We start from the raw sequence: 48,995 nt of genomic DNA, 5'->3' as shown, positions 1-48,995 counted from the left end.
GCTGGGACACCCGGCCGACAACCCGCCGACTCAGGTAACGCCTATTGCCGGTCGCTCTAAGTGCTGTAAATCCATCCGACCCGGATGGAGTCGAAGGGGGTGTCCGTATGCAGGCGCAACACACGACGTCGCCACCCGGCGGGGGCGGCCCGCACCAGATGCGGGAACAAGCAGGTCAGGCGGGCCACGAAGCGGCGCAGGAGGGCCGCCAGTTGGCCAGCCAGGCGACCGAGCAGGGCAAGAAGGTGGTGAACGAAACCGGCCGGTAGGCTCGCAACCTCGTCGGCGAGGCGACCTCGCAGCTTCGGGAGCAGGCCAGCACCCAGCAGCGCCGAGCCGCCGACGGGCTGCGGACGATCGGCAACGAACTGCAGGAGATGGCGGACAAGGGCCAGCCGGACGGCCTGGCGGGCGATTTGGCGCGCCGCGCCTCCGACGCCGCCCAGCAGGCCGCCGGCTGGCTGGAGAACCGGCAGCCGGGTGAGCTGGTCGACGAGGTGCGGCAGTACGCCCGACGGCACCCGGGAACCTTCCTCGCCGGAGCGGCCTTCGCCGGGCTGCTCGTTGGCCGGCTCAGCCGCAGTCTCAGCGGCGGTCAGACCGGCTCCGGCCAGCAGAACCAGCAGGACAGGGGCGGTGACGGGCACCGGCTGGGCGCTGGCGACGGGTTCGCCGCGCCTTCGCCGGTCGCCCCAATCGGTGGCGAGTACGGGCAACCGCTCGCGGGCGAGCGCCATCCGAGCGTGAGGTACGGCGATGGCCGCTACCCCGATGGGGACGGCTACCCGGGCTCGTTCGGCGGTGGGGTGAACCGATGAAGTCGATGCAGCGAGACCAGGCTGTGGTTGGGGACGGACGTGCGCAGGCCTCCCTCGGCGAGTTGCTGGGCGAGGTTTCTACCGATCTGTCCACTTTGTTGCGTCAGGAAGTCGAGCTGGCAAAGGCAGAGCTGCGGCAGGAGGCAGGTAAGGCAGGCCGGGCCGGGGGGATGTTCGCCGGGGCGGCGATCGCCGGCCTGCTGACCCTGTTCTTCCTCTCACATGCGCTCTGGTGGGGGCTGTCGAACGTGATGGACCAGAGCTGGGCCGCGTTGATCGTGGCGGCGGTGTGGGCGGTGATCGCGGCGGCCCTGCTGACGATGGCGCGCGGCCGGGCCCGGGAGATCCGTGGACTGCCTCGCACGATGCAGACCGCTCGGGAGATACCCGACGCGGTCCGGGGCCACTAGGTCCGGGAACTACCAGCGGGACCGTCGACCACAACAGGTGAGGGAGTCTGACATGTACGACGATCCAGAGCAGATCCGCCAGCGGATCGAGGCAACTCGTGGCGAACTGAGCGACGATGTCGACGCGTTGGCGTACCGCGCGCGGCCCCGACAGATCGCCAACGACCAGATGGACCGGGTCCGCAGCCGGGTCCGGGGCCGGATCGCCCGGCTGCGGGACCGGGTGATGGGCAGCGCGGTCGACGTCCGCGACACCACCACCCACCGGGCGTCCGACCTTGGCCATCAGGTCGCCGGGCAGGCGCAACACGTAGGCTCAGCGACGAAGGATACGGCGCAGCATGCCGGTGCGGCGACCAGGAACATGGGGCACCAGGCCGCGGAGGGCCTCTCGCACACCGCCGAGGCGGCGGCAGACCGGGTCCGGCACGTGCCGCAGATGACCCGGGAGCGGACCGAGGGCAGTCCGTTGACGGCCGGGCTGGTGGCGTTCGGGGTCGGGGCGCTCGCTGCCGCGTTGCTGCCCGCCAGCGGCAAGGAACGGCAGCTGGCCCAGCAGGCGAACCAGCAGGCGATGGAGCACTCCGGGCAGGTCAAGCAGAAGCTCGGCGAGATGGCGCATCAAATGGGGGACAATCTGCGGGAACCGACCCAGCAGGCGGCCGAATCGGTTCGTTCAACGGCTACCCAGGGCGCGTCGTCGGTGCGGGACCAAGGCATGGCCGCCGCGCAGCACGTGCAGGGCCAGGTGCGCCACGGCGGCGACGGTCACCAGTAGGGGGTGGCCGTCGGCGGGTCGGCCGGAGGTGTTGCGCAGGAGGCCGGCGACCGTTGTCCGGTTCGGTATCGTGCGGGGGGAGGTGCCCGATGGCCGAGCCGGCGAGCAACACCCAGCACCCAGCGGACGCAGCGGACCTGTCGGCGCACCGCGCCGACGGGCAGGCGAACCCGGACGAGACGCAGCCCGACGGGCGACGCCCATGGTGGCGGTCCCGCCCACGCTGGCAGCTGGTCACCGCCGGGTTGCTGGCCGGGGTGGTCGTCATCGCCGCCGTGACGGTCGTCGCCTGGCGGGTGCTGGCCCCGGCCGAGGTGGTCACCCCGGCCGGCTACCAGCCGTCCCCGCCGACCGCCGAGCCCGGCCCGGTGGCCGAGCTCTCCGCCGCGCCGCTGCTGGTCGACGGACGGTTCCGGGTGTACGCCACCACCCGTCAGGTGCGCGCCGACGGCCCGATCGACATGCGTACCCAGGTGACCCCGGCCTGGTCGTTCCGGCGCTGGCCGGAGCAGCTGACTGGTGTCGTCGCGACCGGCACCACCGTGGTGAGCCGCTGGACGGACGGCGGACTCGTGGCGATCGACGCGGTCAGCGGCGAGGTGGCGTGGCGGTCCGCCGGCCCACAGCCAGCCGACTCCGGGTACGCCGGTCGGCGTACCGGGGCGCAGACCGTCTACGCGCCGTCCGGGCTGCACACCGCGGTCAGCGGCACCGACGGCCGGTCGGTGGTGGTGGCGCACGGCGAGTCCCAGCTGACCGGGTTCGACGCCGCGACCGGTCGGGAACTGTGGCGAACCATGCTGCCCGGCCAGGGCGACGCCTGCCGGAACGCCGGTTTCAGCACCACCGGCGGCCGGTTCGCCCTGGTCAACAACTGCGCCGCCCCGCCGACGGTGGAGTTCTACGCCGTGGCGACCGGGCGGCTGGCCGCGACCTGGCAGCCGGAGGGGGCCGGTCCGGGGCTGGCCGTGGAGCCGATCGGCTGTGCGGCCGCCCGTTCCACCTGCGGTGCGCTGCGTACCACCGGGGCGGGACAGTCCCGGGGCTGGCTGGTTGACGGCCCGGAGCCGGTGCCGGCGCCGCCGCTCGACCCGGTCGACGCGATGCTGGTCGACGGGATGGCGATCCGACTGGACGCGGCCGGGGACACGCCGGCGGTGGTGGCCGAAGCGGTACGGACCGGTGAGCAGGTGTGGCGGCGGCCGATTCCGTCGACGGCGGCACCCGGTCCGGGCGGCACCGGTAACCGGTTGCTCGCGGTGCAGCCGGGTCGGGCGCACCTGCTGACCGCCACCCGGGAGTTGATCACCCTGGACGCGGCGACCGGCGCCGAGTTGTCCAGCTTCGTGCTGATCCTGCTGAGCGAACTGTCGACCGACTGGGTACCCGGCTACGTCTACGCGCAGGACGGCTTCGTGGCCGTCGAACGGCTACGGCTGCCGGTCGACCCGGACGCCGACGACGGCCGCTACTACCGGCTGCAGGAGGCGGTGATCATCGCCCGCACCTGAGATGCCGGCCCCCGGACGGCTTTCACCCGTACCGTCAGAGCGCCGCTTCGGCGGCCGCCAGGAACGCGTCGTTCTCGGCCGGCGTACCGATGGTCACCCGGACCCCGTCGCCCGCGAACGGGCGCACGATCACCCCGCGTGACTCGCAGGCCGCGCCGAACGGCACCGCACGCTCACCCAGCGGCAGCCAGACGAAGTTGGCCTGACTGTCCGGCACGTCCGGCACCAGTCTGCGCACCGCGTCGGTGACCCGGGTCCGCTCGGCGATCACCAGATCGCACCGGCGGCGTACCTCGTCGGCCTGGTCGAGCGCGGCCAGCGCCGCCGCCTGCGCCAGCGCGTTGGTGCCGAACGGGGTGGCCACCTTGCGTACCGCCGACGCGACCTCGGGATGTGCGACCAGGTAGCCGACCCGCAGCCCGGCCAGCCCCCACGCCTTGGACAACGTGCGCAGCACCACCACGTTCGGCCGGTCACCGTAGACGGCCAGGCCGTCGGGTACCTCGGCGTCGGTGACGAACTCCCGGTACGCCTCGTCCAGCACCACCAGTACGTCGTCGGGCACCGCGTCGAGGAACCGGTCCAGCTCGGCCCGGCGAACGCTGGTGCCGGTCGGGTTGTTCGGGTTGCAGACCAGCATCAACCGGGTCTGCCCGGTGACCGCCGCAGCCATCGCCGGCAGGTCGTGGCCGTGGGTCGCGGTGTTCGGCACCCGCCGGCTGCTCGCCGCCGTGGTAGCCGCGATGATCGGGTACGCCTCGAACGACCGCCACGAGTAGACGACCTCGTCTCCGGGCAGGCAGGTGGCCCGGACCAGATGCTCGCAGAGCGCCACCGACCCGCAGCCGGTGACCACCCGCTCCGCGGCCACCCCGAGCCGTTCGGCGAGTGCTGCCCGCAGCGCCAGTACTCCCATGTCCGGGTAGCGGTGCGTCGACGTCGCCGCCTGCGTCACCGCCTCGACGACGCCGGGCAGTGGCCCGTACGGCACCTCGTTGCTGGCCAGCTTGATCGCCTCTGGCAGGCCGAGCTCCCGGGCCAGGTCGACCGGGCTGCGCCCCGGCACGTAGCTGGGCAGCGCGTCAAGGTCGGCGCGGGTCAAACCGAGCGAGGGGGGCATCGGGGGGCCTCCTGTCATGCGGAGCTTCCGGGGGTGTCGCGGTCCGTGCCCGGACCGCCGGTCCGGCCGCCGCCGGGGCCGGCGGCGGCCGCCGGCACGCCGGGCGGCAGCTGCACCACCACGGTCTGCGCCGACTTGTCGTGCAGCGCCTGCCGCAGCGGCCGGTCGAACAGCAGGTAGACGCAGTCGATCAGCTGAAGGATGAAGCCGACGCAGCAGATCCACAACAGGGTGGGCAGGCCGAGGGTGTTCCACCGGCGGAACGACCGGGCGAAACCGAGCTGGCCACCCGGCTCGACCGGCACCACCTTGATCCCGGCCAGCCGCTTGCCGAGGGTCTGGCCGGTGTTCGCGACCGCCGGCACCTCGTACGCCCACCAGATCGCCGCCGCCAGCAGGATGATCACCATCTGCAGCCCGGAGGCACGCTCGGTGACCTGCGGTAGCCCTTCGGTCGACCGGTCATTGGCCAGCGATCGCCGCCAAATTTCGCTGAACGTGGGCCAGGTCTCCACCACGTACTGCCAGACGAACCAGCCGTTGATGAAGATGTTGAGCAGCAGCACCGCGCCGATGTCAATCAGCCGGGCGGCCAGCCGCGCGCCGAGCGGCGCCAACGCCATCCCCTGCGGCCGGGGCTCCGGCGGCGGCAACTGGTAGCCCGCCCAACCCGGCGGCGGCGCCGCCGGGTAGTCCGGCGGCGGAGGTGGGTAGCTCTGCGCCGGGTAGCTCGGCGGTTGCGCCTCCGGCTCGGCCGGTGACGGCGGCCCGGCGGATGCCGGTGGCTCCTCGGCCGGTGGCGGCCCGTCCGGCGGGGTGACGTCGGCCGGCAACGGCGCACCGATCCACCCGCCGCCGTCCCAGTAACGCTGGGTGGTCGGGTCTGCGGGGTCCTTGTACCAGCCGGGCGAGATCGACGTCACCGGGCGGACCCCGCGGTGCAGCCGGTCGACCGGGGCGGACTGTGCATGCTCACCCTGGCACCTTAACGACCGGCCCGGCCGGCACCGCAGCCTGTCGACGGTCCACCGGCCGCCCATCCGAGTTCCTGGGTCGCCGGTTCGGGTTCAGAGGTTGCCCCGGCTCTCCTGCTCCCGTTCGATCGCCTCGAACAGCGCCTTGAAGTTGCCCTTGCCGAAGCCGAGTGACCCGTGCCGTTCGATCAGCTCGAAGAAGACCGTCGGCCGGTCCTGCACCGGCTTGGTGAAGATTTGCAGCAGGTAGCCGTCCTCGTCCCGGTCGACCAGGATCCGGCGGGCCTTCAACTGCTCGATCGGGGCGCGGACCTCACCGATGCGGGCCCGCAGCGCGGGGTCGTCGTAGTACGAGTCCGGGGTGTCCAGGAACTCCACCCCGGCGGCCCGCATCGCGTCCACCGACGCCAGGATGTCGTTGGTGGCCAATGCGATGTGCTGCACCCCCGGCCCGCCGTAGAACTCCAGGTACTCGTCGATCTGCGAGCGGCGGCGGGCCACCGCCGGCTCGTTGAGCGGGAACTTCACCTTGCGGCTGCCGTTGGCGACGACCTTGCTCATCAACGCCGAGTAGTCGGTGGCGATGTCGTCACCGATGAACTCGGCCATGTTGGTGAAGCCCATCACCCGCTGGTAGAACGCCACCCACTCGTCCATCCGGCCCAGCTCGACGTTGCCGACCACGTGGTCGACCGCCTGGAAGAACCGCTTCGGCTGCAGGCCGGCGTCGACCAACGGCGTACGGTCGACGATCGGTGGCCGGGCCACGAAGCCGGGCAGGAACGGGCCGTCGTAGCCGGACCGGTCGACCAGGGTGTGCCGGGTGTCGCCGTACGCGGCGATGCTGGCCATCCGTACGGTGCCGGCGCTGTCGGTGAGGTCGGCCGGGGCGGCCAGCCCGGTCGCGCCCTGTGCCAGGGCGTGCGCGTACGCGGCGTCCACGTCCGGTACGGCGAGCGCGATGTCGGCCACCCCGTCGCTGTGTCGGGCGACGTGCGCGGCGGCTGAGGCGTCGGCGTGCCCCGCCCCACGCAGCACGAACCGGGCGGCGCCGCTGGTCAACACGTACTCGGCGTGGTCGCGGAAACCCTGCTCCGGGCCCCGGTAGGCGACGCAGGTCATGCCGAACGCGGTGGAGTAGAAGTGCGCCGCCTGCTTGGCGTTGCCGACCAGGAAGGTCAGGTGGTCGACGTCGTGCACCGGGAACGGGTCGCGGCTCTCAGCGGCAACGGTGGCGGCGGTGTCACCGGTCGTGGCGGTGTCACCGGTCGCGGTGGAGGTGGCGTCGCGGGAATCGGTCAGGTAGGTCATGATCGTCCTCCCTTGGGGCCGGCCGATCGGGTCGCCATGGCCGGTAACGGCAGGATGGGCGATTCATCCCCACTGGGCAACCGCCTCGTCAACGGCTGGGCAGGCTGACCACTCGGTAGGGTCGAGGCCCATGGACACTGAACAGAATGTCCAGCTCGATCAGCTGGACGCTGAGCTGATCGCCCTACTGACCACCGAGCCGCGGATCGGGGTGCTGGAATGCTCCCGGCGGCTGCGGGTGGCCCGCGGCACCGTGCAGGCCCGGCTCGACAAGCTGATCGACCGAGGGGTGATCAACGGCTTCGCCCCGCAGGTGTCACCGGCCGCGATCGGTTTCGTGGTGACGTCGTTCGTCACCCTGGAGATCGGCCAGCGGCACGGGCACGACCCGGTCGCCGAGCACCTGCGCGCCATCCCGGAGGTGCTGGAGGCGCACACCATCAGCGGCTCCGGTGATCTGATGTGCCGGATCGTGGCCAGGTCCAACGCCGACCTGCAGCGGGTGCTGGACCAGATCCTGGCGTACGACGGGATCCGCCGGGCGTCAACGATCATCGCCCTGGCCGAGCAGATCCCGTACCGCGTCCTGCCGTTGGTGCAGGCGGCGGCTGACGTCACGGGTCGGCGCTGAGCGCAGCGCCCAGCGCGGTCCGCTCGTAGCGGACCTCGCGGCCGGTGCGGGTCCGGCGCACCAGACCGGCCTCCCGCAGCACCGCGAGCTGCCCGCCGACGGTGCCCACCGCCACGCCGAGCTGGGCGGCCAGCTGGCTGGTGGTGGCCGGCACGGCGAGCGCCCGCAGCACGGCAGCCCGCCCCGACCCGGTCAGCCGGTCCAGCCCGTCGGCGGCCCGGTCGGCGCTCGGCAGGCCGAACAGGCCGGCGACGCCGCGCGCCCGGTAGCCGATCGCGTACGGCCACGGTGGATCGAGGTGCAGGCTCAGCGCACCGAACACGGTCGGGGTGCGGGGGATCTCGTCCCGGGCCCGGTCGTTCGGGGTACGGCGGACCACGGCGAGCTGGTCGGCGAAGGTCAGCCCGACCCCGTCCGGCGGCGGCTGGACGAAGTCGGCGTTGTAGCCGTTGCGGTGGTACAGCGCCCGGATCGCGGCGATGCCCGGCTGGGTGCGGCGCAACGCGGCGTACCGGTCGCGGTGCCGGTGCACCCAGGGCAGCAGCGGTCCGGCGGTCTGGACCCCGGCCAACAAGCACAGCGCGGTCATCGTCTCGCCCAGCGGGGAGATCGCAAACCGGCTGGCCGCGACGTCGGCCGGGCTCACCTCGATCCGCATCCGGCCGCTGTCCACCTCCCGCGACTTTTCGCCCTGCGCCGAAAGGTTACCGCCGGTCGGCGTACCGGCGGCATGCTTCGACGGTGACCACTCCCACCACCACCACCACCACCAGCGCACCGCCGATCGACCGGGCCACCTTCCGGGACCTGTTCGCGGTCGGCGAGTTCCGGGCGCTCTTCGCCAGCTACGGCATCTTCATGATCGGCGAGACGGTGAAGATGCTCGCCCTGTCCGTGCTGGTCTACCAGCGGACGAACTCGCCGCTGTTGGCCGCGCTGGCCTACGTCGCCGGATTCCTGCCCAGCGTGGTCGGTGGGATGTTCCTGCTGGCGTACGCCGACCGCTGGCGGCCCCGGGCGGTGATGGTCGGCTACGACCTGATCCGGGTGGTCACGGTGGTGGTGCTGGCGATCGGGGTGCTGCCGCCGGTCGGCGCGCTGGCGTTGGTGTTCACCGTCGGGCTGGTGTCGCCGGTGGCGGCGGCGGCCCGTACCGCGCTGCTGCCGGATCTGCTGGCCGGCGACCGGTACGTGCTGGGCCGGGCGTTGTTCACCATCACCGCCGGGGCCACCCAGGTCCTCGGGTTCGCCGTCGGTGGCGCGCTGATCGGCCTGCTCGGGCCGTACGGCGCGCTCTGGGCCACCGCGGTGACCTGCCTGACCTCGGCGGTGCTGATCCGGTTCGGGTTGTCCGACCGGCCGGCCCGGGTGGTGGGGGCCGCCGCGACCGGTGGCGCGGTTCGCGAGACCTGGCGGGTGAACCGGCGGCTGCTCGCCGACCCGCCGGTACGCGGTCTGCTGCTGGCCACCTGGCTGCCAGGCGCGCTGCTGGTTGGCGCGGAAGGGGTGGTGGTGCCATACGCGGGTGGCGAGGCTGCCGCCGGGGCGCTGTTCATGGCCGGCGCCGGCGGGATGCTGCTCGGTGACCTGGTGGTCGGGCGCTGGGTGGCGCCGGCCCGGCGGGAGTCGTTGACCCCGTGGCTGGCGCTGCTGCTCGGGGTGCCGATGCTGGCCTTCGTGGCCGATCTCGGGCTGCTGGTGGCGGCGGTGCTGTTCGGGGCGGCGACGTTCGGGTTCTCGTACCATCTGGGGTTGGCCCGGCGGTTCCTGGACGCGGTGCCGGCGGACCGGCGCGGCCAGGCGTTCGGGTTGTCCCACATGGGGATGATGACCGGGCAGGGGCTGGCCGCCGGGGCGGCCGGGCTGGTCGCCGAGTGGGTCACGCCGGGGCTGGTGATGGCCGGTTTCGGGGCGCTGTCGCTGGTCGCCACGCTGCTGCTGTGGCGACAACTCCGGGTACCACGCATGAATGTCCCCCGACACGCCTAAAAGCCGCATTTCGGTCGGCCGGCTGTTCTGCTGGTCAGGCCCGGCTACGGTGGCCCGATGGCGAAGGGGAGCGCGCCGTGCGTGAAGTGCTACCTGGCCTTCGCGCTCGTCGTGGTCATCGTGCTCGCCGCCACCGGCGTCTGGAACCCGTTCCCCGGCCTGTGGGACTGGGTCAACCGCAGCCAGCCACTGGCCGACCCGGACGTCACCTGGCAACAGCGGGTCGGTGGTACGCCGCGCGCCGTCACCATCACCGAGCGCGCCGTCATCGTCGAGCACCGGCTCAAGGTCGAAGGACGCAGCATCACCTCCGGCAACCAGGTCTGGGAACACAAGGCCGACTGGGCGGCGGTCGCCGGTGACGGATCGGATCAGGTGGTCGCCACCGGCGAGCTGCTCACCGACGGCTACCAGGTGCTCAACCCGGCCACCGGTGCCGTGCTGCGCGCCGACGACGCCGCCATCGCCGTCTGGACCTACCGCGACGCGCTGCTAGACGTACGCTGCGCCGGCCCACGCGACTGCACGCTGACCGCCTGGGACCCGCGCGGCAAAACTCCACGGTGGACCGCTCAGCTGCCCGGCATGGGCTTCGTACTGTTCGCCGACAACCCGAAACTGGCCACCAGCCGGCCGTTGACCGCCGCCGACGTCGCCGACGACGCCGGCGGCCCGCAGACCATGCCGACCGTGCTCGGCTTCCCGATCGACGGCAAGATCCACGTTGTCGAGACCCGCACCGGGCAGGTCCTGCAGGAGCTGGAAGAGGACCGGCACGAACGGATCGTGGTCTTCGCCGGCCGGGTGTTCAGCCTGGTCGCCACCCCACGCGACGGTGCCTGCTACTACACCGCGCGGGGCATCGACCCGGTGACCGACCTGCCCGTGTGGCAGCGAACCGGGATCAACCTGCGCACCGCCGACCGGATCGGCTGCGCCCAGCGGGACAACCCGACCGGCGGCGCCAACGTCCTCGCCGGCATCGCCCCCGACATGCGGGAGACCGTCATCGACGCCTACGACGGGCGGGTGCTGTGGACCGGCGCCGCCGGGCAGGAGCTACGCGCCGTCGACGACCGGTACGCGCTGACCCGCTCCGCCGACGGCGAGACCCTCCAGGCGTACGTGCTGCCCACCCCGACACCCCGGTGGACCCGCCCGATGCACCCGGACGCGCAGCTGGCCCTCACCCGGCACGCGGCCCTGGTCGTCGACCGCAAACCGGACCGGGTCGTCGCCCTCGACCCGGCCACCGGCACCGAGCTGGTCAACCTGCGTACCTCGGCGGAGGTGCTGGCCGTCGGACCGCGCGGCATGGTCATCGGCGACGGCCGGGAGATCGGCTACGTCCGGTTCGCCGGCGCCGCCGCCACCCCGCCGGCCGGCGGCCCGGACGACCCCGCCGATCCCGGCGGCCCCGACCCCGGCCTTACCTGCGGCGGCGCCAAGCAGGAGGACTGCCCGGCCAAGGGCTGACCCACCCGGGGGTTGGGAAGTCGGGTCACCTCTGGCCTAGGCTTGCCGGTCATGAGCAGTGCCGCCCCGTTCTCCCACACCCCGCTGCTACCGACCGGCGACGACCTGACGGAATACCGCCTGATCAGCGACGAAGGCGTCGACGTCGTGCACGGGCCGGGCGGGCGACGGTTCCTCACCATCGAGCCGGCGGTGCTGACCGCGTTGACCGCCGAGGCGATGCATGACATCGCTCACTACCTGCGCCCGGCGCACCTGGCCCAGCTGCGGGCGATCCTCGACGACCCGGCCGCATCACCCAACGACCGGTTCGTCGCCCTCGACCTGCTGCGCAACGCCAACATCGCCGCCGGCGGGGTGCTGCCGATGTGCCAGGACACCGGCACCGCGATCGTGATGGGCAAACGCGGCCGGCACGTGCTCACCGACGGCACCGACGAGCGGGCCATCGCCCGGGGCGTGTACGAGGCGTACACCAAACTGAACCTGCGCTACTCGCAGCTCGCGCCGATCACCATGTGGGAGGAGCGCAACACCGGGTCCAACCTGCCGGCCCAGATCGAGCTGTACGCCGAGGATCCGGGCGGACAGCCGGACGCGTACAAGTTCCTGTTCATGGCCAAGGGCGGCGGCTCGGCCAACAAGTCGTACCTCTACCAGGAAACCAAGGCGCTGCTGAACCCGACCAGGATGATGAAGTTCCTGGAGGAGAAGCTGCGGCTGATCGGTACGTCCGCCTGCCCGCCGTACCACCTGGCGATCGTCGTCGGCGGCACGTCGGCTGAGTTCGCGCTCAAGACCGCCAAGTACGCCAGCGCCAAGTACCTGGACAACCTGCCGACCAGCGGCAGCATCGGCGCGCACGGCTTCCGCGACGTCGAGCTGGAGGCGCAGGTCCTCGAACTGACCCGGCAGTTCGGCATCGGCGCGCAGTTCGGCGGCCGCTACTTCTGCCACGACGTACGGGTGGTCCGGCTGCCCCGGCACGGCGCCTCCTGCCCGGTGGCGATCGCCGTCTCCTGCTCCGCCGACCGGCAGGCCGTCGCCAAGATCACCCCGAGTGGGGTGTGGCTGGAGAAGCTGGAGACCGACCCGGCCCGCTTCCTGCCCGACGTCACCGACGAAACCCTCGCCGCCGATCAGTCCGTCGACGCCGACGCGGTCCGGGTCGACCTGAACCGGCCGATGGCCGAGATCCGCGCTGAGCTGTCGAAGTACCCGGTGAAGACCCGGCTGTCGCTGACCGGCCCGCTGGTCGTCGCCCGCGACATCGCGCACGCGAAGATCGCCGAACGGCTGGACGCCGGTGAGCCGATGCCGCAGTACCTGCGCGACCACGCCGTCTACTACGCCGGCCCGGCGAAGACCCCGGAGGGGTACGCGTCCGGCTCGTTCGGCCCGACCACGGCCGGGCGGATGGACGCGTACGTGGAGAAGTTCCAGGCTGCCGGCGGCTCGCACGTCATGCTCGCCAAGGGCAACCGGTCCGCGCAGGTCACCCGCTCCTGCGGTACGCACGGCGGCTTCTACCTCGGCTCGATCGGCGGCCCGGCGGCCCGGCTGGCGCAGGACTGCATCCGGCACGTCGAGGTTCTGGAATACCCGGAGCTGGGCATGGAAGCGATCTGGAAGATCGAGGTGGAGGACTTCCCGGCGTTCATCGTCGTCGACGACAAGGGCAACGATTTTTACGCCGAGGTCACCAAACCCGTCCTCACCGTCGGCCGCCGCTGACCCCATGGGCTCCGCACAACGACGGAACTGGGCATCGCTTCTCGAACCCGTCGGCTACTTTGCATCACTGTTCTTGAGCGCACGGTAACCCTCCTGGGTGGGGGGCCGGTTGGGCTTGATGCACCTGTGGCATCAAGCCTGCGGAGGCATCTTGGGTTCCCCGCCCCAACCCGAGAAACACCAACCCGGAGCAAATTCGAAGCCCTCGGCTGCGGTCGAGGGCGTCGTCCGTGTCGGGGTGTTCGGGTCAGCCCCGACGGTCAATAGTGCGAAGTTCGTAGATGGCGCGGGAGCCCTGGCCGCTGTCGCGGTCGGACAGCGTCAGGTGCTCGGTCCGAACGGTGACCTCATGGCCCCCGCCCGATCCTGCCTCCATCCACACCCTGACCCGGCTGTGCTCGGGCAGTGGACGCGGGCCGACCACCAGTACGCCGCTCGTCTGGATCTCAGACATCGGACCTCCCTGGTTGGGGCGGGTCAGTACCGGGAGTGCCGATCAGGACCCACCGTCTCCGAATGCCAACTATCACAACCTTAGTTTGGCCAAACGTCAAGTATTCAAGTTGGCCTACTCTGCGGATACGTGAGTTGGCCTAGTGTCTGACCTGCTGAAATGGCCAAGTGGCGGACCTGGAGGCGGCGGTACGAAAGTTGCGCACGGCGCAAGCTGCGGTGCCTCGTGCTGAAGAACGGGCCGCCCGCCTCGTGGCCGAGGCCCGGGTGAAGGTGGACCGGGCACGTGCCGATCTGGCCGAAGCGATCAGGGCCGCCGATCGGGACGGTGTGCGCCAGGTGGACATCGTGGCGGCCACCGGCTACAGCCGGGAGCGGGTCCGGCAGATCATCCGCGACGGCGAGACCTGACGTTGTCCGCCGGGGTACCCGTCGTCTGCCGGCGGCGGCCTGATCTCAAGGGGCGGCCCACGGCGTCACTGACCAGCGGCGGGTGGGACCGGTCGGTCCCACCCGCCGTGCAGAGCGATCGGGTCAGCCCAGGTACTTCTCCCACGGGCCGGTGATGGCCAGGGTGAGACCGGGGTCCTGCATGTTGACGAAGAGCACCTTGCCGTCGTCGGTGAAGACCGGCCCGCAGAACTCCGAGTCGTTGAGCTGGTTGCGGGCGATCGCGTAGGTCGGGCCGCCCGGGACCGAGCTGAGCACGTGGGACGCGCCCGAGCCGTCCTCGGCCAGCACCAGGCTGCCCCACGGGGTGACGGTCACGTTGTCCGGACCGTCGAAGGTCAGATCGCTGTACCTCGCCGGCGTACCCTCCTCCGACGAGGTCTGGTGCGGGAAGTACGTGACCAGCTGGATGGTCTCGGCCCGGTAGTCGTAGAACCAGACCATGCCGTCGTGCGGGGCGGCGTCCGCCGGCAGGTCACCGTCCTCCCAGGCGTACGAGTTGACCACGTACACGCCCTGGTCGGTGCCCCACACACCTTCGAACTTGCGGCCCCGAGTGACCTGACCGTCGGCGAACTGCTCGCGCAGGGGAGTGGTCCGGGCGTCGCGTTCCGGCACCTCGATCCACCGTACGGGGAACGGGCGGCCCAGCTGGGCGGAGGTCAGGTAGGCGACGTCCGGCAGCACCGAGCCGTCGTCCATGATGATCTGCATCGCGGCGAGGGTGCCGGCGTCCGGGGCGAGCCGGGTCAGCACGCCGGGGCCGAGCTTGACGCGGCGCGGCGCGGTCCACCGGTAGAACAGACCGTTCGGCCCGCTGGCGTCCTCGGACAGGTAGATCTTCGTACGGTCGGCGTCGACCGCCAGCGCCTCGTGGGCGTACCGGCCCAGGCATTTGATCGGCGTCGGGTCGGCGCGGCCGTCGGCCCGGACCTCGAAGACGTAGCCGTGGTCCTTCTGGTACGTGCCGGTGCGGCCGTCCTCGTCCCACTCGTCGCCGGCCCGGTCGTCGGTCTCCTCGCAGGTCAGCCAGGTCCCCCACGGGGTCGGCCCGCCCGCGCAGTTGTCGACGGTGCCGGAGACGGCGACGAACTCGCCGAGGTTGCGGCCCGCCCGGTCGGTCCTGATCACCGTGCAGCCGCCGGCGTCGACCGCGCCCGGGTCGTAGACGGTGCCCGCGACGTGCGGTACGCCGAACTCGGCCCCCGGGCCGAGCTCGTGGTTCTGGATCAAGGTGTACCGGCCGCGTCCGGCATCGAAGACGGCCATGCCGTCGTGCTCGGCCGGGGTCAGGCCCTGGCCGCGGTCGAGCCGGGTGACGCCGGTGCGGGTGACCACGGTGTAGCGGAAACCCTCGGGCAGGGCGAGGATGCCGGCGGGGTCGTCCACCAGCGGCGGGAACGGTACGTGGCCGCCGCCTCTCGGCGGGTGGCTTCGGCCGGGGTGGGCCTGGGCCAGCGACGGAAGGCCACCGGCGACGGCGAGGCCGACGCCAGCGGCGCCGGCGGCACCACCGGCGAGCAAGGTACGACGGGAGGAAGGCACGTCGATCGGGCTCCTGTTCAGCTCGAGGGTGTTGACGTAACGCAACCCCCGCGGACCGACGGCCACCCGTCCGTACGGTGATGATTCGGCGACATTGATGTAAAGAATCGAGGTCGCCGCTGTCGGTGAACTCAGTGCGGGCTCGGCCAGGGTCGGTACCGACGGCGGACTTCGCCGATCCACCGCCGGCACCTGGCTGCCGACCGCGAGACGATCGTCCGGCTGCTCAGACTCATGTCGCCTACGGCTGCCAACTGGGTCGTCACACACGACCGAGTGCCTGAGGTGCTCGCCCGGCGGTCTGCTGTCATCGGTGGGGCAGCGTCACCCAGTTTCTGGTCGCGAGGAGTGTGGTATGCCGCATATTAGGTAGACGAGGAAACCGCCCTCATCGCCTGGTGGTTACGCCGCCACGGGCTGACCCGCCGAAATCTCGGCCTGACCTCGCGGCACTGGCGGCGGGACATGCTGATCGCGGTGGCCACCGTTCCACCCCGCCTGCTACTGGAGTTCGGGGTGCTGATGCCGGCGGCCGGCGGCGAAGCCAACCCGGAGGTCCAGGAGATCCTGCGCATGTCCGCCGCCGGGCCGGCCGCGTTGGCCGCCACCCTCTTCCCGGGGATCGTCGGCGGCGGCATCGCCGAGGAGCTGTACTTCCGCGGGTTCCTGCTCGGGGCGATCCCGCAGCGGTCCGCCCGCCCCCGGGTGGCGCTGTGGGTGGCGGCGGTCGTCTCGGTGGTCCTGTTCGGCGTGCTGCACCTGCCGGCCAGCGCGCTGGACGGGCTATCCATCACCGTCGCCGGTCTGGTCTACACCGGGCTGTTCCTGGCCACCCGCCGGCTGACCGCGCCCATGGTGGCCCACGCGCTGTGGAACGCCGCCGCGCTCGGCACGGTCCTGGTCAGCTACGGCTGATCACAGCTGGGTGGCGGTCCGGACGAGCCCGGCGACGGCACGGGAGCGGTTGTCCGGCAGCCAGGCGAGCACGGTGGTGACGTGCGGCGCGTCGGTCAGCGGCACTGCCGTGTGCGCGCTCCACAGCCACGACCGGGACGAGGCGCACAGCACGGCCATGGTGTGCCCGAGGGCGATCAGCTGGGCCAGCTGCGACTGGTCGTGGATCTCCGGCCCGGGTCCGGGTTCGTACGTACCGTCGGGGCGCGGCCAGCGGGCGACCGGCAGCCCCGGCACGTCGCCGATGTCGGCCATGGTCAACGACGTACGGGTGGCGAGCGGATGCCCGGCCGGGAGGATCGCGACCTGCTGCTCGGTCAGCAGATCCTCAGTGTCGAAGCCGGTGAGCGAGTCGAACGGCCGCTGCATCAGGGCGGCGTCGGCGCGGCCGTCGCGCAGCATCCGCGCCTGGTCGCCCATGCCGCACAGCAGCACGTCGATCTCGGCCGCGTCCGGCTCGACGGCGTGCGCGTCGAGCAGCTTCTGCAGCAGTTCGTGGCCCGCGCCGGCCTTGGTGACCAGGGTCAGCCGGTTCGCGCCGGCGGCGGCGCGGCGGGTACGCCGGGCCGCCGCCGCGGTGGCGGCCAGGATGACGCGGGCCTCGTCGAGCAGCACCTGACCGGCGTCGGTGAGTGCCACTCTTCGGCGGTCGCGGTCGAGCAGGGTGACGCCGAGGCGGCGTTCGAGCTGGGCGATCGCCCGGGACAGCGGCGGCTGGGCGATGCCGAGCCGTTCGGCCGCCCGGCTGAAGTGCAGCTCCTCGGCGACCGTGACGAAGTACCGCAGCTCACGGGTCTCCAGCGTCTCCACGCCGACAACGATACGTCGGTGATACCCGCCGGGTATGACAGCGGAACTCAACTGGTGTAACGACGGCGGCTACCGCCGCGCCACCATCGGCGTCATGACCGAAACGAAGGCTACGACCGGAACGAAGGCCACGACCGGAACGAAGACCGCGCTGGTCACCGGCGCGAACAAGGGACTCGGCTACGAGATCGCCGCAGGGCTCGGCGCGAAGGGCTACCGGGTGGCGGTGGGAGCGCGCGACGCCGCCCGCGGCGAAGCGGCCGTCAAGACGCTGTACGCCGCCGGCGTCGACGCGTTCGCCGTACCGCTGGACGTCACCGACGACCGCAGCGTCACCGAGGCCGCGCAGCTGATCGAACGCACCGCTGGAGGACTTGACGTCCTGGTCAACAACGCCGGCATCGCCGGCGAGACCGGGCCGGGGTGGGAGCAGGACCCGACCACGCTCGACCTCGACGTGGTCCGCCAGGTTGTCGACACCAACGTGTACGGCGTGATCCGCGTGACCAACGCGATGCTGCCGCTGCTGCGCCGGTCGCCGTCGCCGCGCATCGTCAACATCTCCAGCAGCGTCGGCTCACTGACCTGGCAGTCCGACCCGGAGATCAACGTCGGCCCGATCATGGCGGCCTACTCGCCGACGAAGACGTACCTCAACGCGATCACCGTGCACTACGTGCGGCAACTCGCCGGCACCGACTTCCTGATCAACACGGCCTGTCCGGGGCTGGTCGCCACCGACTTCACCGGCGGTGTCGGGCGTCCGGTCCAGGAGGCCGCTGCCACCCCGATCCGGCTGGCCACCCTGCCCGACGGCGGCCCGACCGGCACGTTCGTCAACGACGACGGCAGCATCCCCTGGTGATCTCCCGGTCCTGTCGGTGACTCCGCCTTTCTGGTGACCGGGCTGGACCAGCCCGGTCACCAGAGGGGGACCGGCGCGGCGGGCGGCGGGGACGGGCAGCGCCGACGGTTCAGCGTCCGGGCCGTCGGCTACGACGCCGGCCCCACCGTTTGTCGCCCCCATCACTGCCGTTGTCACCGGATCCGCTGTTGTCGCCGCTGCCCGGCCCGAGCAAGGTGCAGGACGCCAGCCGGGTCAGCCCGGTCGGCCGCGCCGGGTGCCGGCCGATCGCGATCTCGATCCGTTCGAGGGCGGTCAGCCGCTTGTCCCGCAGCGTCCCCACGATCGCGTTCTGGGCGAAGTTCGGGCCGCCCTCGCCGGCTGTGGTCAACAACCGTTCGTTGGCCTCGGCGGTCTGCCGGTCGAGCAGGTTCAGATTCTGGTCGACCTCGGCCGCTGCCTGCGCCGGTACGGCCGGCAGCCGGTCCCGTACGGTCGGGCACTCGACCATCGGGTTGGCCTGCGTCCGACCGTCCGTGCTGTGCCCGGCATGGAGGGCGTCGTAGCTGACCGCGCAGTCGACCAGCGACATCAGACCGGTCGGTCGGGTCGCCCGGTCACAGGCCCGCGATGTCCGCGGGTGACCTTCGACATCGGCCGGTCCACGCAGGTGGGCAGGCAGCCGTCGGCCCGCTGCCGTGGGGTGAGGCAGTTCGGTTCGTGCTGCTTGACCTGGTGCCGCAGGTGTCTCGGTAGCCGAAGGCCGCGATCGGGCAGCGGCCAGGATGCTCCGGCAGCCCTCGTCGAGGGCTGGTCACCTCCACCACCGGGCCGGCGAGCGCGTTCCGCGCTGCAGCATCCGGCGCGGCAACCACGAGCCCGCTGTGTGCGTCGTGGTCCGATCCGGGTCTGCGATGATGGCGGGATGTCCACCGGTACCTCACCGGCCGTCCAGCCGTTCGCGCACCTGCAGGCGCAGAACGTCACCCTGTACCGGGACGTGCTGGACGCCTTCGTCCGGGCGAAACGTCGGTTCACCGTGCATCTGCGGCCGGAGGACGTCCTGGCGGAGATCGGCCCCGGGGCGTCGCTGGAGGCCGTCGCGGCGGCGCTGGCCCAGCTCGCCGAGTGGGGCAACCTGCGGGCCGACCCGGACACCGGGCGGGTCACCACCGTAGAAGACTTTCACCGCGCTCGCTACCTCTACCAGTTGAGCGCGCACGGCCACGCCGCCGAGCAGGCCATCGCCACGTACGAGGAGGCGATCGGCCGACGCGGCGCCCTGCAGTCGGTGGCGCTGTCCGACATCGCCGACCAGCTGCGCGCCCTGCTGGGCATCGCCGCCGAGGCCGCCGCCGGGTCCGCTCCCGACCCGGCGAAGACCCACCTGCTGATGCTGAGCCTGGTCGACCGGTTCACCGGGCTGGCCGACAACGCGCAGGCGTTCATGGCGTCGCTGCGGCGGGCCGTCGACTTCGCCGACGCGGATGTGGCGGCCTTCCTCGCGTACAAGGAACAGCTGATCGCGTACCTCGAACGGTTCATCGCCGATCTCGCCAACCGGGGCGCGGAGATCGCCAACCTGGCCCACCGGATCGAGGCGACCGGGGTACGCCCGCTGCTGGAGATCGTGGCCCGCCGGGAGGCCGTCGACGCCGCACCCGGCGAGGACGCCGACGACCGGGCACTGCATCAGGCGCGGGTGGTCTGGCAGCAACGCTGGGACGGGCTGCGGGACTGGTTCGTCAGCGGCGACGCCAGCCGGCAGTCCCAGGCACGGCTGCTGCGTACCGCCGCCATCGGCGCGATCCGGCAGCTGCTCGGCGCGGTGGCGTCGATCAACGAACGCCGGGCCGGCCGGTCGGACCGGTCGGCCGACTTCCGGTCGCTGGCGCTGTGGTTCGCGCAGGCCCCCGACGACGAGGCCGCGCACCGGCTGTGGCACACCGCGTTCGGCCTGTCGCCGGTGCGGCACCTGACCGTCACCGGGGAGACCCTGGCTGCGGCCGAGCAGCGACCGGTGCCGGCGTCGACGTCGTGGGCCCAGGCACCCCGGCTGGAGATCAGCCCTCGACTGCGCAAGACCGGATCGTACGAGCGGCGCGGCTCGCCGAGCCGGGTGCTGGACCGATCCGCGCAGCGGCGGCAGTTGGCCGAACGTGCCGAGCGGGAGACGGCCCAGACGGCCCGCGCCCGAGCGGCGTTGGCCACCGATGGGCCCGTCCCACTGTCGCGCCTCGGTGAACTGGACACCGCCGAGTTCCGGCTCTTTCTCCATCTGCTGGGCGACGCGCTGGCGGCCCGGCGGCCGGACGCCACGGAGGTGACCACCACCACTTCCGACGGCACGCTACGGGTACGCCTGGTCCGCGTCGACGGGGCGCCGCCGGTGCGGATCGTCACCGCCGACGGGGTGCTCACCGGGCCGGAACATCTGGTCGACATCACCGACCTGACTCCGACCGGAGCCGACCTGGTCTCGGCCGGTCTGATCTCTGCCGGAGCCGACCTCGCGGCGGTCGGGGTGGCCGGGTGAGGGCGCGCGGCCCTGCCGAGGGCGACTCCTCGGGCCGCCTGCAGCGGGCCGCCCGGCTGCTGCTCGCCCGCCCGCTGCTGGTCGCCGGGCTGACCCCGGACGGCGAGTTCCGGCTGGTCCGCACGTACGCCGCAGAGCTGCGCGAGTGGTTCGACCGGGAGACCGGGTGGCGGCTGGTCGCCGACGCCCAGACGATCCGGCTGATGAAGCTGACCGCCGACCCACAGGACCAGACCCACCCGGCTCGGGACCCGAAGGCCAGGACCCCGTTCTCCCGGCAACGGTACGTGTTGACCTGCCTCGCCCTGGCCGCGCTGGAACGCGCCGACGGGCAGATCACCCTGGGCCGGCTGGCCGAGGACGTGGTGCTGGCCGCCGCCGATCCGGCGCTGGCCGCCACCGGGTTCACGTTCGCCCTGGACCGGCGGGAACGGCGGGCCGACATGGTGGCGGTGGTCCGGCTGCTGCTGCACTGGGGGGTGCTGCGTCGGGTGGCCGGCCACGAGGACGCGTACCTCGGCACCAGCGGTGACGTGCTCTACGACGTGGACCGGCGGGTGATCGCCGGCCTGCTGGCCAGCAGCCGCGGCCCGTCGATGATCGGTGACGTGGCGCCGGACGGCCGGTTGGCGGCGCTGACCGTCGAGGTGGTGCCCGATGTCGAGGATGCCCGCAACCGGGCGCTGCGGCACCGGCTCACCCGGCTGCTGCTCGAACAGCCGGTCGTCTACTACGACGAGCTGACCGAGGCCGAGCTGGCCTATCTGACCAGCCAGCGATACGCCATCCTGAACCGGATCACCCAACTGACCGGGCTGGTCGGCGAGGTACGGGCCGAAGGGGTCGCGATGGTGGACCCGGCCGACGAGCTGACCGACGTCCGGATGCCGGCCGAGGGGATGCAGAGCCACCTGACGCTGCTGTTGGCGGAGCGGATCGCGGCGGCCGGCACGGCAGGTGCGGCGAGCGCGGGCGGCCTGCGGGTCAGCGAGCTGCACCGGCACACCCGCGAGCTGGCCCGGGCGCACCGGTCGTACTGGCGTAAACACGCCACCGATCCGGGCGCCGAGGTCGAGTTGGTCGCCACCGCGTTGGACGCGCTGCGTGCCCTGAAGCTGATCACTGTCGAGCCGGCCGAGGATCCGCTGGTCGTAGCCCGCCCGGCGATCGCGCGTTACTCCCTGGCAGAGCCGACGATCCGGGAGACCCGGACCGTCGCCCAGGGGACCCGGACCGCCGCCCGTTGACACGCCCGTTACGCCGACGAGAGGAAGTACCCGTCACCGTGACCGCCGCCGCGATCGAATCCGCACCGACGTCGACACCGGACCGGGAGCTGCCGGTGCCGGACCGGGAACGGTGGCAGCCGCTGCGGGCCGGGCTGGTGGACATCTTCTACTACGACCAGGAGGAGTTCCACTTCCACGGCGGGAGTCTGCTGCTGCGGGGCAACAACGGCACCGGCAAGTCGAAGGTCCTCGCGTTGACCGTACCGTTCCTGTTGGACGGTGAGTTGGCACCATACCGAGTGGAGCCCGACGGGGATCCGCACAAGCGGATGGAGTGGAACCTGCTGCTCGGCGGCCGGCACCCGCACCCGGAGCGGACCGGCTACACCTGGCTGGAGTTCGGCCGCCGCGACGCCGACGGCACCGCCCGCTACCTGACCATCGGCTGCGGACTGAAGGCGGTGGCCGGGCGCGGCATCGCCCGGCACTGGTACTTCGTCACCAGCCAACGGGTCGGCGCCGATCTGCAGCTGCTCACCCCCACCGGTACGGCGGCGACCCGGGACCGGCTGCGGGACGCGATCGGCCCGGCGGGGATGCTCTACGACCGGGCCGTCGACTACCGGCGGGCGGTCGACGAGGCACTGTTCGGCCTGGGGGACCGGTACGACGCGCTGGTGTCCCTGCTGATCAAACTGCGGCAGCCGCAGCTGTCCAAGCGCCCGGACGAGAAGACCCTGTCCCGGGCGCTCGGCGACGCGCTGCCGCCGCTGGACGAGAACCTGATCGCCCAGGTCGCCGAGGCGTTCCGGGGTCTCGACGACGAACGGGAGACGCTGACCGAGCTGCGCGAGACGAAGAAGGCCGCCGACGACTTCCTCACCCGCTACCGGCAGTACGCGCGGATCGCGACGAAACGCAAGGCCGCGGTGCTGCGGCAGCAGCACAGCCGGTACGAGCAACTGGGCCGCGAGCTGGGCGACGCGCAGCGCGCGCACGAGCAGGCCGACCAGGCGGTACGCCAGGCCGAGGTCAAACTGGCCGAGCTGGACGCGCGCGCCACCGAGCTGCAGGCGCGCCGACGGGCGCTGGCGGAAAGCCCCGAGGCGCGTACCGCCGAGCATCTGCGTCGGCTGCGGGAGGCGGCCGATCAGCGGGCGACGTTCGCCGACCAGCAGGCCAAACGCCTGCGTGACGTCGAGGCGGAGGCGGCCCGGACCCGGCGTACCGCCGAGCAGACGGCGCAGGAGCTGCAGGCGGCGCAGGAGGACGAGGCGGCGGCCCGTACCCGGGTGGCCGGCGGTGCGGTGGCGGCGCGGGTCGCCGACCGGCACCGTGACCGGGTCCTCGCCGCCCTGCCGGACGACTCCGCCCATGGGCTCGACGAGGCGCGCCGCGCCGCCGGCCAGCTGGTCCAGGATCGGCGGGCCGCGCTGCGTACCCTCGATCGGCTCCGCGCGGCCGCCGAGTCGGCCCGGACCCTCGCAGACCGCGCCCGGGAGGAGGTCGACCGGCTGGACGCCGAGGTCGCGGCGGCCGACGAAGCGGTCACCGACGCCGAGACCGCCGCCGCCGAACAGGGCGAGACCCTGGTACGGCGCACCGGGGAGTACCTGACCGGCCTGGTCGAGCTGTCAATCGCCGACCCGGAGGCGGTGCTCGGCCGGCTCGACTCCTGGGTGAGCACCCTGGACGGGGACAACCCGGCCGCCCGGGAGGTGACCGCCGCCAGCCGGGCGGCCGCCGAGGCGATCGCCCGAGCCGACGCGGCGGTGGAGACCGAGCAACGGCGGGTCGCCGATCGGGTCGGGGAGATCGACGCCGAGCTGCGTCGGCTGACCGACGGGGCGCACCAGCCGCCGCCGGCACCGCACACCCGGTCCCCGCAGCTGCGCCTCGACCGGCCCGGCGCACCACTGTGGCGGGTCGTCGACTTCGTTGAAGACGTGCCGTCGCAGGTGCGTGCCGGCATCGAGGCGGCGCTGGAAGCCGCCGGGGTGCTCGACGCGTGGATCGACCCGGACGGCACGGTCCGCCACCCGGACAGCGGCGACGCGCTGCTGCGGCCCACCGACGAGGTGGCGACGAACCTCGGGACGCTGCTGCGTCCGGTGATCGACGACGCCGACCCGCACGCCACCGCGCTGACCGGGCCGACCGTCGCCGCCGTCCTCGCCGCGATCGGCCTCGGCGCGGACTCCGGTGCGGCGACCTGGGTCGACACCGACGGCGGCTTCGGCATCGGCGTCGTCACCGGGCGGTGGACCAAACCGGACGCGGAGCACATCGGCGACGGCGCCCGGGAAGCGGCCCGGCGGGCCCGGATCGCCGCGCTGCGGGCCGAGGCCGACGAACTCGCCGCCGTGTCGGCCGACCTCGCCGAGCAACGCACCACACTGGACGAACGTCGGCGGGCGGTCGGCCAGGAAATTGAGAACCTCCCCTCCGACCAGCCACTGCGCGAGGCGCACACCCTGGTCCGTGGCGCCCACCAGCTGCGCCGGGACACCGCCGGCCGGCGTGACGAGGCGGCGGCGAGGCACCGTACGGCGGTCTCGGCGGCGCAGACGGCGCTGGCCGAGGCGACCGACTTCGCCGACGACGTGGGTCTGCCCCACGACGCCGACGGGCTGGCGGAGGTTCGCGACGGGCTGCAGGACTACCAGGTGACGTTGGCCGCCTGGTGGCCCACCCTGACCGGGGTACGCGACGCGACGCGACGCCGCGCCGAGGCGTCCCGCACCTACGAGGAGAAGCAGGGGCAACTCGAACCGGCCGCGATCGAGGCGGCCGAGGCCGCCGAGACGGCCCGGCTGGCCCGGGTGGAGTTCGAGACGTTGGACGTGACCGCCGGCGCGACCGTCGCCGACCTGGAACGCCAGCTCCGCGAGGTGGCCGACGCCGAGCAGGAGTGCCAGCGGGAAAGCCGGGAGACCCGGCAGCGCGAACGCGACGCCTGGGGTGCCCGGGGCGACGCCGACGGGCGACGGGACCGGCTGACCGAGGAACTCGACGGGGCCACCGCCACCCGGGACGCCGCCGTCGAAGTGCTGCGGGCCTTCGCCGACACCGGCCTGATCGCCCTGGCCTGCCCCGAGCAGGAACTACCGGACACCCGACAGCCGTGGGCGACGACCCCGGCGGTGGCCGTGGCGCGCGGCGTCGACCGGCTGCTCGCCGACGTCGACGACGGTGACCGCCCCTGGGAACGGATCCAGCACCAGGTCAGCCTGGACATGAAGGTGCTCACCGACAGCCTGTCCCGGCACGGACACCAGGTGCTGCCCGCCGTCCGCGAGGACACCATGATCGTGGAGGTGGTGTTCCAGGGGCACAGCCGCTCCGTCGCGGACCTGTCCGCCGCCCTGGTCACTGAGATCGACGAACGGCAGCGGGTGCTCTCCGCCCACGAGCGGGAGGTGCTGGAGACCCACCTGGTCAACGAGGTCGCCGGAGCGTTGCAGGAGCTGGTCGCCGGCGCCGAGCAGCAGGTTGCGACGATGAACGGCGAGCTGGAGGAGCGGCCCACCTCCACCGGCATGCGGCTGCGGCTGCTGTGGCGGCCCACCCGCGACGCCCCGCCCGGCCTGGCCGAGCTGCGCGCCCGGCAGCTGCGGCAGAGCACCGACGTCTGGAACGACGCCGACCGTCGAGCGATCGGCGCGTTCCTGCAGGAGCAGATCAGCCGGGAACGGCTGCGCGACGAGGCGGCGACCTGGCACGAGCAGCTCACCCGGGCGTTGGACTACCGGGCCTGGCACGAGTTCGCGATCCAGCGCCACCAGGACGGGCAGTGGCGGCCGGCCACCGGCCCGGCCTCCGGTGGTGAACGGGTGCTGGCCGCCAGCATCCCGCTGTTCGCCGCCGCGTCCTCGTACTACGGGTCGGCGGGCAATGCGCACGCGCCGCGGCTGATCGCCCTCGACGAGGCGTTCGCCGGGGTCGACGACGACTCCCGGGCCAAGTGCCTCGGGCTGCTCGCCACCTTCGACCTGGACGTGGTGATGACCAGCGAACGGGAGTGGGGCTGCTATCCGCAGGTGCCCGGACTGGGCATCGCGCAGCTGGCCCGGCACGACGGCATCGACGCCGTCCTGGTCACCCCGTGGCGGTGGGACGGGCGGGAACGGCACCGGATGCCTCGGGTCGAGCTGGCGGTACCGCAGCAGCGACCGACCCGCCCGGCCGGCGAACCCGACCCGACCCGACCGGACCCAACCGGACCTGACGGCTCGGAGCAGCCCGCTCTGTGGTCCGCCGAGTGACCGGACCGGACGGCGCGGTGGTCGGGCCGGATCTCGATGTGGTCGGGCCGGATCTTGATCGGCTGCGCCGGCAGCTCGGCGGGGCCGACACCGAACGGGTCGTGCAGCGGGTCCGCCAGCGGATGGCCCACGGCCGGCCGCTGACCGGCACGATCTCGCTGAGCCAGCCGACACCGGCCGAGCGGCTGGCGGTGCAACGGCTGCTTGGGCGGCCACCCGGCCGGGGCACCTCGCTGACGGTCAACCTCGACGACCTCGACCAGGTGGTCCGCCGCAGCGGCCTGCACCCGGACGGGCTGGCCGCCGCCGTCGAGACCCTCCTCGGGCCGGTGCCGGTGACCGCCGAGGTCCGCGCCGCCGCCGACGCCGCCTGGCGTACCGTGCTGGCGCCGTTGGACCGGCTCGGCCGCCGCGCGCCGCACCTGGCCGACTGGTGCGGCGATCGCGGTACGGTGGCGCTGGCCCGCCGACTGTCCGGTACGCCGGACGCGGCGGCCCGGCTCGTCGAACACCTGGTCGCGGTGCTGGCGGCGTTGCCTGCCGACGGTGCTCCGTTGGCCCGGCTCGCCGCGCACACCACCGGCGACGCGCACGCCCTCGACGCCGACCGTCCACTGGCCACCCTCGTACTGTCGGCGGTGCGGGCCGTCTGGTGGCCCGGGGACGACGAACCGACGTCCCCGGCGCAGCGGCGGCGGGCGCTGTGGGACAGCGCCGGTGTCCTTGTCGACGAACTGTCGTCGACCGTACTGACGCTCAACGTCGTGGCGAGTCCGGGCAGCCGGCTGTCCGCCCTGACGGCGCCCGCCGCGACGGCCGGTGAGCCGCTCGTGCTGACCCTGCGCCAACTCGGCCGGGAGCGGTCGACTTTCCCGGCCGGCACCGTCCACGTCTGCGAGAACCCGACGGTGCTGGCCGCGGCGGCCGACCTGCTCGGTCCGGAGTGTCCGCCGCTGGTCTGCGTCAACGGCCAGCCGAGCACGGCGGCGCTGCGGCTGCTGACCGGCCTGACGGCCGGCGGCGCGCGGTTGCGCTACCACGGCGACTTCGACTGGGGCGGGGTACGGATCGCCAACCTGTTGCGCTCCCGGGTGCCGTGGCAGCCGTGGCGCTACGACGCCGCCGCGTACCGGGCGGCGGTGGCGGGCGCGGCCGTGGTGGGCGCCGTGTCGGGGACGCTGACCGGCCGGCCGGTCGACGCCGGCTGGGACGCGGAGCTGACCGCTGCGATGAGCCGGCACGGTACGCGGGTCGAGGAGGAGCTGGTCCTCGACACCCTCCTCGCCGACCTGTCCGGTGCCCAGTAGCGCGTGATCATCCTGCCCATAGTCGACTGTCGCACCGGTTGTCCGCTGAACGGACGTGGGAGTGGCCCTACCGGATTGGCTGGCCTAGAGTCTGCGCGTGCCAGCATCCCCCGTTACCCCGCCTGACCGACTGGCCGCGCTACTGGGCACCGTTGGCCCGGCTGGCGCGTTCAGCGCACGTCGTACCGCGTCACCCCATGGTCTGAGGCTCGCGGTGCGCGGTGTCGGGCCGATCGCCTTGCCGCCGGCCGCCGAGCAGGCGAAGCAGCTGTGCTCAGTTGGCCGGCCGGCCAGGTTCGGCAAGGGTGAGCAGACGCTGACGGACGCCGGGGTCCGCGACACGTGGGAAGTCCCGACGAGCCTCGTCGACATCGACGAACAGCGGTGGCACGAGACGCTCCACCCGATGCTGGACCAGCTCCGGGCCGACCTCGGCCTGCCGCAGGGGTGCGAGCTGGTCGCCGAGCTGCACTCGATGCTGGTGTACGCGCCCGGCCAGTTCTTCGCGCCACATCAGGATTCGGAGAAGGCCGATGCCATGATCGGCACCCTGGTGGTGACGTTGCCGTCGGAGTCGGCCGGCGGCGTGCTGTCGATTGAGCACGCCGGCCGGACCGGGAGCTACGAATCGTCACCGGACGAGCTGACCTTCGTCGCGTTCTACGCCGACTGTCGGCATCAGGTGTCGCCGGTGACGGCGGGCCACCGGATCGTGTTGACCTACAACCTGTTGCTCGCCGGTGACCCGGTCACCCTGGCCGCCGGCTCGCTGGGCCAGGACCTGGTCACCGGACTGGCCGGCTGCCTGGACGATCACTTCGCGGAACCGACCGACGGGCCCGCCCGGCTGGTCTACCTGCTGGATCACGAGTACACCCAGCGGGCGTTGGGCTGGGACCGGCTCAAGGGCGACGACGTCGGCCGTGCCGCAGCGGTGCGGGCGGCCGCGCAGGCAGCCGGTTGTGAGGTCACTCTGGCGTTGGCGGAGCTGCAGGAGACCTGGAGCGCCCTCGACCCCGAGGAATCATGGGGCCGCTGGGGTCGGGGCCGGAGTCGGTACGGCCGGTATCGAAACGACGAGGAACCCAGCGGCGGGAGCGGGTCGGGCGAGTACGAGCTCGAAGAGCTCATCGACTCGTCGATGACCCTCGACTGCTGGCTGGACGAGTCCGGCGAGGTGGTGCCGACGTCGCTGCGGATCTCCGACGACGAGGTGTGTGCCACGACGCCCACCGCGGACCTGTCGCCCCAATCGTCGGAGTACGAGGGGTACATGGGCAACTACGGCAACACGTTGGACCGGTGGTACCGCCGGGCGGCGATCGTCGTGTGGCCACGTCGGTGGACCTTCGCGATCCGTGCGCAGGCGTCGCCAGGCTGGGCCCTCGACCGGCTCGCCGATCTGCTGCGGGCCGGGGACGTCGCCGGTGCCCGGCGCAGCGCCGCCACGCTCGCCTCGTTCTGGCGGGTCGCCCCGGCGGCCGGTGAACTTGTCGTCGGGCGGGCGTTGGCGGTCGCCTGGGAGCTCGACGAGCCGGACCTGGCCGCCATGCTGCTCGCGCCGCTGCGGGTGGAGACGCTGGCGCCGGCCGACGCCCCGGTGCTCGCCCGCCTCGCCACCTGCTACGGCGAGTCCTGGACCCGGGAGCGGGTCAACGGCTGGTTCGGCCGAAACTGGCTGTCCCGTTCGCCGCTGTTCGACAAGCAGACCCCGGACTGGCTGGCATCGCTGCCCGCGATGTGCGCGGCGCTGCGTGCCACCCCCGACACCGGGGGTGTGCTGGTCGGCCGGCTGCTGGTGGCCGGCGTCTGGTCCGAACTGCACGGCCGGGCCCGAGGAATGCTCACCTACCCGGCGGCCCGCGACCGGCGCAGGTACCTCGCGGACCTGGGGCCGCAGATCGCCGTCGTCCTGGCCGGTGCCGCCAGCCTCGGTACGGCGGACCTGGCTGACCCGGCGGTCGAGTTCCTCTGCCAGGACGAGGACGACGTGCTTGCCTGCGCGATGTCGACGCTGCGGGCCGCCCGCGCGACCGCACCGGACCAGGCGGGGCAGCAGGTGGCCGGCATCGACACCCTCGCCGCGCACGTCGCCCGGCGGCTTGAGCGGCAGCTCGCCCGGCCGGCTCGGGCCGCCGACGACTGGTCGGTGGAACTGCCCAAGGGATGCGACTGTGAGCTGTGCGCCACCCTGGTGGCGTTCCTCGGCGATCCGGCGCGCCGCACCTTCGAGTGGCCGCTGGCCGAGCAGCGCCGCCGCCATGTCCACTCCCGCGTCGACCAGGCTGACCTGCCCGTCGACCATCAGACCCGGCGCAGCGGGCGACCGTACACTCTGGTCCTGCGCAAGACCGACGCGCTCTTCGACCGCGACCGCGAGTCCCGCCGCCGCGCCCAGGAAGACCTGGCCTGGCTCTCCCTGGGCCCGGAGGACCTCGGCTGAGCGTTGGTCGCGTCGGGGACGTCACGCCTGGAAGTAGTGCCCGTCGTGCAGGTCGGCGATCAGGCCGGGGCGGCTGGGGGACCAGCCCAGGAGTTCCCGGGTGATCGCGGCCGACGTCGGATTGTCCAGTTGGGCGAACGGCCCGAGGAAGCCGAAGTAGTCGTCGGCTTCCTCGGGGCTGATGCTGCGGACCGGCACGTCGAGGTTGCGGGCGATGGCGGCGGCGATCTCTCGGAAGGGGACTCCTTCGTCGGCGGCGGCGTGCAGGCGGGAGCCGGCCGGGGCCTTTTCGAGGGCGAGCCGGTAGAGGTCGGCCGCGTCGAGCGTGTGCACGGCCGGCCACCGGTTTGTGCCTTCGCCGACGTACGCCGCGTACCCGTGCTGCCGGGCGGCGGCGACGAGGACGGTGACGAAACCGTTGCGGTCGAGCGGGCTGTGCACCGTCGGAGCGAGCCGGACGACGCAGGAGCGCACGTCGTGGGAGGCGAGGCCGATCACGAAGTTCTCCGCGTCGACCCGGTAGCCGCTCGGGAGAGCGTCGTGTTCAGTGCCGGGGCGGTCGACGATTCCGCCCATCGCGAGCATGGCTGTGCCGCCCGTGCCGACCAGCGGCTTGCCGGAGCCGCTCAGACCGTCGGCGAGGGCGTGGAGGGCGGCCAGGTCGGCACCGGCGGCGCCGGTCAGGTCGCCGGTGAGCAGGAGGTCGTGACGGAACGCCAGGTGGATGACGCCGTCGGCGGCGTTCGCTTCGGTGCGCAGAACGTCGAGGTCGGACAGGTCGGCGCGACGCGTCCCGGCGCCCAGTTTCTCGATCGCGGCAGCGGATGCTTCGGAGCGGGCCAGGCCGACGACGTCGTGGCCGGCGGAGATCAGGGCCGGCACGACCGCCGAGCCGAGGTGGCCGGAGGCGCCTGTGACGAATACGCGCATGTTGGTGTTCCTTCGTGAGTACCGATGTCGCCTTGTGACATCACCCTACCTTGTGATGTCACCATGCGACATGGCTTGGATCAAGAAGATGTCGTAGTGTGACATCGGATACCATCGCGGCATGGCCCGCTGGCAACCGGACGCACGCGGCCGCCTGGAGGCGGCCGCCTTCGAGCTGTTCCGTGAACGCGGCTTCGAACAGACCACGGTCACCGACATCGCCACCCGCGCCGGCCTCGACAAACGCACCTTCTACCGGCTCTTCGGCGACAAACGCGAGGCGCTGTTCGGCGGCAGCGAGCAACTGGAGGACCTGCTCGTCAAGGCGGTGACCGAGACGGACGCCGCCCCCTTCGAAGCGGTCGTCGCCGCGTTCCGTCAAGTGGCGGAGGAGATCTTCGCCGACCGTCTCGAGCTGGTCCGGGTGCGCCAGACCATCATCGAGAGCAGTCCCGAGCTGCAGGAACGTGAGCTGCGTAAGATGGGCTCGCTGGCGGCCGCGGTCGTTGCCGCGCTGTGCGCCAAGGGCCTTGACCAGACCGCGGCGACCCTGGCCACCGAGTCAGGTGTCACCGTGTTCCGGGTCGCGTACACCCGCTGGGTCGAGCCCGGCAACCGCGACTCGCTCACCGACCTGATCGCCGAGGTCGCCAGCGAACTACAGGCGATCACCTCGCCTGTTCGACGGTAGTTGCCGCGCGGTACGTTGCCGGCTTGACGGCTGTCGCGGGACGACGGTGCGCCCGCCGGGCCAGCGCACAGTGAACCGTCCAGTATGATCGGTCGCCCGTTGGCCGTCGACGCGACGGCCGACGGCCTGGCGTACTCAACTGGGTTCCGGAGGTTCTCATGGCCGACCACGACGCAACGCTGTTCGACCGGCTCGATACCTCGGTGCCGCATCCGGCCCGCCGATACAACTACTGGCTCGGTGGGAAGGACAACTTCGCCGTCGATCGGGCCTCGGCGGACCAGATCGCGGCGGCCTGGCCGAGCGCGCCGATCGCGGCGCGAGAGAACCGCCGCTTCCTCGGCCGGGCGACCCGGTTCCTGGCCGCCGAGGCCGGGATCAGGCAGTTCCTCGACATCGGCACCGGCCTGCCCACCGCAGACAACACGCACGAGATCGCCCAGGCGATCGCGCCGGAGTCGCGGGTGGTGTACGTCGACAACGATCCGATGGTGATGGTGCACGCCAGGGCCCTGCTGACCAGCACCACCCAGGGCAAAACGTCCTACATCGAGGCCGATCTGCGCGAGCCCGGCAAGATCCTCAACCATCCCGACCTGCTCGCCACTCTGGACCTGTCCAAGCCGGTCGGGCTGATGCTCGTCGCGGTACTGCACTTCCTGCCGGGTCGAGGGGCGGCCGCACCGGTCGTCGCCGAGCTTGTCGACGCGCTGCCGCCGGGCAGCTACCTGGTCGTCAGCAACGCGACCAAGGACTTCCTCCCGGCACCGATCGCAGCGGTCTACGACCGGATGCTGGCTGCCGGGCAGACCGACATCTGGCCCCGGGAACGCGCCGAGTTCGCCGCGCTGGTGGAGGGCCTGGACCTCGTACCACCCGGGATCGGGGTGGTGAGCGACTGGCGCGCCGACGAGCAGGACCAGCCACGTCCGGCGGCAGCCGACGTGTCGGTGTACGGTGCGGTCGCCCGAATTCCCTGACCGCCACACCGGGCAGTGCCATCGCCGGAGGCGAGCCGCCCGCAGCACGCCGGAAAGGGCGACCTGGGCGGTAGCGTCGTCCGGGTGAACCTGGACGAGACCGCCGCCCGGCTCGGGGTGCCCGTCGCCGACGTCGAGCGGGTGCACCGGCTCGCCGGTGACCGGCCGTCGGCTCCGCTGCCGGCCAGGGCCGACGCGCCCGCGATCCTGGACCGGCTCGCGGTGCGGCCGGACGACGCCGCCGTAATCATGGCCGGCTGGCCGGATCCCGACTCGCCGCTGTGGACGCCGGAGCTGCGCTGGCTGCTCGACCGGACGATCGCCCTGGTCCGGGCCGACCTCGGCGGCTACGGCTGGCTGGCACCCGGCCCGGAGCTGCCCCGCGACCGGGGACCCGCCTGGCGGCACCTCTACGCGTACGCGTACCTGGCCCTGGTCGACGTCGTCCGGGCGTACCACCGCGCCCACGGCATCGCCGACGCCGTGTCCTGGGCGACCCTCGCGGACCTGGGCCGCAACCTCGCCATCGACCGGCGGATGCGTGGCGAGGGCTGGCCGGTGATGCAGGCATGGCTGACCCTGCACGTGCGCGGCAGCCTCTACGAGCTGGGCCGGCTGCAGCACCACCGCAGCGACAGCGCCATCGAACTGCACATCCCCGACGCGGGGCCGCTGACCCCGGAGGCGGTCAGCGCGTCACTCGACGCGGCCCGCGCGTTCTTCCCCCGACACTTCCCCGACGAGCGGTACGCGGCGTTCGCCTGCGGGTCGTGGCTGCTCGACCCGCAACTGCGGGAGTATCTGCCGGCGGACTCGAACATCGTCCGGTTCCAGCGTCGGTTCGAGCTGGAGCCGTACCAGGAGCAGGACGGGCCGGACGCCGACGTCGAGGTGCTGCGGTTCGTGTTCCGCACCCTGACCACGCCGCTCGACGCGCTACCACGCCGTACCGTGCTGCAACGCGCCGTCGTCGACCACCTGTCCGCCGGCCGCCACTGGCAGTGGCGCCGCGGTCGCTTCCCGATCTGACCACGCCTGCTTTCCGCCCGGCTCGGTAACCGTGACGGCCGAGGCGGAAACAGACCCGGTATGGACGACGACCGGACAAGATTCGCGGAGCTGTTCCGGCGACATTACGGCGCGGTGATGCGGTACGCGGCCCGTCGGGTCGGCCGGGAACGCGCGCCCGACGTCGTCAGCGAGGCGTTCCTCGTCGCCTGGCGACGCCTGCCCGACGTGCCGGTCTGTGACCCGCTGCCCTGGCTGTACGCCACGACCCGGCACCTGATCGGCAACGAGATCCGGGGCCGGGACCGGCAGGCGAGGCTGACGACGCGACTGGGCGAGGTTGCCGAGACGGTCACGGCCGACCACGCCGATGCCGTGGTCGACCAGGTACGGGTCCGCCACGCGCTGGCACAACTGTCCGAAGCCGACCAGGAGGCGCTGCGGCTGGCCGCCTGGGAAGGACTCGACGCCACCGCCGCCGCCACCGTCATGGGGTGCAGTCGTACCGCGTACAAGGTGCGGTTGTTTCGGGCGCGGCGGCGGCTGGCGGCCGTACTGGAATCGGCACCGACCAGGAGACCGGCGGACGCCGCGCTCTCCCCGCTGGCTCACGAAGGAGGACGATGATGGAGACCGACCGACTGATGCGCGACGCGGACCCCGCCGCCGACTGGCGGGTGGACGCGGAGTCGCCGCAGGCCGCGGCGATGCTGGTCGGCATCCTCGCTCAACCCCGGTCCGACGCCGCGCAACCTGCCGGCGTGACGGGGGTACGCCAACAGCCCACCACCACTCGGCAGCTGCGGCACCGGCGGCTCGCGTTCGGCGGGGTCGCCGCCGCAGCGGTGGCGGTGGCCCTCGCGGCGTCAACGGTCTGGCTTGCCGGCCCCGGCGGTGCCACCCCCGCGTACGCGGTCACCACGAATTCCGACGGCTCGGTGGAGTTGATCGTGGAATGGGACCGGCTCAACGACCCGGCCGGTCTTGCCGCCGACCTGCGCCAGGCTGGCGTACCAACCGAGCTGCGTTACGCCAGAGACGCTCAGCCGGTAGCTGTCTGCCTCGATTCGGCAGGGCAACAACGAGCAGACGCAGCTCTCACCAGCAGGAGCCGCAGCGAAAGAACAGCCTCCGCCGATGGGTACCGCATACGCCCAGACCTGTTCCCCGACGGGAGTGTCATGGTCATCTCCACATTCGCCGACGGCGCAACGCAAGTGACGTACACGACGCTCTATATCGCACCGGCTGATGACACCTCCTGTACCTATCTCGGTTCGCGCGTTAGTACCCTCTACACCGAACCTGGAATGCGCTCAGAAGAGTGAGCATGTGGCTGTGCATCGAGGTGAGGCTGACGCACCTCAAAATCGCGTTTGAGGTGCGTCAGCCTCACCTCGATGGCTAGTCTCGGGCGTGCGGGCAACGCCCGTCACGGGCCGAGGAAAGCCAGCGCTACGACCGCGATGTCGTCGCGGCAGCGGAAGGCGTGTTCGCCCGCATACACGACAACTCCATCGATCAGTTCCTTGCCGATGCGGTCACGGAGCCAGTGCAGATGCTTGGTGCCGGCGCCCTCGACGCGATAGGCCAGCTTGCCTTCGACACCCAGCACCCGGCCGTCCGCGTGTCGAGCGAGCAGGTCCACCTCTGCTCTACCAACGCGGTCGCCTACTCTGCCGAACGCAGGCGATCTGGTCTGCCAAACGCAGGCTCCGCTACCTTCGAGGGGCAAGGGAGCTGACAGCGTCGGGTCCGCCGTCAGCGCAGTCGTTGCCGGCGACCGTCGAGCTGGGAACGAGCGTGACCTGCCGCCGCTGACAGGCGGTGTCCCAACCGATCACCAACTCGGCAGTACGGCGGCACTGCGCAATCTGTGTCTGCACAAGAGGTCTCCCATCGCTCCCATAAGCGTCGCTGGACAGCGGTACGGTGACTCCATGCGGGCTGTCCGGATTGGGCTACCCATCGCCGTGTTGTTCGTGGTCGCCAGCGCGACAGCGGTGGCTGTGCCGCTGGTGCGGACCGGTGTTCAGCCAGCCAGCCGGATGAGCGGCCGGCTGTGGCCGTCGAGCAGTTCATGTGCGCCCAGGTGGCATCCAGTGTCGATGGCTACTGCGATCGCATCGCGGAGGATCTCGGCCGGCGTATGCCGCTGGCCGACGACGACCGGGTAGCGGCGCAGCCGTGCCGGCAGGCGCTGCTGGACGGCTTCGTCCGCGAGCTCGGCGCGGACTGTCCCGCGCCGCTGGAGCACTGTCGGCTCCCGGCCACAACACCGGACGCGGTCCGGCGGGCGCTGATCGCTTCCGGCTTCACCGACCCGGCGGTACGGCCAGCCAGGTACACCGACCCGGCCCCGACGGGGGCGATCCTGTACGCCGTACGGGTCGGGCGTGCCTGCCTGCTCGGCCACGTCCGGTCGGAAACCGCCGCCCCGCCCCTCACCGTGGGCCGCCTGCCCGACGAATCCTGCCTGTGGCCCTGAGCGATCCCTACACCTGAAGCGATCCAGGAAGCGGCACCGCCACCACCGTTACCAAGGTGTCCAAACCGGCGAAGTCGTCGGGATTGGTGGTGTAGAGCGGCAGGCGGTTTCCGATGGCGACACTCGCGATCATGAGGTCAGCCGTCCGTGCTCTCGGCTTGCGACCTGCCGCCAGCACGGCTGCGACTACTCTGCCGAACGCCCGTGCCGCCTCCGCATCGAACGGCAGCGGATCGAACTCGGACTCGGCCCGTTGGAGCACGTCCAACCGGCGGGCACGCTCGGCTGGATCATCGGTGTGATGCGGACCAGCCGACAGCTCGGCGAGGGTGACTGTGCTGATCGACATGGTGTCCGGCAGCCGGGCGTGGTCGATCTGCCGGCGCAGGATAAGGATGTTGGTGTCGAGCAGGCCGTGTGCCTCAGGCTTCATAAGGGTCCCGGAGGCCGCCGTCCATGGCGCTGTCCGCGTCGGCGCGGAACCGCGCCGCATCTATGACCGGTGCGCTCGCCGACATGCCCGCGAACTGCTCACGGGTCACCACCCGGTGTCGACGTAGCGGGATCAACTCACCGATGGGGGTGCCGTTACGGGTGACGATGAACGACTTACCATGCTCAACCGCATCCATGATCTGTCCGGATTTCGCCCGAAGATCTCGTTGGGTGAGTTCCGCTGCCATGCGGCAAGCCTAGCACGGGGTGGCACGCGGTGCTACGAGGTGGCACCACTGCTCGGGAGGTGGGTCAGTCATCGACAACCCGCACTGCGTAGCTCGATCAAGGCAAGGCCTGGTGACTCCGACCGTCAGGTAGCCCGGCAAGTCACCCCACACGGACGTCGATTCCATCCTCGGTGAGCCAGTGCAGGAGTTGCCCGAAGTCCGGGTCGCCGGCTGCGGTGGGCGGGCTCAGGCACTCCTGAGCCACAGCCGAATGCCGCCAGACCAGCTTGAACGGCGCGGTGGCTCCCCAGCCGCCTCGTGTGCAGTCGTGTAGCGCGTCGGCGTTCGAGCCGAAGTAGCCGCCGGCTCCGTTGACCGCCTCGCCGATGGCACAGTAGAAGCCTTCGATGTCGGTGACGTTCTGCCCGTCGAGTTCGTAGGCGGTGCCCGCCGGCTTGTCGGCGGCGTCGTGCCGGTGGTGGGAAAGCGCCGCCATGGTCCACTCGCGACGTAGAGTGCGGTCGTAGCCCACCCAGCGGCCTGGTTCGGCCGGCCGGCCGGAGCGCCAGAGTTCCCAGATCTGGCGTGCCCCGCGCGGCATCGGGCCAGGGAAGGCGGTGTCCAGGGTGACATCGACCAAGCCGCCGCCCAGGGCCGACGAACGAACCGCCGTGACCGCACCTTCGACATGTACGCCGACCACCAGTGTCGCGCTGCCATCGTTCCCCACGCTGGCGATGGAGGCACGGATTCGGCGGCGCCACGCAGCCCCACCAGGGTTGCCGGCCCCGCGATCCAGTGCGTCGAGTGCGCGTCGCAGAGTTGGCGCGGGATCGCATCCGATCAGCACCGTCGGCCGCGCCGCCGCTGACACCACGTGCTGGGCGTCCTCGAAGAGGCCGTCGATGTCGACGCATGCGGCGATCGCCTCGCCCGGATCGTCGGCATCGTCGTTGAACAGCAGCCAACGGGGCGGCAGCGTACGGTGCCAGCGCCGCAGCAGTTCTCCAGGCGCTCCGCCACGAGACATGGAGCGACCGTACCGGGTGTACCGCGCTGCACGGTTCGGGTTCCTGGCGGGCAGCCATCGAACGGCGATCAGTCCGCTGATGTAGTAACCGTCCTCGTCGATTTGGGTGGCAACTTCGAGATTGACGTAAGTGGCCAGAATTTCCAGTCGGTGCACTTCCCAGTACGAATATCTCAGGTCGCTGAGCCAGATCTGCTCGACCTCCAGGGCGACACGCATAGGTGATGCTGCTGGTTCGGCGAGACAGAAGGCCGTGATCTGCTGGGCAGATTCGGGTGTCGTGTTTACGGCCACCTCTCGGATCGAAGGACATCGGAGCAAGTAGTGGTCGAAGTCGATCGACATTCCCGAGAGATTGTCCGGATCGGCGGGAGGTGCTACAGATGCGACTGCGCGGACCGCTGCGGCGAACGCGGTCGGATCGGCTGCTTCCGTTGGATGTTCTTGGGGCTCGATGGCCTGCGGATCCTCCCACCATGTCTGGCCTCGGCGCCGGCGCCACCAGTACAGGACGGTCCGATCCTCCGGCCACCCTCCGAGGGCGCGACTGCCTGGCTCGAAGTGGTCCCGCTGGAGGTCGATCTTCCGCCAGTGTGGTTCTCGGCCGTAATCAGCGGGGTCGACCCACCGCTCATTCGATTCGCCTTCGCTGCCAGGTCCCTTCAGGTAAAAATCCCGTTGCGCCTCGATCAGCGATAATATGTTCGCGCCTCGCGCTCGGTAGGGCCGGCGCAACTGGTAGACATCGTCTTCCCAATGGCATATTGGACAAATATCGTGAGATCCTGGTGGTTCGGTCATCGTCTGGTAGCCGCAACACACACATGGGTACACGAGGTCCATACATCAAGTGTGACAGGTGCCTCTGTCGCTACCTGAAAGGTTGCCTCGGGTAGCTGGATCAGTCGGTGTCGCTGGCAGCCAGGACCGCCAGCCCTCGCCGGTCCGGTGACACCACTGCCAGACCGATATCCCAGGCAATGCGGTCGAACCATGCGGTGGAGCCGGCGAACGAATACCACGAACAGCGATGCGCCAGCGCCTCGACGTCACCGACCGGTGCGCCATGCGGAGCGCCGACCAGCGCCGCAACCGACCGCCACGCCAGCAACCGTCCGTACGCTCCATACGCGCCGCGGTTGTACGCGCCGCCGGTCGACGCTGCCGAGAACAACTGCTGCCACGCCTGCAGCGCCGAGCATGCGCCGAGCCCGGTTGTCATGCCCTGGGCGCATTCCAGGCCGACGCTCACCAGCGCATCGCCGACGGCGTCCGGCGGGAGGTCGTCGTCGAACGCGAACGTCCGTGCCTCGATACGGCCGTTGGATCCCTCGGCCCAGTTGTCGACCGCTGCGCTCAGCGGGACCGCCTCGCCGGACGTGGTCGTCTCCCGCCAACGAGGAACAGGGCCGTGCCCCTGAACAGGTTTCGCTGCCATGTCTGGTAGCTCATGGCTGCCACCGTCGATGTGGTACTCGGGAAGGCTGGGGCGTCCTTCGATCGGAGTCAACGACAGCGGTAGCCAGCCGAGCGGATGATGGCGCCAGTGCGGCGATTCGGCCCACCGGTGATGCACCTTAGCTCCGCGCAATACCAGCTCCTGCAGCAGACAGGCCCGCAGCTCCTCCGATCTGCCTGCATCGAACACGACGCCCAGATCGGTGACGGTATGGGCCGAAGCGAGCAGCGACGCGGCGTACCGGACCTGGCGACGGTCCTGCACGACGGAGATCAACCGAACGGCCTGGTCGGTCACCCCCGGCGTCAGAGTCAGCAGCCGCAGCGTCCGATTGAACACGCTGCGGTACTGCCACGGTGCCGTCGTATCGCCTCCGAACCTGCGCCACATCGCGATGCCGAGATCCGCGACGAAGCGTGCGTCGCCGGCCTGGAGATGCTTCTCGGCGAACTCCTTAACCCCCGTTACGTCGCCCGACTCGGCGAGGCCAGCCACGATGCTTCGGGGATCGTCATCCACGCAGAGAACCCTAGCCAGTGTTCACTCCTCGCATCGACCTGGCCTCGATCGGCACCAGCGAACGCACCATGAGCTGGCGGTCTTAGCTAGACCTTGCATCGGGAGCCAGCACTGGTGATGTCTCCGCTGCGCACCAGCTCCCGGATCGCCGCGGTCATCGCTGGTATGCCGGGCTCCGGCACGATGAGCTGGTCAACTGCCCAGAAGTAGCTGCCGTTCGCAACCTCTCCGGTATTCTTCCACCGCGCCAACAGGCGGCCGACCTCGTCGACGGTGAAGATCGTCAACGACCAGGTGGAGCCGTCGGGAAGGTCGACGAACGCGTCGACAGAGGTCACAGCGTCCACGATGTCCGTTCCTGGATCGAGCAGAAACCGTGCCACGAACGTCGGCTCGGTGATGGTGGTGTACGGATCGCCGGTGCCCATGGACGCCAATCATGGCCTACCGCCGGGGTCGTCAGCGCGTCTCGTGAAGTGCCTGGTCGACGGCCTGCCGCAGGTGTACTGCCTCGTCGTCGTGGTCACAGAGCAGCAGCACGGTGAATGGGACGACCGTCCCCTCCGGTGGGCCGCCCGCGCCGGACCAATGGCGAACTGCCTGGGCGAGGATGCGGAAGAGTGTGCGCTGGTCCGGGGCGCTGTCCGGCAGCAGCTGGTGCGCGTTGTCGACGATCACCAGGTAGCCGTCCGCCGGTAGCCAGTGCAGATCTCTCAGACAGTCGGACAGCGCGTCCCAGTTCCAGCCGAAGTAGCGGGGAAAGAATAGGGCATCCGAGAAGTCGTAAAAGACCTGGTTGGCATCCGTGAACCTCATGCCGTCAAGGCGGGCCGCCACGAATCTGCCGGACGCCGGAAGCACTGCGGCCAACTCCACCAGGGAGCCACGCGAGCAGACCACGATCGGATCGCTGGAGCTGTGCCACGCTTCCTCCGCCATCCGTTGTCGGTGAGCCAGCGCAGGAGTTGCCCGATCAAAATCGGGTGCCGACTGCGGCGGCGACTCGGCGGCCGATGCTCTCCAGTTTGTCAATGATCCGCAATCCCTCGCTGAGCTCTATTCTCCCACTGCCGACCTGTTCGATAAGTCGCTTTGCCTCGCCGGAATTCTCAAGAGCCTTCCTGGCTGCAGTCCCCCGTCGTCCCCCGAACTGGGATTCGTGTAGGGCTTCCCGGAGAACGGCAATCACGCGCTTGGCTGTGGAGTCGAACACGATTTGGAACTGGTCGCTGGCATCCTTCTCCAGGTCGGCCATTGCAGAGAGTGGGGAATCGTTTGCGGACTTGGTGTCAGAGTTGATTGTTGTATGGCTATCCCTTTGCGGGGGGTTGCCAAGGGCCAGGTCGACTGCTGCGGAGAACATCTTGATGGCGCTCATTGCGTCCTGAACGCAGGCGAAAAATACGAACGGCGTAGGGGTCTCCGTGCGTAGGGACCGTTCGATTATCTCTGTTGCGTCGATCAACGACCTCAGTGCGATCTCGCGGTAGATCCTGCCGGCGCGCGCCGCTTCGTTGCTGACTCTGAAGGTGGTTTCAATGATGTCGCGAATGCTCCCGAGGTATTCTACGAATGACTTGGCAGGGTGATTTGGGTTGTCGATGTAAATTCTGAATTTCTCGTCTATTGGTGCGTCGCGGTACGCGAGTGGTAGGTTTGCGTCTGCGGCGCAGTCGCTCAGCCTGAGGAACGCCCAACCTGGCGGCGGCGGCCCCCAATCGGGATCTGGGTGCCAATCTGCGGTAGGTGTCCATCCCGGTGGCATCTCGGTCCAATTTGGCGGAGCTGTCCACCGAAGTCCTGTGGTGGAATACAGATGTGGGCTACCTGACTCACTACGCGGCATGCCGTTCACTGTATGCTGCCGGTCGACGTAGTGGGTAACGGAGGCATCCTTGCCTGACGAACCCCGGCACCATCAGTTGGGCAGCTCGACTTCGTGAGATTGGTCAGCCTCAGCCAAAGCGGGCTGGGTAGGCAACCGGAACAGCCTGTCTGGTTGCTGCGAAGTCGCGACGGCACGGCCGGACGGGCGATCGGCGTACGGGCGGATCGTTGCTACCGTCGGTCGGTGCGCCAGGACTCGCCGAGGTGGGAGCAGATCAACCCCAGTGGGTACGAGTGGGAGCGGGAGGGCCTGCGGGAGCTGGCCTCGTACCTGCCGGATGTCGACCCGTACCACGTCTGGGCCAACATCGAGTTCGTCGCGTCCGACGGCTCGATCAACGAGGTCGACGCGCTGGTGCTCACCCCCAGCGGGCTGTACGTCGTGGAGCTCAAGCACTGGCAGGGTGAGCTGCACGGCGACGGCGGTCAGTGGGTGCACCGGGCGACGAAGACGTCGCGGCTGATCCCGCGGGACAATCCGACGATCCTGGCCAACCGTAAGGCGAAGCGACTGGCGAGCCTGATCGACCACTACGCCCGCCAGCAGCGCAAACATGCCCGTACGCCATTCATCGGGGCGGCGGTGTTCCTGCATGCCCGGTCGTTGCGGTCGCAGCTGGATGCGATCGGCCGCCAGCACGTGTACGGCCTGCACGATGCGTCCGAGTCGGGTCTGCCGAGTCTGCGGGAGATGTTGACGGCCCCGCCGCGTAATCCGGCGCATCTGATCGACGAGGTTCGGGGGCAGGAGATCGTGGCCCTGGTCAAGGGGGCGAAGATCCGCCCGTCGGTGGCGGACCGCAAGGTGGGGCAGCTGCTGCTGCATCCGCGTCCGTTCGCTGAGGGCGTCGGCTGGCAGGATTTCATCGCCGGGCATGTGATGGACACCGCGCTGCTGCGCCGGGTGCGGTTCTATCTGACCAGCCGGGCGCCGGAGGAGGAGATCCCGGCGATCCGGGCTGCTGCCGAGCGGGAGTTCCGGCTGCTGCAGGGCATCCACCATCCGGGGATCGCCCAGGCGCACGACCTGGTCGATCATCCGCTGGGCCCGGCGCTGATCTTCGACCATCAGCAGCAGTGGGTACGCCTGGACCAGTATCTGGTGGAGCGGGGTGACCGGCTGACGTTGGCGCAGCGGCTGCACCTGCTCGGCGACCTGGCGGAGATCGTCGACTACGCGCATTCGCGTCGGCTGGCGCACCGGGCGCTGCATCCGGGCGCGGTGTACGTCTGCGATCCGGAGTCGTCGCGTCCGCAGCTGGTGGTGACGAACTGGCAGACCGGTGGCCGGTTGGCGGACACCCGGTTGACCCGTACCGGTGGTTCGTCGACGGACCCGGGCAGTCTGACGTTGCTGCACGACGACGAGGTGCGGCGCTACCAGGCGCCGGAGGCGGCGATGCCGGGTCGTCTGCCCGGCCACCAGTTGGACGTTTTCGCGCTCGGCGCGGTCGGCTACCGGATCTTCGCCGGTAGCCCGCCGGCGGGCAGCGCCGAGGAGTTGGCGACGGCCGTACGCGACAGCGGGGTGAACCTGGCGGCGGCGGTCGACGGGATGCCGGCGGCGTTGGTCGACGCCGTCTACGACGCGACCCGGGGGGATCCGACGCGCCGGTCGGCGACTGTCGCCGCGTTCCGGTCCCGCCTGGAGCGGGTGTGGGATGAGCTGACGGCACCGGAGCCGGAGCCGGTGGTCGATCCGCTCGTCGCCCGCAAGGGCGACGTGCTCGATATCGGTTACACCGTCCAGAGCCGCCTGGGTGCCGGTTCGACGGCGCTGGCGCTGCTGGTCAGCGAGCCGGCGGTCGACGGCAAGGACGGCCGGCGACTGGTGTTGAAGGTGGCCCGCGACGAGCAGCACGCCGCCCGGCTGGCGGTGGAGGCGGAGACGCTGGACAAGCTGCGGGACCGGCGGGTGGCGGCGTTGGTGCAGGGGCCGATCACGGTCGGTGGCCGGACGGCGCTGCTGATGGAGAGCGCGGGGGAGCGGACCCTCGCCGAGGAGCTGCACGGCGGCCGGCTGACGCTGGATCTGCTGGAGCGGTACGGCCGGGACCTGCTGGAGATCGTCGTCTACCTCGACGAGGTGGGGATCTGGCACCGGGATCTGAAGCCGGCGAACCTGGCGGCCCGACCGCTGAATGCCAAGGACCGGCAGCCGCATCTGTGCGTTTTCGACTTTTCGCTCTCCGCGACCCCGACGGACCAGCTGAGCGCCGGCACCGCCGGCTACCTGGATCCGTTCCTGGGTCCGCCGAAGCGGCTGCGCTACGACCGGGCGGCGGAGCGGTTCGCCGCCGCGGTGACGTTGTTCGAGATGGCGACGGGGTCGCTGCCGGAGTGGGGTGGGGCCAATCCGGCGGCGGTCAGCGACGAGGTGACCCTGGATCCGGCGATGTTCGAGCCGGCGGTCGCGGACCGGCTGGTCGACTTTTTCGGCCGGGCGTTGGCCCGGGAGACGGCCGACCGGTTCGACACGGCCGAGGAGATGCTCGACGCCTGGCGGGACATTTTCCGTAAGGTGCCGGTGGCCGGCGGCGGGCTGGCGTCGCCGGCGGCGGTGTCGGTGGCGAGCCTGGACACCGTGTTGGAGCAGTCGCCGTTGACGGAGCGGGCCCGTTCGGCGGTGCGCCGGCTCGGGTTGGTCACCGTGCGGGATCTGCTCCAGGCCAAACCGTCCAGGTTGGTCACCGCGCAGGGCGTGCCGGACGCGACCCGCAAGGAGATCCTGTCGTACGCCCGGTCGCTGCGCCCGCTGCTGGCGGCCGACCCGGCAGACCGTGTTGGTGCGGCCGACGGGGCGGAACAGGGCGGCGACGGCCAGCAGACAGCCGGGGTGGCGACGCGGGGCATGGAGACGCTCTGCGCCGCGCTGCTGCCGGCGGAGACGGGCCGCACGAGCAAGCGTCGGACGACGTTGGCGGTGCTGCTGGGCCAGGAGCCGGCACCGGGCGACGACACCTGGCTGCACTGGCCGACCCAGGGGGAGGTGGCGCGGCGGACCGGCCAGACCCAGCCGCAGATTTCGACCCTGTTGCGCAAGCAGGTGCAGGTCTGGTCGGGCAACGAGCTCGTGTCGGCGGTACGCGACGAGATCGTCGCCCTGGTGGAGAGCCGGGGTGCGGTGATGTCGGCCGCGGAGCTGGCCGACGCGCTGATCGCCACGCACGGCTCGTTCACGTCGGAGCCGAAACGCACCGCCCAGGCGGTCGGCCTGGTCCGGGCGGCGGTGGAGACGGAGCTGGCCACCGGCGGGGACGCCCGGTTGGCGATCCAGCGGTTCCGTGCCTCGTCGACGGTGCTGGTGGGCCGGGAACCGGTGGATCCGGCGGCGACGACCACCGCCGCCGACCTGCTGTCGTACGTGGTGGCGCTCGGCGGCCGGGCAACCGAGTTGGTGGAGTCCGATCCGCTGCCGACCCGGCAGCGGGCGGTGGCGGAGCTGGCCGCGGTCCCGCCGCCGCCGACGATGCCGGTGGTGCCGGAGCTGCGGCTGCTGCAGCTGGCGGCCGCCGGCAGCAACGGCCGGGCCGACGTCAACGGGCAGGGCCAGCTCTACCCGGTGGACATGCCGGCCGAGCGGGCGTTGCGGTTGGCCGCTGGCAGCATCGCCGGGCAGCGGCTACGGGAGGACGAGATCATCGGCCGGGTCCGGGCCCGTTTCCCACGCGCGCAGCAGCTGCCGGGCCGGCCGCAGGTCGACACACTGGTCCGCACCGTTGCCGGGCTTGACTGGGATCGCGAGCAGCGGGTGTACGCGCCGCCGGCGCTGCCGTCGGTGCTCAGCGGCACCCGGGGTGCCACGGTCACCGGTGGGTACGCCCCGCCGCTGTGGCAGGCCGATGAGGTGGCGGCGAAGCTGGCCGGGGCGATCGACCGGCGGGCGTTCCTGGCGGTGTTGACCCCGTTGCGGGAGCTGGCCGCCGCCCGCCGGGAGCTGCTGGCCCGGCTGGCGTTGACCGAGGTGGACGTGACGGGGATCCTGCTGGATCGGCTGCGGGCGCTCGGCTACCCGTGGCAGGCGTTGGTGGCGGCGGATTCCGGTTCGGCCACTGACGCGAACTTCCGCAGCCTGGTGGATCTGGTCCGGCACGAGGTGGTGCCGGCGATTCGGGCGGCGCTGGCCACGGACGCGCCGGTGCTGTTGACCGAGGCGGCGCCGCTGGCCCGGTACGGCCAGGTGGAGCTGTTGGCGGAGTTGGCGGATCTGACCCGGCCCCGGCCGGCGGCGCGACTGCTGCTGGTGCCGGCCCGCAAACCGGAGCCGGCCATGTTGGACGGTTACCAGTTGCCGTTGACGTCACCGGCGAGTCAGTCGCTGTGGATATCGGGGCAATGGCTATCGGCCACTTCTGGTAGGACTATCCACCATGCCCATCCGACGGCTGCTTCTGGAGAACTACCGAGGGTTCCGTAACCGGCAGGAGATCGAGCTGGCACCGATCACGGTGGTGCTCGGCAAGAACAACTCCGGCAAGAGCGCTCTGACCCGTGCACCGCTGGTGATCGCCACCGGCTTCGACACCACCTCACCGTCCCCACTGGATTTGGAACGACTGGGCCCGGACGCGGCCGATGACGTGCGCGAGCTCTACTTCGATCAGCTCGATGTGCGGCCGCTGACGTTGGGCGTGACCGTCGACGGTCCGCTGCCGTTCACACTGCGGGTGGATCTGGAGTATTCAGCCAGACTACGCAACGCGGTAGTGGCGGCGCTTCGGGTCGACACAGATGACAGCGCCGACCCGGTCGGCACCGTTGAGTTGGTGTCGAGCCGATTCACCGCCCCGATGCCGGATACCTCGGACATCGACGGCGTCGAGCTGTCGACGCTTCCTGAGCCTTCGGTCGACGGGCTCGACGAGTACGACATCCGCATCAGTGGCGAGCCGACCCGGACGAGGCAGGTGCGTTTCGCGGGCCTGCTGCCTGCCGCCGGGCAACTGCCGGACCTGGACGACCTGTTCCGCCAGGTGCGCCCAGGTCTGATCCGATACCTGGGGCCGTACCGGGAGCGGGTGGCCCGTCAGCATCGGATGCCGATCGGCACGCCTGCCGCGCTCGGCACGAAGGGCGAAGGGCTGGCCGGCCTGCTGGCCGACAGCCAGCGTAAGTCGGACGGGCGGCTGCTGGCACAGATCAATGCGCAGCTGCGTGAGATCGTGCCCGGATGGCGACTGGAGGAGGTCGCTGCCGGCCCGCTCTGGTCGACGGTGCTGGTCAGGGACGGTTCCAGGGCGAGGATCAATCTCGCCGACGCCGGCAGCGGGCTCGCCCAGGTGCTGCCGATCCTGGCGCAGTGTGCGATGGACGAGCTGGCAGGAGGCGCCGCCGCGCCGCCGTTGCAGATCATCGAGGAGCCGGAGGCGCACCTGCACCCACGTGTCCACGCTGACCTGGCCGACCTCTACCTGAGGACCGCGCAGCGGACCGGGACCCGGTTTCTGATCGAGACACACAGCGAAACGCTGCTGCTGCGGCTGCGTCGCCGGATCGCCGAGGTCGACAACGACTACGGCCCGGAGACGGTTGCCATCTACGTCGTGGAGCAGCACGACGGCGTCTCGTCGGCACGTCGCATCCCGCTGGACAGTCTCGGCAACCTCGACGACAGCTGGCCGCCGGGCTACTTCTCCCAGGACTACCACGAGGTCCGAGCCCTCGCGGCTGCCCAGTCGGAACGGAACGCCCGTGCTTCTTGACATCGACGAGACGATTCTGGACGGCGCGGACCACCGGCCGGTGATCACGCTGCTCTGCATGGTGGCGGAGAAGCGCCACGACTGGCATCCGACGTTGTCGCAGGCAGCGAGGATGATCGACCTTGTCGAGCGGCTGGCCCGAGCGGGTGTCCGGATGCCGGTGCTCAGCCAGTGGGCAGAGGAGGCGACGGAGGAGGCCGCGTACCCCAGCCCACCGGACGCTCGGCGGACGGTGCGTGTCGGCCTGGCTGACCTGGAGCATCTGGTCGCCGACCTGGACAAGCCGGCGGTGCTGGTGGTGGAGAATCAGCTCGCCGATGGCAGCTTCGTGCAGGACATGGCGGCGGCCCTGGACGACAAGCGGATCGTCGAGGCGCTGCGTCGGATGTGGCTTCGGCTGCACAACGGCGGCGGTAAGGGCCAGATGGCCGAACTCGCCGCCGATGAGGGAAAGAAGTTCGCGATCGTGTCGCCAAGGGTGGCGATCCTGTTCGACGGCGACCGCGACGGCCCTGGCCAGCCGAGCGACAACGAGCCCAGGAAGGCGCAGGCGCACGCGGCCGGCATCCAGAACGTGCACATCCTCGCCTACCGGGCGGCGGAGAACTACGTACCGCTTGTGGTGTGGGAGTCGCTCTACCCCCGGCATCGGCGAAGGATCAGCCAGCTGCGGGCGATGCCGGCGAATCAGCGCGGCTACCTGAAGAAGGACTCCTACCCTGGCAACGGGCTGCCCAGGCAGCTCACAGTGGCGGGCCGGAAGCTGACCGAGGCGGACTTCGACGAGCTTGGCCCAGACGTCGTCGCCGAACTGCGGCAGATCCTCACGATGATCCACACGATCCTGTAGGACACTAGCGGTATGTCCAGCAGCCGGGGAGACGTCCAGGTCGAACCCACCGTGATGATGCTGGCCGACGTGCTGGAGGAGATCGCCGCAGGCCGGATCCGAGTGCCCAGGTTTCAGCGCCCGTTCGTGTGGCGTCCTGAGCAGATGCTGGACCTGTTCGACAGCATCGAGAGAGGGTGGCCGATCGGCGGCATCACCGTGTGGGAGACCACCGACGAGGTGCCCTCGCTCAACTACCTCGGTGAGGTGCCGGTGCGGATGCCGCCGGCAGGTACGCCGGTGTCGTACGTGCTCGACGGGCATCAACGGCTCTCCACCCTGTTCGGGGTGCTGCGCAGGCAGGGCCGACCGCCGCGCGGCGACGATCAGCGGGAGTGGAAGTGGCGGATCTACCGCGATCTGGAGCCGCAGGAGGACAACGAACGCTACCGGCATCATCGGGCGTTCGGCTCCCCGCCGCCCCTTCCTCCTGATTCGTACCTCCCGATGCGCTCCGTCAACAGCACCGTCGACTTTCTCCGCTTCCTGCGGAACCTGGAAGCGCGGGTCAACGACGCCACCCGAATGGAGAGGCTGGTCAACGAAGCCGACTGGGTGGCGCAGCGTGTCCGTGCGTACAAGATTCCGTTGGTGCGGGTCCGCGACAGCGACCTGGGGTCGGCCATCGAGGTGTTCGCCCGGATCAACAACCGTGGAGTACGCCTGGAGACCCACGAGATTGCCTCCCGGCTGACCGGCCCGATCCAGAAATCTACAATGGGCGAACAGGTCGACAGCATCGTCGAGTCCGTCGCGAGCACGGGCTTCGGTGAGCTGCCCAGGATGGCGGTGTTCCGGTCGATGCTAGCGATCGGCGGCGAGCCGGACGTCATGAAGCCGCACTGGGAACAGGTGGCGCAGCGGATCCGGACCAGTCAGATCGACGTGCTGGCGGCCGGGCAGAAGGCGGTGCACAAGGCGGTGGAGCTGCTGAGGGCGGCGGGTCTGCCGTTGGCGGCGCTGTTGCCGTACTCGCATCAGTTGGTGTTGTTGACCTACTTCTTCCACTGTCGGCCGGACCCGACCGGCAACCAGCGGTTGGAGCTGGAGCGCTGGTTCTGGGTGACGTCGTGGGCGGGGTCGTTCGCGGGTGCCAACTCGACCCGCATCCGGGAGGGCCTGGCGGAGATGAAGGCGTTCGCGGACGGCGCGACCCCGA

At 71.0% G+C, this 48,995-nt stretch carries 44 protein-coding genes and 1 pseudogene (1 of these 45 running past the window's edge); 27 read left to right on the top strand and 18 right to left on the bottom strand.

Annotated elements, in window-relative coordinates:
• Positions 1–107 precede the first annotated feature (107 nt).
• From ACFHW1_RS09865 to ACFHW1_RS09845, 5 genes are all read left to right on the top strand, one after another.
• Positions 108–269: a hypothetical protein gene (locus ACFHW1_RS09865; protein ID WP_416615268.1), complete on the top strand. Its 162-nt coding sequence runs from the start codon at positions 108–110 to the stop codon at positions 267–269.
• Between the two features lie 108 nt (positions 270–377).
• On the top strand, positions 378–818 hold the full coding sequence (locus tag ACFHW1_RS09860; RefSeq protein ID WP_416615266.1) for a hypothetical protein: 441 nt from the start codon (positions 378–380) through the stop codon (positions 816–818).
• Positions 815–1,228 (top strand): phage holin family protein, encoded by a 414-nt coding sequence (locus tag ACFHW1_RS09855; protein ID WP_416551993.1) that lies wholly within the window; start codon positions 815–817, stop codon positions 1,226–1,228. The genes ACFHW1_RS09860 and ACFHW1_RS09855 overlap by 4 nt, the downstream gene beginning before the upstream one ends.
• 52 nt (positions 1,229–1,280) lie before the next feature.
• Positions 1,281–2,006: a DUF3618 domain-containing protein gene (locus ACFHW1_RS09850; protein WP_416551992.1), complete on the top strand. Its 726-nt coding sequence runs from the start codon at positions 1,281–1,283 to the stop codon at positions 2,004–2,006.
• A gap of 89 nt (positions 2,007–2,095) precedes the next feature.
• Positions 2,096–3,517 carry a PQQ-binding-like beta-propeller repeat protein gene (locus ACFHW1_RS09845; protein ID WP_416551991.1) on the top strand — a complete coding sequence of 474 codons (1,422 nt, stop codon included), beginning with the start codon at positions 2,096–2,098 and terminating at the stop codon, positions 3,515–3,517.
• Between the two features lie 34 nt (positions 3,518–3,551).
• Here ACFHW1_RS09845 and hisC read toward each other — a convergent pair whose 3' ends face one another.
• From hisC to hppD, 3 genes are all read right to left on the bottom strand, one after another.
• Entirely contained in the window at positions 3,552–4,637 is a 1,086-nt protein-coding gene (gene hisC / locus ACFHW1_RS09840; RefSeq protein ID WP_416615265.1) for a histidinol-phosphate transaminase, read from the bottom strand.
• Between the two features lie 14 nt (positions 4,638–4,651).
• Entirely contained in the window at positions 4,652–5,560 is a 909-nt protein-coding gene (locus ACFHW1_RS09835) for an RDD family protein (RefSeq protein ID WP_416551989.1), read from the bottom strand.
• 144 nt (positions 5,561–5,704) lie between these two features.
• Complete coding sequence (gene hppD, locus ACFHW1_RS09830; protein WP_416551988.1) at positions 5,705–6,922, bottom strand: 4-hydroxyphenylpyruvate dioxygenase; 1,218 nt, start codon at positions 6,920–6,922, stop codon at positions 5,705–5,707.
• A 130-nt stretch (positions 6,923–7,052) separates the two neighbouring features.
• Here hppD and ACFHW1_RS09825 point away from each other — a divergent pair, with 130 nt between their 5' ends.
• Positions 7,053–7,553, top strand: coding sequence for an Lrp/AsnC family transcriptional regulator (locus ACFHW1_RS09825; protein WP_416551987.1), 501 nt, complete (start codon positions 7,053–7,055; stop codon positions 7,551–7,553).
• Here the strand turns inward: ACFHW1_RS09825 and ACFHW1_RS09820 are convergent.
• Positions 7,537–8,211: an ArsR/SmtB family transcription factor gene (locus ACFHW1_RS09820; RefSeq protein WP_416551986.1), complete on the bottom strand. Its 675-nt coding sequence runs from the start codon at positions 8,209–8,211 to the stop codon at positions 7,537–7,539. The two genes, ACFHW1_RS09825 and ACFHW1_RS09820, sit on opposite strands and share 17 nt — an antisense overlap.
• Before the next feature lie 83 nt (positions 8,212–8,294).
• Between ACFHW1_RS09820 and ACFHW1_RS09815 the strand changes: the two genes are divergently transcribed.
• The 3 genes from ACFHW1_RS09815 to ACFHW1_RS09805 are packed head-to-tail and all read left to right on the top strand — an operon-like array spanning position 8,295 to position 12,752.
• Positions 8,295–9,542: an MFS transporter gene (locus tag ACFHW1_RS09815; protein WP_416615264.1), complete on the top strand. Its 1,248-nt coding sequence runs from the start codon at positions 8,295–8,297 to the stop codon at positions 9,540–9,542.
• Positions 9,543–9,599: 57 nt separating this feature from the next.
• Positions 9,600–11,018, top strand: a complete 1,419-nt coding sequence (locus tag ACFHW1_RS09810) for a hypothetical protein (RefSeq protein ID WP_416551984.1) — start codon at positions 9,600–9,602, stop codon at positions 11,016–11,018.
• Positions 11,019–11,069: 51 nt separating this feature from the next.
• A complete protein-coding gene (locus ACFHW1_RS09805; protein WP_416551983.1) occupies positions 11,070–12,752 on the top strand; it encodes a fumarate hydratase in 1,683 nt (560 codons plus the stop codon).
• Positions 12,753–12,999: 247 nt separating this feature from the next.
• Here the strand turns inward: ACFHW1_RS09805 and ACFHW1_RS09800 are convergent, their stop codons facing one another.
• Positions 13,000–13,206 carry a hypothetical protein gene (locus ACFHW1_RS09800; RefSeq protein ID WP_416551982.1) on the bottom strand — a complete coding sequence of 69 codons (207 nt, stop codon included), beginning with the start codon at positions 13,204–13,206 and terminating at the stop codon, positions 13,000–13,002.
• A gap of 218 nt (positions 13,207–13,424) precedes the next feature.
• Here ACFHW1_RS09800 and ACFHW1_RS09795 point away from each other — a divergent pair, with 218 nt between their 5' ends.
• Positions 13,425–13,616, top strand: coding sequence for a hypothetical protein (locus tag ACFHW1_RS09795; protein ID WP_289208252.1), 192 nt, complete (start codon positions 13,425–13,427; stop codon positions 13,614–13,616).
• Between the two features lie 123 nt (positions 13,617–13,739).
• Here the strand turns inward: ACFHW1_RS09795 and ACFHW1_RS09790 are convergent, their stop codons facing one another.
• Entirely contained in the window at positions 13,740–15,200 is a 1,461-nt protein-coding gene (locus tag ACFHW1_RS09790; protein WP_416615263.1) for an alkaline phosphatase PhoX, read from the bottom strand.
• 477 nt (positions 15,201–15,677) lie between these two features.
• Between ACFHW1_RS09790 and ACFHW1_RS09785 the strand changes: the two genes are divergently transcribed.
• On the top strand, positions 15,678–16,115 hold the full coding sequence (locus tag ACFHW1_RS09785) for a CPBP family intramembrane glutamic endopeptidase (RefSeq protein WP_416615261.1): 438 nt from the start codon (positions 15,678–15,680) through the stop codon (positions 16,113–16,115).
• Here ACFHW1_RS09785 and ACFHW1_RS09780 read toward each other — a convergent pair whose 3' ends face one another.
• Positions 16,116–16,955 (bottom strand): LysR family transcriptional regulator, encoded by an 840-nt coding sequence (locus ACFHW1_RS09780; protein ID WP_416567963.1) that lies wholly within the window; start codon positions 16,953–16,955, stop codon positions 16,116–16,118.
• A gap of 103 nt (positions 16,956–17,058) precedes the next feature.
• On the opposite strand from ACFHW1_RS09780, the gene ACFHW1_RS09775 reads away from it, so the two are divergent.
• Positions 17,059–17,829: an SDR family oxidoreductase gene (locus ACFHW1_RS09775; RefSeq protein WP_416551977.1), complete on the top strand. Its 771-nt coding sequence runs from the start codon at positions 17,059–17,061 to the stop codon at positions 17,827–17,829.
• A 109-nt stretch (positions 17,830–17,938) separates the two neighbouring features.
• Here ACFHW1_RS09775 and ACFHW1_RS09770 read toward each other — a convergent pair whose 3' ends face one another.
• Complete coding sequence (locus ACFHW1_RS09770; protein ID WP_416615260.1) at positions 17,939–18,400, bottom strand: hypothetical protein; 462 nt, start codon at positions 18,398–18,400, stop codon at positions 17,939–17,941.
• A gap of 333 nt (positions 18,401–18,733) precedes the next feature.
• Between ACFHW1_RS09770 and ACFHW1_RS09765 the strand changes: the two genes are divergently transcribed.
• The 5 genes from ACFHW1_RS09765 to ACFHW1_RS09745 all read left to right on the top strand — a co-directional run bounded on the left by ACFHW1_RS09765 (position 18,734) and on the right by ACFHW1_RS09745 (position 29,588).
• Complete coding sequence (locus ACFHW1_RS09765) at positions 18,734–20,344, top strand: TIGR02677 family protein (RefSeq protein ID WP_416551975.1); 1,611 nt, start codon at positions 18,734–18,736, stop codon at positions 20,342–20,344.
• Positions 20,341–21,591, top strand: a complete 1,251-nt coding sequence (locus ACFHW1_RS09760; RefSeq protein WP_416551974.1) for a TIGR02678 family protein — start codon at positions 20,341–20,343, stop codon at positions 21,589–21,591. Before ACFHW1_RS09765 ends, ACFHW1_RS09760 begins: the two co-directional genes overlap by 4 nt.
• Before the next feature lie 38 nt (positions 21,592–21,629).
• Positions 21,630–25,838 carry a TIGR02680 family protein gene (locus ACFHW1_RS09755; RefSeq protein WP_416615259.1) on the top strand — a complete coding sequence of 1,403 codons (4,209 nt, stop codon included), beginning with the start codon at positions 21,630–21,632 and terminating at the stop codon, positions 25,836–25,838.
• The gene (locus tag ACFHW1_RS09750) at positions 25,835–27,145 is read left to right on the top strand and encodes a TIGR02679 family protein (protein WP_416551972.1); all 1,311 of its coding nucleotides are present in this window, start codon (positions 25,835–25,837) and stop codon (positions 27,143–27,145) included. Before ACFHW1_RS09755 ends, ACFHW1_RS09750 begins: the two co-directional genes overlap by 4 nt.
• 97 nt (positions 27,146–27,242) lie before the next feature.
• Entirely contained in the window at positions 27,243–29,588 is a 2,346-nt protein-coding gene (locus tag ACFHW1_RS09745; RefSeq protein WP_416615258.1) for a 2OG-Fe(II) oxygenase, read from the top strand.
• A 21-nt stretch (positions 29,589–29,609) separates the two neighbouring features.
• Here ACFHW1_RS09745 and ACFHW1_RS09740 read toward each other — a convergent pair whose 3' ends face one another.
• The gene (locus tag ACFHW1_RS09740; RefSeq protein ID WP_416615257.1) at positions 29,610–30,518 is read right to left on the bottom strand and encodes an SDR family oxidoreductase; all 909 of its coding nucleotides are present in this window, start codon (positions 30,516–30,518) and stop codon (positions 29,610–29,612) included.
• Between the two features lie 121 nt (positions 30,519–30,639).
• Between ACFHW1_RS09740 and ACFHW1_RS09735 the strand changes: the two genes are divergently transcribed.
• From ACFHW1_RS09735 to ACFHW1_RS09715, 5 genes are all read left to right on the top strand, one after another.
• Positions 30,640–31,209 (top strand): TetR family transcriptional regulator, encoded by a 570-nt coding sequence (locus ACFHW1_RS09735; protein ID WP_281552872.1) that lies wholly within the window; start codon positions 30,640–30,642, stop codon positions 31,207–31,209.
• Positions 31,210–31,367: 158 nt separating this feature from the next.
• Positions 31,368–32,189, top strand: a complete 822-nt coding sequence (locus tag ACFHW1_RS09730; RefSeq protein WP_416551968.1) for an SAM-dependent methyltransferase — start codon at positions 31,368–31,370, stop codon at positions 32,187–32,189.
• Positions 32,190–32,273: 84 nt separating this feature from the next.
• Positions 32,274–33,218, top strand: coding sequence for an acyltransferase domain-containing protein (locus ACFHW1_RS09725; protein WP_416551967.1), 945 nt, complete (start codon positions 32,274–32,276; stop codon positions 33,216–33,218).
• 60 nt (positions 33,219–33,278) lie between these two features.
• On the top strand, positions 33,279–33,824 hold the full coding sequence (locus ACFHW1_RS09720) for an RNA polymerase sigma factor (RefSeq protein WP_416551966.1): 546 nt from the start codon (positions 33,279–33,281) through the stop codon (positions 33,822–33,824).
• Positions 33,824–34,525, top strand: a complete 702-nt coding sequence (locus tag ACFHW1_RS09715; RefSeq protein WP_416551965.1) for a hypothetical protein — start codon at positions 33,824–33,826, stop codon at positions 34,523–34,525. The genes ACFHW1_RS09720 and ACFHW1_RS09715 overlap by 1 nt, the downstream gene beginning before the upstream one ends.
• A 104-nt stretch (positions 34,526–34,629) precedes the next feature.
• Here ACFHW1_RS09715 and ACFHW1_RS09710 read toward each other — a convergent pair whose 3' ends face one another.
• Complete coding sequence (locus ACFHW1_RS09710; protein ID WP_416551964.1) at positions 34,630–34,845, bottom strand: hypothetical protein; 216 nt, start codon at positions 34,843–34,845, stop codon at positions 34,630–34,632.
• Positions 34,846–35,259: 414 nt separating this feature from the next.
• On the opposite strand from ACFHW1_RS09710, the gene ACFHW1_RS09705 reads away from it, so the two are divergent.
• On the top strand, positions 35,260–35,685 hold the full coding sequence (locus tag ACFHW1_RS09705; RefSeq protein WP_416551963.1) for a hypothetical protein: 426 nt from the start codon (positions 35,260–35,262) through the stop codon (positions 35,683–35,685).
• A gap of 7 nt (positions 35,686–35,692) precedes the next feature.
• Here ACFHW1_RS09705 and ACFHW1_RS09700 read toward each other — a convergent pair whose 3' ends face one another.
• From ACFHW1_RS09700 to ACFHW1_RS09665, 8 genes and pseudogenes are all read right to left on the bottom strand, one after another.
• Positions 35,693–36,118, bottom strand: a complete 426-nt coding sequence (locus tag ACFHW1_RS09700) for a type II toxin-antitoxin system VapC family toxin (RefSeq protein ID WP_416551962.1) — start codon at positions 36,116–36,118, stop codon at positions 35,693–35,695.
• Entirely contained in the window at positions 36,108–36,368 is a 261-nt protein-coding gene (locus ACFHW1_RS09695) for a type II toxin-antitoxin system Phd/YefM family antitoxin (RefSeq protein WP_416615256.1), read from the bottom strand. Before ACFHW1_RS09695 ends, ACFHW1_RS09700 begins: the two co-directional genes overlap by 11 nt.
• A 142-nt stretch (positions 36,369–36,510) precedes the next feature.
• Positions 36,511–37,599 carry a barstar family protein gene (locus tag ACFHW1_RS09690; protein WP_416615272.1) on the bottom strand — a complete coding sequence of 363 codons (1,089 nt, stop codon included), beginning with the start codon at positions 37,597–37,599 and terminating at the stop codon, positions 36,511–36,513.
• A gap of 447 nt (positions 37,600–38,046) precedes the next feature.
• Positions 38,047–38,223 (bottom strand): annotated as a pseudogene (locus tag ACFHW1_RS09685) (CPCC family cysteine-rich protein); the annotation flags it as partial.
• A gap of 58 nt (positions 38,224–38,281) precedes the next feature.
• Positions 38,282–39,358, bottom strand: a complete 1,077-nt coding sequence (locus ACFHW1_RS09680) for a DUF6183 family protein (RefSeq protein WP_416597647.1) — start codon at positions 39,356–39,358, stop codon at positions 38,282–38,284.
• Between the two features lie 86 nt (positions 39,359–39,444).
• Positions 39,445–39,786, bottom strand: coding sequence for a hypothetical protein (locus ACFHW1_RS09675; protein ID WP_416615254.1), 342 nt, complete (start codon positions 39,784–39,786; stop codon positions 39,445–39,447).
• 31 nt (positions 39,787–39,817) lie between these two features.
• The gene (locus ACFHW1_RS09670) at positions 39,818–40,297 is read right to left on the bottom strand and encodes a barstar family protein (RefSeq protein ID WP_416551957.1); all 480 of its coding nucleotides are present in this window, start codon (positions 40,295–40,297) and stop codon (positions 39,818–39,820) included.
• 34 nt (positions 40,298–40,331) lie between these two features.
• Entirely contained in the window at positions 40,332–41,123 is a 792-nt protein-coding gene (locus tag ACFHW1_RS09665; protein WP_416551956.1) for a hypothetical protein, read from the bottom strand.
• Between the two features lie 306 nt (positions 41,124–41,429).
• Between ACFHW1_RS09665 and pglW the strand changes: the two genes are divergently transcribed.
• The 4 genes in view from pglW to ACFHW1_RS09645 are tightly spaced (at most 12 nt apart) and all read left to right on the top strand, a layout consistent with a single transcriptional unit that may run on beyond the window.
• Entirely contained in the window at positions 41,430–45,662 is a 4,233-nt protein-coding gene (gene pglW, locus ACFHW1_RS09660) for a BREX system serine/threonine kinase PglW (protein WP_416551955.1), read from the top strand.
• Positions 45,616–46,947 carry an AAA family ATPase gene (locus ACFHW1_RS09655; protein ID WP_416551954.1) on the top strand — a complete coding sequence of 444 codons (1,332 nt, stop codon included), beginning with the start codon at positions 45,616–45,618 and terminating at the stop codon, positions 46,945–46,947. Before pglW ends, ACFHW1_RS09655 begins: the two co-directional genes overlap by 47 nt.
• Complete coding sequence (locus ACFHW1_RS09650; protein WP_281552888.1) at positions 46,937–47,797, top strand: hypothetical protein; 861 nt, start codon at positions 46,937–46,939, stop codon at positions 47,795–47,797. The genes ACFHW1_RS09655 and ACFHW1_RS09650 overlap by 11 nt, the downstream gene beginning before the upstream one ends.
• Positions 47,798–47,809: 12 nt before the next feature.
• On the top strand, positions 47,810–48,995 hold the 5' portion of the coding sequence (locus ACFHW1_RS09645) for a DUF262 domain-containing protein (protein ID WP_416551953.1). The gene runs 506 nt beyond the window's last position; the window shows 1,186 of its 1,692 coding nt (coding positions 1–1,186); the start codon lies at positions 47,810–47,812; its stop codon lies beyond the right edge, outside the window.

Source organism: Micromonospora sp. LOL_014 (genome assembly GCF_048060245.1).
GTDB lineage: Bacteria > Actinomycetota > Actinomycetes > Mycobacteriales > Micromonosporaceae > Micromonospora_E.
The sequence above is the reverse complement of the archived record's forward strand: the minus strand, read 5'-3'. Positions and strand labels throughout refer to the sequence as shown.

Excerpts from the sequence above, each read along its gene's own strand:
- ACFHW1_RS09665 (WP_416551956.1), bottom strand. The coding sequence starts at position 41,123 with ATGCCACCGGGATGGACACCTACCGCAGATTGGCACCCAGATCCCGAT.
- ACFHW1_RS09765 (WP_416551975.1), top strand. The coding sequence starts at position 18,734 with ATGTCCACCGGTACCTCACCGGCCGTCCAGCCGTTCGCGCACCTGCAG.
- ACFHW1_RS09730 (WP_416551968.1), top strand. The coding sequence starts at position 31,368 with ATGGCCGACCACGACGCAACGCTGTTCGACCGGCTCGATACCTCGGTG.
- ACFHW1_RS09865 (WP_416615268.1), top strand. The coding sequence starts at position 108 with ATGCAGGCGCAACACACGACGTCGCCACCCGGCGGGGGCGGCCCGCAC.
- ACFHW1_RS09775 (WP_416551977.1), top strand. The coding sequence starts at position 17,059 with ATGACCGAAACGAAGGCTACGACCGGAACGAAGGCCACGACCGGAACG.
- ACFHW1_RS09820 (WP_416551986.1), bottom strand. The coding sequence starts at position 8,211 with ATGCGGATCGAGGTGAGCCCGGCCGACGTCGCGGCCAGCCGGTTTGCG.
- ACFHW1_RS09735 (WP_281552872.1), top strand. The coding sequence starts at position 30,640 with ATGGCCCGCTGGCAACCGGACGCACGCGGCCGCCTGGAGGCGGCCGCC.
- ACFHW1_RS09805 (WP_416551983.1), top strand. The coding sequence starts at position 11,070 with ATGAGCAGTGCCGCCCCGTTCTCCCACACCCCGCTGCTACCGACCGGC.
- ACFHW1_RS09720 (WP_416551966.1), top strand. The coding sequence starts at position 33,279 with ATGGACGACGACCGGACAAGATTCGCGGAGCTGTTCCGGCGACATTAC.
- ACFHW1_RS09800 (WP_416551982.1), bottom strand. The coding sequence starts at position 13,206 with ATGTCTGAGATCCAGACGAGCGGCGTACTGGTGGTCGGCCCGCGTCCA.
- ACFHW1_RS09810 (WP_416551984.1), top strand. The coding sequence starts at position 9,600 with ATGGCGAAGGGGAGCGCGCCGTGCGTGAAGTGCTACCTGGCCTTCGCG.
- ACFHW1_RS09855 (WP_416551993.1), top strand. The coding sequence starts at position 815 with ATGAAGTCGATGCAGCGAGACCAGGCTGTGGTTGGGGACGGACGTGCG.
- ACFHW1_RS09670 (WP_416551957.1), bottom strand. The coding sequence starts at position 40,297 with ATGGCGGAGGAAGCGTGGCACAGCTCCAGCGATCCGATCGTGGTCTGC.
- hisC (WP_416615265.1), bottom strand. The coding sequence starts at position 4,637 with ATGCCCCCCTCGCTCGGTTTGACCCGCGCCGACCTTGACGCGCTGCCC.
- ACFHW1_RS09850 (WP_416551992.1), top strand. The coding sequence starts at position 1,281 with ATGTACGACGATCCAGAGCAGATCCGCCAGCGGATCGAGGCAACTCGT.
- ACFHW1_RS09770 (WP_416615260.1), bottom strand. The coding sequence starts at position 18,400 with ATGTCGCTGGTCGACTGCGCGGTCAGCTACGACGCCCTCCATGCCGGG.
- ACFHW1_RS09695 (WP_416615256.1), bottom strand. The coding sequence starts at position 36,368 with ATGGCAGCGGAACTCACCCAACGAGATCTTCGGGCGAAATCCGGACAG.
- ACFHW1_RS09825 (WP_416551987.1), top strand. The coding sequence starts at position 7,053 with ATGGACACTGAACAGAATGTCCAGCTCGATCAGCTGGACGCTGAGCTG.
- ACFHW1_RS09675 (WP_416615254.1), bottom strand. The coding sequence starts at position 39,786 with ATGGGCACCGGCGATCCGTACACCACCATCACCGAGCCGACGTTCGTG.
- ACFHW1_RS09860 (WP_416615266.1), top strand. The coding sequence starts at position 378 with ATGGCGGACAAGGGCCAGCCGGACGGCCTGGCGGGCGATTTGGCGCGC.
- ACFHW1_RS09715 (WP_416551965.1), top strand. The coding sequence starts at position 33,824 with ATGGAGACCGACCGACTGATGCGCGACGCGGACCCCGCCGCCGACTGG.
- ACFHW1_RS09690 (WP_416615272.1), bottom strand. The coding sequence starts at position 37,599 with ATGCGTGTCGCCCTGGAGGTCGAGCAGATCTGGCTCAGCGACCTGAGA.
- ACFHW1_RS09700 (WP_416551962.1), bottom strand. The coding sequence starts at position 36,118 with ATGAAGCCTGAGGCACACGGCCTGCTCGACACCAACATCCTTATCCTG.
- ACFHW1_RS09655 (WP_416551954.1), top strand. The coding sequence starts at position 45,616 with ATGCCCATCCGACGGCTGCTTCTGGAGAACTACCGAGGGTTCCGTAAC.
- hppD (WP_416551988.1), bottom strand. The coding sequence starts at position 6,922 with ATGACCTACCTGACCGATTCCCGCGACGCCACCTCCACCGCGACCGGT.
- ACFHW1_RS09740 (WP_416615257.1), bottom strand. The coding sequence starts at position 30,518 with ATGCGCGTATTCGTCACAGGCGCCTCCGGCCACCTCGGCTCGGCGGTC.
- ACFHW1_RS09845 (WP_416551991.1), top strand. The coding sequence starts at position 2,096 with ATGGCCGAGCCGGCGAGCAACACCCAGCACCCAGCGGACGCAGCGGAC.